Origin of the sequence: Pseudonocardia hispaniensis (assembly GCF_042658695.1) — a bacterium.
In the GTDB taxonomy this organism is placed as follows: Bacteria; Actinomycetota; Actinomycetes; order Mycobacteriales; family Pseudonocardiaceae; genus Pseudonocardia; species Pseudonocardia hispaniensis.
In genome coordinates, this window is sequence record NZ_JBHSQW010000009.1 from 228,046 (window position 1) to 284,407 (window position 56,362).

At 72.5% G+C, this 56,362-nt stretch carries 54 protein-coding genes, 1 pseudogene and 2 riboswitches (1 of these 57 cut by a window edge); of the genes and pseudogenes, 26 read left to right on the top strand and 29 right to left on the bottom strand.

Annotated elements, in window-relative coordinates:
• Both ACFQE5_RS04280 and ACFQE5_RS04285 read left to right on the top strand, forming a co-directional pair.
• Positions 1-675, top strand: a 675-nt coding sequence (locus tag ACFQE5_RS04280) for a 4'-phosphopantetheinyl transferase family protein (protein ID WP_379582980.1), incomplete at its 5' end; no start/stop codon positions are given.
• Between the two features lie 73 nt (positions 676-748).
• Complete coding sequence (locus tag ACFQE5_RS04285) at positions 749-2,134, top strand: DNA polymerase IV (RefSeq protein ID WP_379582982.1); 1,386 nt, start codon at positions 749-751, stop codon at positions 2,132-2,134.
• Here ACFQE5_RS04285 and cobT read toward each other — a convergent pair whose 3' ends face one another.
• From cobT to ACFQE5_RS04330, 9 genes are all read right to left on the bottom strand, one after another.
• The gene (gene cobT, locus ACFQE5_RS04290) at positions 2,135-3,865 is read right to left on the bottom strand and encodes a nicotinate-nucleotide--dimethylbenzimidazole phosphoribosyltransferase (protein ID WP_379582984.1); all 1,731 of its coding nucleotides are present in this window, start codon (positions 3,863-3,865) and stop codon (positions 2,135-2,137) included.
• Entirely contained in the window at positions 3,862-4,323 is a 462-nt protein-coding gene (locus ACFQE5_RS04295) for an SAM-dependent methyltransferase (protein ID WP_379582986.1), read from the bottom strand. Before ACFQE5_RS04295 ends, cobT begins: the two co-directional genes overlap by 4 nt.
• Positions 4,324-4,354: 31 nt before the next feature.
• Positions 4,355-4,569: riboswitch (cobalamin riboswitch) on the bottom strand.
• Positions 4,562-5,173, bottom strand: a complete 612-nt coding sequence (locus ACFQE5_RS04300) for a histidine phosphatase family protein (RefSeq protein WP_379582988.1) — start codon at positions 5,171-5,173, stop codon at positions 4,562-4,564. It overlaps the preceding riboswitch by 8 nt.
• 35 nt (positions 5,174-5,208) lie before the next feature.
• Positions 5,209-6,423 carry a uroporphyrinogen-III C-methyltransferase gene (gene cobA, locus ACFQE5_RS04305; RefSeq protein WP_379582990.1) on the bottom strand — a complete coding sequence of 405 codons (1,215 nt, stop codon included), beginning with the start codon at positions 6,421-6,423 and terminating at the stop codon, positions 5,209-5,211.
• 52 nt (positions 6,424-6,475) lie between these two features.
• Positions 6,476-6,559, bottom strand: a riboswitch (cobalamin riboswitch).
• 65 nt (positions 6,560-6,624) lie between these two features.
• A complete protein-coding gene (locus ACFQE5_RS04310) occupies positions 6,625-7,035 on the bottom strand; it encodes a cobalamin biosynthesis protein (protein WP_379582992.1) in 411 nt (136 codons plus the stop codon).
• Positions 7,032-8,369: a cobyrinate a,c-diamide synthase gene (locus ACFQE5_RS04315; RefSeq protein WP_379582994.1), complete on the bottom strand. Its 1,338-nt coding sequence runs from the start codon at positions 8,367-8,369 to the stop codon at positions 7,032-7,034. Before ACFQE5_RS04315 ends, ACFQE5_RS04310 begins: the two co-directional genes overlap by 4 nt.
• A gap of 114 nt (positions 8,370-8,483) precedes the next feature.
• Entirely contained in the window at positions 8,484-9,098 is a 615-nt protein-coding gene (gene cobO, locus ACFQE5_RS04320) for a cob(I)yrinic acid a,c-diamide adenosyltransferase (protein ID WP_379582996.1), read from the bottom strand.
• A gap of 51 nt (positions 9,099-9,149) precedes the next feature.
• Positions 9,150-11,222: a putative cobaltochelatase gene (locus ACFQE5_RS04325; RefSeq protein ID WP_379582998.1), complete on the bottom strand. Its 2,073-nt coding sequence runs from the start codon at positions 11,220-11,222 to the stop codon at positions 9,150-9,152.
• A 46-nt stretch (positions 11,223-11,268) separates the two neighbouring features.
• Positions 11,269-12,870 (bottom strand): cobyric acid synthase, encoded by a 1,602-nt coding sequence (locus ACFQE5_RS04330; protein ID WP_379583000.1) that lies wholly within the window; start codon positions 12,868-12,870, stop codon positions 11,269-11,271.
• Between ACFQE5_RS04330 and ACFQE5_RS04335 the strand changes: the two genes are divergently transcribed.
• A complete protein-coding gene (locus ACFQE5_RS04335; protein WP_379583002.1) occupies positions 12,871-13,749 on the top strand; it encodes an SURF1 family cytochrome oxidase biogenesis protein in 879 nt (292 codons plus the stop codon).
• Here the strand turns inward: ACFQE5_RS04335 and ACFQE5_RS04340 are convergent.
• Positions 13,724-14,734, bottom strand: a complete 1,011-nt coding sequence (locus ACFQE5_RS04340; RefSeq protein ID WP_379583004.1) for a cobalamin biosynthesis protein — start codon at positions 14,732-14,734, stop codon at positions 13,724-13,726. The two genes, ACFQE5_RS04335 and ACFQE5_RS04340, sit on opposite strands and share 26 nt — an antisense overlap.
• Before the next feature lie 124 nt (positions 14,735-14,858).
• Between ACFQE5_RS04340 and ACFQE5_RS04345 the strand changes: the two genes are divergently transcribed.
• Complete coding sequence (locus tag ACFQE5_RS04345; protein ID WP_379583006.1) at positions 14,859-15,566, top strand: flavin reductase family protein; 708 nt, start codon at positions 14,859-14,861, stop codon at positions 15,564-15,566.
• On the opposite strand, the gene ACFQE5_RS04350 is transcribed toward ACFQE5_RS04345, so the two are convergent.
• On the bottom strand, positions 15,556-17,253 hold the full coding sequence (locus ACFQE5_RS04350) for an AMP-binding protein (RefSeq protein ID WP_379583008.1): 1,698 nt from the start codon (positions 17,251-17,253) through the stop codon (positions 15,556-15,558). The genes ACFQE5_RS04345 and ACFQE5_RS04350 overlap by 11 nt on opposite strands.
• Positions 17,254-17,646: 393 nt before the next feature.
• On the opposite strand from ACFQE5_RS04350, the gene ACFQE5_RS04355 reads away from it, so the two are divergent.
• The 3 genes from ACFQE5_RS04355 to ACFQE5_RS04365 all read left to right on the top strand — a co-directional run bounded on the left by ACFQE5_RS04355 (position 17,647) and on the right by ACFQE5_RS04365 (position 19,618).
• Entirely contained in the window at positions 17,647-18,066 is a 420-nt protein-coding gene (locus ACFQE5_RS04355; protein ID WP_379583010.1) for an SsgA family sporulation/cell division regulator, read from the top strand.
• Positions 18,067-18,208: 142 nt separating this feature from the next.
• On the top strand, positions 18,209-19,009 hold the full coding sequence (locus ACFQE5_RS04360) for an enoyl-CoA hydratase/isomerase family protein (RefSeq protein ID WP_379583012.1): 801 nt from the start codon (positions 18,209-18,211) through the stop codon (positions 19,007-19,009).
• A gap of 6 nt (positions 19,010-19,015) precedes the next feature.
• Complete coding sequence (locus ACFQE5_RS04365; RefSeq protein ID WP_379583013.1) at positions 19,016-19,618, top strand: TetR/AcrR family transcriptional regulator; 603 nt, start codon at positions 19,016-19,018, stop codon at positions 19,616-19,618.
• 83 nt (positions 19,619-19,701) lie between these two features.
• Here ACFQE5_RS04365 and cobF read toward each other — a convergent pair whose 3' ends face one another.
• Positions 19,702-20,469, bottom strand: coding sequence for a precorrin-6A synthase (deacetylating) (cobF, locus tag ACFQE5_RS04370; protein ID WP_379583015.1), 768 nt, complete (start codon positions 20,467-20,469; stop codon positions 19,702-19,704).
• 229 nt (positions 20,470-20,698) lie between these two features.
• Positions 20,699-21,460 carry a TetR/AcrR family transcriptional regulator gene (locus ACFQE5_RS04375; RefSeq protein WP_379583017.1) on the bottom strand — a complete coding sequence of 254 codons (762 nt, stop codon included), beginning with the start codon at positions 21,458-21,460 and terminating at the stop codon, positions 20,699-20,701.
• Between the two features lie 66 nt (positions 21,461-21,526).
• On the opposite strand from ACFQE5_RS04375, the gene ACFQE5_RS04380 reads away from it, so the two are divergent.
• On the top strand, positions 21,527-21,907 hold the full coding sequence (locus ACFQE5_RS04380; RefSeq protein WP_379583019.1) for a VOC family protein: 381 nt from the start codon (positions 21,527-21,529) through the stop codon (positions 21,905-21,907).
• Positions 21,908-21,949: 42 nt separating this feature from the next.
• On the opposite strand, the gene ACFQE5_RS04385 is transcribed toward ACFQE5_RS04380, so the two are convergent.
• The 3 genes from ACFQE5_RS04385 to ACFQE5_RS04395 all read right to left on the bottom strand — a co-directional run bounded on the left by ACFQE5_RS04385 (position 21,950) and on the right by ACFQE5_RS04395 (position 23,342).
• The gene (locus ACFQE5_RS04385) at positions 21,950-22,492 is read right to left on the bottom strand and encodes a bifunctional nuclease family protein (RefSeq protein ID WP_379583021.1); all 543 of its coding nucleotides are present in this window, start codon (positions 22,490-22,492) and stop codon (positions 21,950-21,952) included.
• A gap of 14 nt (positions 22,493-22,506) precedes the next feature.
• Positions 22,507-22,656 carry a hypothetical protein gene (locus ACFQE5_RS04390; protein ID WP_379583023.1) on the bottom strand — a complete coding sequence of 50 codons (150 nt, stop codon included), beginning with the start codon at positions 22,654-22,656 and terminating at the stop codon, positions 22,507-22,509.
• Between the two features lie 161 nt (positions 22,657-22,817).
• Positions 22,818-23,342, bottom strand: coding sequence for a hypothetical protein (locus tag ACFQE5_RS04395; protein WP_379583025.1), 525 nt, complete (start codon positions 23,340-23,342; stop codon positions 22,818-22,820).
• 90 nt (positions 23,343-23,432) lie between these two features.
• On the opposite strand from ACFQE5_RS04395, the gene ACFQE5_RS04400 reads away from it, so the two are divergent.
• The 10 genes from ACFQE5_RS04400 to ACFQE5_RS04445 all read left to right on the top strand — a co-directional run bounded on the left by ACFQE5_RS04400 (position 23,433) and on the right by ACFQE5_RS04445 (position 33,737).
• On the top strand, positions 23,433-23,912 hold the full coding sequence (locus ACFQE5_RS04400) for a hypothetical protein (protein ID WP_379583027.1): 480 nt from the start codon (positions 23,433-23,435) through the stop codon (positions 23,910-23,912).
• Entirely contained in the window at positions 23,909-24,691 is a 783-nt protein-coding gene (locus ACFQE5_RS04405) for a hypothetical protein (RefSeq protein ID WP_379583029.1), read from the top strand. The genes ACFQE5_RS04400 and ACFQE5_RS04405 overlap by 4 nt, the downstream gene beginning before the upstream one ends.
• Before the next feature lie 87 nt (positions 24,692-24,778).
• The gene (locus ACFQE5_RS04410) at positions 24,779-25,933 is read left to right on the top strand and encodes an acyl-CoA dehydrogenase family protein (RefSeq protein ID WP_379583031.1); all 1,155 of its coding nucleotides are present in this window, start codon (positions 24,779-24,781) and stop codon (positions 25,931-25,933) included.
• Between the two features lie 227 nt (positions 25,934-26,160).
• A complete protein-coding gene (locus ACFQE5_RS04415; protein ID WP_379583245.1) occupies positions 26,161-26,514 on the top strand; it encodes an ArsR/SmtB family transcription factor in 354 nt (117 codons plus the stop codon).
• A 76-nt stretch (positions 26,515-26,590) separates the two neighbouring features.
• On the top strand, positions 26,591-27,076 hold the full coding sequence (locus ACFQE5_RS04420; protein ID WP_379583033.1) for an NADH-quinone oxidoreductase subunit B family protein: 486 nt from the start codon (positions 26,591-26,593) through the stop codon (positions 27,074-27,076).
• A complete protein-coding gene (locus ACFQE5_RS04425; protein ID WP_379583035.1) occupies positions 27,073-29,091 on the top strand; it encodes a proton-conducting transporter transmembrane domain-containing protein in 2,019 nt (672 codons plus the stop codon). Before ACFQE5_RS04420 ends, ACFQE5_RS04425 begins: the two co-directional genes overlap by 4 nt.
• Positions 29,088-30,035, top strand: a complete 948-nt coding sequence (locus ACFQE5_RS04430) for a respiratory chain complex I subunit 1 family protein (protein ID WP_379583037.1) — start codon at positions 29,088-29,090, stop codon at positions 30,033-30,035. The genes ACFQE5_RS04425 and ACFQE5_RS04430 overlap by 4 nt, the downstream gene beginning before the upstream one ends.
• 11 nt (positions 30,036-30,046) lie before the next feature.
• Positions 30,047-30,709, top strand: coding sequence for a hypothetical protein (locus ACFQE5_RS04435; RefSeq protein WP_379583040.1), 663 nt, complete (start codon positions 30,047-30,049; stop codon positions 30,707-30,709).
• Positions 30,709-32,196, top strand: a complete 1,488-nt coding sequence (locus ACFQE5_RS04440; RefSeq protein WP_379583043.1) for a proton-conducting transporter transmembrane domain-containing protein — start codon at positions 30,709-30,711, stop codon at positions 32,194-32,196. Before ACFQE5_RS04435 ends, ACFQE5_RS04440 begins: the two co-directional genes overlap by 1 nt.
• A 41-nt stretch (positions 32,197-32,237) precedes the next feature.
• A complete protein-coding gene (locus ACFQE5_RS04445; RefSeq protein WP_379583046.1) occupies positions 32,238-33,737 on the top strand; it encodes a hydrogenase large subunit in 1,500 nt (499 codons plus the stop codon).
• 69 nt (positions 33,738-33,806) lie between these two features.
• Here the strand turns inward: ACFQE5_RS04445 and ACFQE5_RS04450 are convergent, their stop codons facing one another.
• Positions 33,807-34,808, bottom strand: coding sequence for a zinc-dependent alcohol dehydrogenase family protein (locus ACFQE5_RS04450; protein WP_379583048.1), 1,002 nt, complete (start codon positions 34,806-34,808; stop codon positions 33,807-33,809).
• Positions 34,809-35,140: 332 nt separating this feature from the next.
• Here ACFQE5_RS04450 and ACFQE5_RS04455 point away from each other — a divergent pair, with 332 nt between their 5' ends.
• The 7 genes from ACFQE5_RS04455 (at position 35,141) to ACFQE5_RS04485 (ending at position 40,412) form a co-directional block, all read left to right on the top strand.
• Positions 35,141-36,592 carry a catalase gene (locus tag ACFQE5_RS04455; RefSeq protein WP_379583050.1) on the top strand — a complete coding sequence of 484 codons (1,452 nt, stop codon included), beginning with the start codon at positions 35,141-35,143 and terminating at the stop codon, positions 36,590-36,592.
• A 267-nt stretch (positions 36,593-36,859) separates the two neighbouring features.
• Complete coding sequence (locus ACFQE5_RS04460; protein ID WP_379583052.1) at positions 36,860-37,186, top strand: DUF3040 domain-containing protein; 327 nt, start codon at positions 36,860-36,862, stop codon at positions 37,184-37,186.
• A gap of 148 nt (positions 37,187-37,334) precedes the next feature.
• Positions 37,335-38,108, top strand: coding sequence for a ribosome hibernation promotion factor (locus tag ACFQE5_RS04465; protein WP_379583054.1), 774 nt, complete (start codon positions 37,335-37,337; stop codon positions 38,106-38,108).
• 40 nt (positions 38,109-38,148) lie between these two features.
• A complete protein-coding gene (locus ACFQE5_RS04470) occupies positions 38,149-38,556 on the top strand; it encodes a CBS domain-containing protein (RefSeq protein WP_379583056.1) in 408 nt (135 codons plus the stop codon).
• Positions 38,557-38,615: 59 nt separating this feature from the next.
• The gene (locus tag ACFQE5_RS04475; RefSeq protein WP_379583058.1) at positions 38,616-39,410 is read left to right on the top strand and encodes a hypothetical protein; all 795 of its coding nucleotides are present in this window, start codon (positions 38,616-38,618) and stop codon (positions 39,408-39,410) included.
• A 125-nt stretch (positions 39,411-39,535) separates the two neighbouring features.
• The gene (locus ACFQE5_RS04480; RefSeq protein WP_379583060.1) at positions 39,536-40,117 is read left to right on the top strand and encodes a rhodanese-like domain-containing protein; all 582 of its coding nucleotides are present in this window, start codon (positions 39,536-39,538) and stop codon (positions 40,115-40,117) included.
• Positions 40,118-40,151: 34 nt separating this feature from the next.
• Entirely contained in the window at positions 40,152-40,412 is a 261-nt protein-coding gene (locus tag ACFQE5_RS04485) for a metal-sensitive transcriptional regulator (RefSeq protein ID WP_379583062.1), read from the top strand.
• A 110-nt stretch (positions 40,413-40,522) separates the two neighbouring features.
• Here ACFQE5_RS04485 and ACFQE5_RS04490 read toward each other — a convergent pair whose 3' ends face one another.
• The 3 genes from ACFQE5_RS04490 to ACFQE5_RS04500 all read right to left on the bottom strand — a co-directional run bounded on the left by ACFQE5_RS04490 (position 40,523) and on the right by ACFQE5_RS04500 (position 43,880).
• A complete protein-coding gene (locus tag ACFQE5_RS04490; RefSeq protein ID WP_379583064.1) occupies positions 40,523-42,676 on the bottom strand; it encodes a helicase-associated domain-containing protein in 2,154 nt (717 codons plus the stop codon).
• Positions 42,598-43,521: an SEC-C metal-binding domain-containing protein gene (locus tag ACFQE5_RS04495; RefSeq protein ID WP_379583066.1), complete on the bottom strand. Its 924-nt coding sequence runs from the start codon at positions 43,519-43,521 to the stop codon at positions 42,598-42,600. Before ACFQE5_RS04495 ends, ACFQE5_RS04490 begins: the two co-directional genes overlap by 79 nt.
• A gap of 68 nt (positions 43,522-43,589) precedes the next feature.
• A complete protein-coding gene (locus ACFQE5_RS04500; protein ID WP_379583068.1) occupies positions 43,590-43,880 on the bottom strand; it encodes a DUF2695 domain-containing protein in 291 nt (96 codons plus the stop codon).
• A 110-nt stretch (positions 43,881-43,990) separates the two neighbouring features.
• Here ACFQE5_RS04500 and ACFQE5_RS04505 point away from each other — a divergent pair, with 110 nt between their 5' ends.
• Positions 43,991-45,958: a M13 family metallopeptidase gene (locus ACFQE5_RS04505; RefSeq protein ID WP_379583070.1), complete on the top strand. Its 1,968-nt coding sequence runs from the start codon at positions 43,991-43,993 to the stop codon at positions 45,956-45,958.
• Positions 45,959-45,963: 5 nt separating this feature from the next.
• Here the strand turns inward: ACFQE5_RS04505 and ACFQE5_RS04510 are convergent, their stop codons facing one another.
• The 9 genes and pseudogenes from ACFQE5_RS04510 to ACFQE5_RS04550 all read right to left on the bottom strand — a co-directional run.
• Positions 45,964-46,332, bottom strand: coding sequence for a carboxymuconolactone decarboxylase family protein (locus ACFQE5_RS04510; RefSeq protein ID WP_379583072.1), 369 nt, complete (start codon positions 46,330-46,332; stop codon positions 45,964-45,966).
• A 202-nt stretch (positions 46,333-46,534) separates the two neighbouring features.
• Entirely contained in the window at positions 46,535-47,443 is a 909-nt protein-coding gene (locus ACFQE5_RS04515; RefSeq protein WP_379583075.1) for an HNH endonuclease, read from the bottom strand.
• Positions 47,433-51,899 carry an AAA domain-containing protein gene (locus ACFQE5_RS04520; protein WP_379583078.1) on the bottom strand — a complete coding sequence of 1,489 codons (4,467 nt, stop codon included), beginning with the start codon at positions 51,897-51,899 and terminating at the stop codon, positions 47,433-47,435. The genes ACFQE5_RS04515 and ACFQE5_RS04520 overlap by 11 nt, the downstream gene beginning before the upstream one ends.
• A pseudogene (locus ACFQE5_RS04525) lies at positions 51,896-52,213 on the bottom strand (type I restriction endonuclease); the annotation flags it as partial. The pseudogene ACFQE5_RS04525 and the gene ACFQE5_RS04520, both read right to left, overlap by 4 nt.
• A gap of 289 nt (positions 52,214-52,502) precedes the next feature.
• Positions 52,503-52,856, bottom strand: a complete 354-nt coding sequence (locus ACFQE5_RS04530) for a PIN domain-containing protein (RefSeq protein WP_379583080.1) — start codon at positions 52,854-52,856, stop codon at positions 52,503-52,505.
• Entirely contained in the window at positions 52,856-53,347 is a 492-nt protein-coding gene (locus ACFQE5_RS04535) for a helix-turn-helix domain-containing protein (RefSeq protein ID WP_379583082.1), read from the bottom strand. Before ACFQE5_RS04535 ends, ACFQE5_RS04530 begins: the two co-directional genes overlap by 1 nt.
• A gap of 120 nt (positions 53,348-53,467) precedes the next feature.
• Positions 53,468-54,763 (bottom strand): RNA polymerase sigma factor, encoded by a 1,296-nt coding sequence (locus ACFQE5_RS04540; RefSeq protein WP_379583247.1) that lies wholly within the window; start codon positions 54,761-54,763, stop codon positions 53,468-53,470.
• Between the two features lie 40 nt (positions 54,764-54,803).
• Positions 54,804-55,223 carry a YciI family protein gene (locus tag ACFQE5_RS04545; protein WP_379583084.1) on the bottom strand — a complete coding sequence of 140 codons (420 nt, stop codon included), beginning with the start codon at positions 55,221-55,223 and terminating at the stop codon, positions 54,804-54,806.
• Positions 55,224-55,359: 136 nt separating this feature from the next.
• A protein-coding gene (locus ACFQE5_RS04550; RefSeq protein ID WP_379583086.1) for an ABC transporter substrate-binding protein crosses the window boundary here: on the bottom strand, positions 55,360-56,362 show its 3' portion. The gene runs 605 nt beyond the window's last position; the window shows 1,003 of its 1,608 coding nt (coding positions 606-1,608); its start codon lies off the right edge, out of view; it ends in the stop codon at positions 55,360-55,362.

The following is a 56,362-nucleotide window of genomic DNA, read 5'->3' on the forward strand; positions in this document are numbered from 1 at the left end:
CGGCCCCGTGATCCCGAGGCCAATCCAGGGCTCGTCGCCCTGTTCGACGAGCATGAGCGCGACCGGTTGACGGCCTTCCGCCGGCCCGCCGACCGGGCCCGCTACCTCGCCGCGCACGCGCTCGCCCGCCTCGTGCTCGGCGACCGGCTCGCGGCGCACCCGGCCGGGCTGCGCTTCGATCGCACCTGCCGCTGCGGCCAGCAGCACGGCAAGCCGCGGCTGGACGGCGACGGCCCCGGCTTCTCGCTGACCCACTCGGGGGACCTCGTCGGCGTCGCGGTGTTCGACGGCGCCGTCGGCCTGGACGTCGAACAGCACCGGCCGCTGTCCGACCTCGCCGCGATGGCCGCCCACATCTGCTCCCCCGTCGAGCTGACCCGTCCGCGCCCCACCGGCCCACGCGCGTTCCTCACCACCTGGACCCGCAAGGAAGCGCTGCTCAAGGCCACCGGGGACGGGCTGTCCCGGCCGATGTCGGCGATCACGCTGAGTCCGCCGTGGCGGCCGCCCGCCGTCGAGGCCTGGACCGGCGACGGCGCCCCGCGGGAGGCGGTCTGGCTCGCGGACCTGATGCCCGCACCCGATCACCCGGCGGCCGTCGCCGGGTTCGGCGCGGCGCCGACGATCCGGGAGTTCGACGGCGACCCGCTGCTGTCGTCCTGGGCGCCGGGCTGATCGGTGCGCGCCGCGCACGCGGCGGTCGCGGCCGCCCGTCCCGGCTGTCGGGGGTGGTGGTCAGAATGAGCCGGTGGCGGGGACGGCGCGACGGTGGGTGCTGCACCTCGACATGGACGCGTTCTATGCGTCGGTCGAGCAGCTGACCCGGCCGACCCTGGTCGACCGGCCGGTGCTGGTCGGCGGCGCCGGGCCGCGCGGGGTCGTCGCCGGGGCGAGCTACCAGGCTCGGGCGTTCGGTGTGCGTTCGGCGATGCCGATGGCGCAGGCCCGCAGGCGGTGTCCCCACGCGGTGGTGCTGCCCCCGAGGTTCGGGCTCTACCAGACGATCAGCGCCGAGGTGATGGCCGTGCTCGGCGAGGCCGCGCCGGTGCTCGAGCCCGTGTCGCTCGACGAGGCGTTCCTCGAGCCGCCGGCCCTGGCCGGCGCCGACGGCATCGAGGCCACCGCGTTCGGCACGGCCCTGCGGGCGGCGGTGCGGGAGCGGACGGGGCTGCCCGCGTCGGTCGGGGCCGGGTCCGGCAAGCAGCTCGCCAAGATCGCGTCGGAGCTGGCCAAGCCCGACGGGCTGCGGATCATCACCCCCGGGGAGGAACGCGCCGTGCTCGACCCGCTGCCGGTGCGGGTGCTGTGGGGCGTCGGCCCGGTGGCCGAGGCGTCCCTGCACAAGATCGGCGTGACCACGGTCGGCCGGCTCGCGACGATGGATCCGCGCGAGCTCACCGGGCTGCTGGGCGCCGCGATCGGCACCGAGCTGCACCGGCTGGCCCGCGGCATCGACGACCGGCCGGTGGCCCCGCGCGGCGCGGCGAAGCAGGTCAGCGCGGAGACGACGTTCGACACCGATCTGACCGCGATGGCCGAGGTCCACGAGGCCGTGCGCCGGATGACCGCGGCGGCACACCGGCGGCTGCTCGCCTCGGGGCGCGCCGCGCGGACGGTGACGGTGAAGGCGCGCAGCGCCGACTTCAGGACCGCGAGCCGCTCGGAGACGACCGCGGCGGCCAGCACCGACCTCGCGACCCTGACCGCGGTGGCCCAGCGGCTGGCGCGCTCGGCGGTACCCGCGGGCGGGGTGCGGCTGATCGGGGTATCGCTGTCGGGACTGGGCGAGCGCCCTCCACCGGCCCTGTTCGACGCCGTCGCCTCCGCCGACGGCTGGGTTCCGCTCCCGGTGGACACCGCGCCCGAGCCCACGGCGGAGCCGACCGGCCGCACCGCGCAGGACAGCGGATCGGCCGCGGAGCGGACCGACCGGCCCTGGCGGGCCGGCGACGACGTGCGGCACGCCGAGTTCGGGCACGGCTGGGTGCAAGGCGCCGGACATGGGCGGGTCACCGTGCGGTTCGAGACCCGCGCCACCGGCCCCGGGGTCGCCCGGACGTTCGCCGTCGACGACGAGGATCTGGCCAGGGCCGACCCACACGACAGCTGGCGACCGGCGGGTGCCACCGGCTGATCAGACGGTCTTCTCGGCGACCCCGGCGGCGTCGAAGGTGGCCACGTCGTGCAGCGCCCGCGCGGCCCCCTGGGCCACCGGCAGCGCGAGCAGCGCACCGGTTCCCTCCCCCAACCGCATCCCGAGGTCCAGCAGCGGTTCCAGACCCAGGTGCGCCAGGGCGAGCCCGTGCCCCGGTTCGGCCGAGCGATGCCCGGCCAGGCAGTAGTCGAGGGCGTCCGGAGCGAACGCCGCGGCGGCCAGCGCGGCGGCTCCGCCGCTGACCCCGTCGAGGACGACCGGAACCCGCAGCGCCGCGGCGCCGAGCACGAACCCGGCCAGGCCCGCATGCTCGAGCCCACCGAAGGCGGCCAGCGCCCCGAGCGGGTCGGTCGCCCGAACGCGGTGGCGCGCCAGGGCGGCACGCACCACGCCGGTCTTGCGGGCGAGCGTCACGTCGTCGATCCCGGTGCCCCGCCCGGTGGCCGCCGCGGGATCGGCCCCGGTGAACGTACAGATCAGTGCGGCTGCGGCGGTCGTGTTGGCGATACCCATGTCCCCGGTGATCAGGCACCGGTTGCCGGCGGCGACGAGGTCGCGGGCCACCTCGATGCCCACCTCCACGGCGGCCCGCGCCTGCGCACGGCTGAGCGCCGGTCCCTCGGTCATGTCGGCGGTGCCCGCGGCGATCCGGCGTGGCAGCAGGCCGGGCACCGGGTCCAGCGGCGCGGCCACTCCCACGTCGACGACGCACACCTCGGCCCCGAGCTGGCGGGCGAACGCATTGACCACCGCCCCACCGGCGAGGAAGTTCGCCACCATCTGCGCGGTGACCTCCCGCGGCCAGGGGGTCACGCCCTGGGCATGGACCCCGTGGTCGCCCGCGAACACCGCCACCGCGGCCGGTTCGGGCAGCGGCGGCGGGCAGTGCCCGGCCATCCCCGCCAGGGCGACGGCGACGTCCTCGACCCGGCCGAGCGAACCACGCGGCTTGGTCATCCGGTCCAGCCGGTCTCGTGCGTCGGCGCGCGCCCGCGCCGACGCAGGGGTGATCGTGGCGATCGTCTCGGCGAGCAGGTCCACCGGTTCCTCCCCGGGGCGCGCCCGGCGCCCGTACGTCTCGTGGTGCACGGCCCAGCGCAGGGGCCGTCGTTGCGCCCATCCGGCCACGGCGAGCTCGGGCTGCGCGGCAAAGGCCTCCACATGCCCGAGGCACAGGTAGGCGACGATCTCCAGGTGGCCGGGCAGCCCCAGCAGCGCGGCCAGCTCGCGCTCCCCGGCGTCGCTGAAGAAGCTCACCCAGCCGGTCCCGAGCCCCTCCGCGCGGGCGGCCAGCCAGAGGTTCTGCACCGCCAGCGCCGTCGAGTACGAGGCCATCCGCGGCTGACCGAGCCTGCCGAGGGTGTGCCGGCCGCCCCGGGTCGGGTCGCAGGTCACGACGATGTTCACCGGGGTATCGAGGATCGCCTCGATCTTGATCGATCGGAACGCCGCCGCGCGCGCCCGCGGCAGCGCTGCCGCATACGTCTCGCGGTGGGCGGCCACCAGCGCGTGCACCCGTTCCCGCACCGCGCGGTCCCGGACGATCACGAAGTCCCACGGTTGGGAGAACCCAACGCTCGGCGCCGCATGGGCGGCGGCCAGCAACCGGTCCAGCACGTCGTCGCCGACCGGGACCTCGGGCCGGAAGCCCGTGCGCACGTCGCGGCGGGCCGCGATCACCCGGTAGAGCGCTTCCGCGTCCGCACTCACTCCGCGGTCCGGCGCAGGGACGGCCCCGGGAGGCGAGGCAGGGGCCGGCGGGGCGGCGGCAGGATCGTCACCCCGGGAACGTGTTCGACCCGCACCCCGGGCAGCCGCCGGGCGAGAGCGTGCAGCGGGCGGTGCTGCGCGGGGTCACCGAGGGTGGCGAAGACCGCGGTGCCACCCGGATGGGCGGCGAACCATTCGGCGATGCGGCGGCCGAGCCGGCCGCCGATCTGTTCCACCCGCCACGCCTCGGCGTAGAACAGCACCGTGGTCTCCGCGGCGCAGGACGCGAACACGACGTCGGCGTCGGCGAGGTGGTCGAGACCGGCGGCGGGTCGGTCGGACTCACCCTGCCCCACGCCGAGACCGATCAGGGTGCCCCGGTATCGCCGGCGCAGCACGCGTGGACAGGGCTGAAATACCGGGCTGCGGCGGTGCAGCCGGGGACGGTCACCGTCCATCGTCGCCTCCTCGAGGGTCCGCGCCCTCTCGTCCGGATCCACGACGGCAGCAAGTGTCCTGGCTCCCGGATCGTCGCGACGCCGCCCGGCCTTCCCGCGGCTCCGGTCTCCCGGCACCTCCGCAGTGGCCACCCGGTGGGGACGCGCTCCCCGGTGACAGTGGCGGGACCGCGCCGGATTCGCACCGGCTTCCTCCACTGCCGTCTGGCGAGACTCGACCACAGCGCACCCGGCGCGGTCAAGTACGCGCGGCGGACGCCACGTCGGCGAGAATCCGCCAGTGCCCACCCGGGCCGTCGCGGCGGGCACCGAGCACCGCGCCGTTGCCGGGCACCGCGCGCGGCATCGCCTCCACGGGCCCCGCGAGCAGCACGGCCAGCGCGGCCCGGATCGTTTCGCCGTGCGTCACCAGCACCAGCTCACCGGGCGGCGGATCCCGCAACACCCCGGCGAGGAACGCGGCGACCCTGGAGTGCAGCACCCGGGCGCTCTCCCCGCCCGGCGGCGCCCAGTCCGGACCGGCGGCGGCGAGGCGTTCGGCCCGGCCGGCGGCCGGGCGCCCCTCCCAGCTGCCGTGGCACTGTTCGCGCAGCGCCGGCACGGATCGCACCGGCAGCCCGTGCACCGCCGCGACGACCGCGGCGGTCTGCCGGGCCCGCAGCAGATCGCTCGAGAACACCGCGCCGACGGGCCGATCGGCCAGCGTCGCCGCGGCGCGCGCGGACTGCGTGCGCCCGCGCGCGGTGAGTGGGACCGATGCGGTGCGGCCCTGCAGCAGGCCCGCGGCGTTCCAGGTGCTCTCGCCATGGCGCACGAGGTAGAGAGTGGTCGGCACGCGGCGTCGGCCCACGCACCGGTCCGTCGGAAGCGAGCCCACACCCGGCCTCAGCCGTGCGGGCTCAACCCGGCCACCGGACCCACGACGATGATCGCCGGTGGGCTGATCTCGTGCTGGCGCACCTGCGCCGCGACGGTGGCCAGCGTCGCGCGCAGCGAACGCTGGATGCGGGTGGTGCCGTCCTGGATGACCGCGACCGGTGTGTCGGCGGGACGGCCGTACTCGATGAGCGCGGCGGCGATCGGGGCGATCCGCTCCACGGCCATCATCAGCACCACGGTGCCGCGCATCCGGCCCAGAGCCGCCCAGTCGACGAGGCTGCGCGGGTCGCCGGGCGCGACGTGCCCGGACACCACGACGATCTCGTGCGCGACCCCGCGGTGGCTCACCGGCACCCCGGCGACGGCGGGCGCGGCGAACGCGCTGGTGATACCGGGGACGACGGTCACCGGCACCCCGGCTTGCGTGCAGGCGATGAGCTCCTCGAATCCGCGGCCGTAGACGAACGGGTCGCCGCCCTTGAGCCGGACCACGAACTTCCCGGCCCTGGCCCGCTCGACGAGCAGTTCGTTGATCCGCTGCTGAGCCATCGCCCGCCCGTAGGGGATCTTGGAGGCGTCGATGACCTCCACGTGCTGGCCGAGCTCGTCGATGAGGTCGCGCGGCCCGAGCCGGTCGGCGACGACGACGTCGGCGCGGGCGAGCAGCCGCCGGCCGCGCACGGTGATCAGCTCCGGGTCGCCGGGTCCGCCGCCGACGAGCGCCACGCCGGGCTGCACCGCGTCGGCGACGTCGTCGACGACACCGGCCTGCAGCGCTTCGACCAGCGCGGTCCGCACGGCCGCGGACCGTCGGTGCGCCCCCCGAGCCAGTACCCCGATGGTCAGCCCGTCGAACACCCCGGTCGCCGGGGTCGCCGCGGTACCGGCGGCGCCGTCGTCGGCGCGCACGCAGAACACCCGGCGCCGCTCGGCCTCGGCGCCGACCGCGGCATTGACCTGCGGGTCGTCGGTGCAGGCCAGGACGTACCAGGCGCCGTCGAGGTCGCCCTCGGCATAACGCCGGGGAGTCCAGATCAGCTCCCGGGCCGCGGCCATGCCCTCGACCGCGGGCGTCACGTGGGGGGCGATGACCTCGACCAGCGCGCCCGCGGCGAGCAGCCGCCCCACGCGGCGCTGGGCGACCGGTCCACCGCCGACGATGACCACACGGCGGCCGGCCAACTGCAGGCCCACCAGATACTGCTCGGTATGCGCGCTCACGGCCAGTCCCTCCCCGGGGATCCACGCCCGGTCCGGTGTCCCCGACGGGGACGGTCTGCGGCCGCGCGAGGTCTGGCTCCCGGGAAGGCATCCTGGTCACAGTGGCGGGACCGCCCCGGAATCGCACCGGGTTCCCATGCGGCCGAGCGAATGGGAGCATAACCGCCCCGCTGCGCGCCGACGAACGCCCGGCGCCGGACGTCACACCCGAGGCGTCAACCCGATGCGCACGACGGCCGCGGTGACCCGATCCCCGGTCGTCTTCGGCACGACGAGCCGCAGCCGGGCCCAGTCTCCGTCGGCGATCTCGGCGGCGGCGAGGAACGCGGCCGCCTCGGCGACGCTGCCGGTGCCGACCGCGGCCCGGGCCCGGGCGCTCGGGTTCGGCACCGCGACGGCGTCGAGCAGCGCGGCCGGGAACGTCCGCAGGGGCGCGGGGGCGATCGCGCCGAGCAGCCCCGGTTCAGCGGCCCGCCGATCCACGCTCGCATAGGCGCGGACCAGGCGGGGGTCGAGGTCGTGCTCGTCGTAGATCCGGTGCAGCAGCGCCCGCACCGCCGTGGGCGGGACCCCACGGGCCGAGCCGAGCCCGACCACGAGCGGGCCCCTCACCGTGACCGGGCCGCGGCGGCCACGAACCGCGCGACCGCGTCCGGCGCCCCGGCCGGGTGGGTGTGCAGGAACGAGGCGTGCACACCCGCGGCGACGAACCCCTCCGGGGCGTCCCCGCGCCAGCCCCACGCCGGCGCCGGACCGGCCCGTGGGGTCACCACGCAGCGGTGGAACTCGTGCCCGTTCACCCGACGCCCCGCCGCGAATACCGGGGACTCGGTCAGCGCGACCGCCTCGCGGTAGCCCAGCGTCAGCTGCCCGCTCATCGCGGCGGACGCGGGCAGCACCGCGCACATCGGTTCCCCGTCGAGGTCGGCGCACAGGTAGAGCAGCCCGCCACATTCGGCGTGCACGGGCGCCCCGGAGGCCGCCAGCGCCGCGACCGCCGTCCGCAGCGGCGTGTTCGCGCTCAGCGCGGCGACGTGCTCCTCCGGGAACCCGCCGGGCAGCACCAGCGCTGCCGTTTCCGCGGGAAGCGTCTCGTCGCGCAGCGGATCGACCACCACCACCTGCGCGCCCGCCGCCGCGAGCAGCTCGACGTGCTCGGCGTAGCCGAAGGTGAACGCGGGCCCCCCGGCGATGGCGACCACCGGCCGGTGCCGCGCGTCCGGGAGGACATCGACCGCGCTCCAGCCCGGGCCCGATGGCAGCGGTTCGGCGAGCCGCACGACCGCGTCGAGATCCACGTGCTCGGCGACCAGGGACCCCATCGCCGCCACCGCGGCGGTCGCCGCCGCGCCGTGTTCGGCGGCGGTGACCAGGCCGAGGTGTCGCGACGGCACGGTCAGTTCGGTGTGTCGCGGGACCGCGCCGAGCACCGGCAGGCCCACCTCCTCGGCCGCCGCGCACAGCACGGCCTCGTGCCGCGCACTGCCCACCCGATTGAGGATCACCCCCGCGACGCGCACCCCGTCGTCGAAGGTGCGAAAGCCGTGCAGCAGCGCCGCCAGGCTGCGGCTCTGCCCGCGGCAGTCGACCACCAGCACCACCGGGGCCCCGATCAGGCCCGCGACCTGCGCAGTCGAGCCACCGCCGTCGGACAACCGCCCGTCGAACAGGCCCATCACGCCCTCGACGACGGCCACCTCGGCGCCCGCCGCGCCGTGCCGCACGAGCGGACCGATCAGGTCCGGTCCGACCAGCACCGGGTCGAGGTTGCGGCCCGGGCGTCCGGCGGCGAGCGTGTGATAGCCGGGATCGATGTAGTCCGGACCGACCTTGAACGGCGCCACGGAGGTGCCCCGGCGGCGCAGGGCGGCCATCAACCCGGTGGCGATCGTCGTCTTGCCGCTGCCCGACGCGGGCGCCGAAACGACCAGGGCGCGCGCGGTCACGCCCGGGGCCCCGCCGCTGCGAACGCTACGACCGGGCGGTTCCGAACCCGGCCGACCAGCACGACCGTGACGTTCGCCGCGGAAGCGGCCGCCCTGGTCGATACCCGTCGGGTCTCACCATTCGATGCCACGCTGGCCCTTCTGACCGGCGTCCATCGGATGCTTGATCTTGTGGGTCTCCATCACGAGGTCGGCGGCCTCGATCAGCTCCGGGGCGGCGTCCCGTCCGGTGATGATCACATGCTGGCGGCCCTGGCGGGCGGCGAGGACGTCGACCACCTCGTGCACATCCACCCAGCCCCAGGTGATCGGGTAGGTGAACTCGTCGAGCACATAGACGTCGTGGACCTGGTTCTCGATCCGGCGCCGGATCTCCGCCCAGCCGTTCCTGGCCTGCGCCGCGTGATCCTCCGCACCGCCGGCCTTGGGGATCCAGCTCCAGCCGCTGCCCATCTTGTGCCACTCGACGGGCCCGCCCTCGCCGGTCTGCTCGTGCAGCCGGCCGAGCGCGCGAAACGCCGCCTCCTCACCGACCTTCCACTTCGCCGACTTCACGAACTGGAAGACCCCGATCGACCAGCCCTGGTTCCAGCCGCGCAGCGCGAGCCCGAACGCCGCGGTGGACTTGCCCTTCATCTCGCCGGTGTGCACGAGCAGCAGCGGCCGGTTGCGGCGCTGCCGAGTGGTGAGTCCGTCCTCGGGGACTGCGCTGACGCGTCCCTGGGGCATACCTGGCTCCCTTCGGTCGGCCGATGAGTGCGCAACGGTGTGCCCACCGTGCTACGCACTCACGGCGGTGGTGACGACGCCGGCGACGCTGTCCGCGGACAGCTCGTCGAGGGTGACGAGTGGACCGCCCGCGGCGCGCGCGACCCGGCCGGCGAGGCCCAGCCGCACCGGACCCCGCTCGCAGTCGACAACGACGGAATGCACTCCGTCGGCGGCCAGCAACCCGGCGGCGCGGCAGGCGTCCACCAGCGGGTCGCCACCGGCCCTGGCGGCGACCGTGGCACGGCCGTCGGTCAGCAGTACCAGCAGCGGACGGCGCCGGGGGTCGCGCAGCCGCTCGGCAGCGAGCGCGCGCCGCGCCCGGAGCAGCCCGCTGGCCAGCGGGGTGCGCCCGCCCGTGCGCATCGAGCCGAGCCGGGCCTGCGCGGCGGGCACGCTCGAGGTGGGGGGCAGCACGAGCTCGGCACCGAGCCCCCGGAAGGTCACCATCCCGACCTTGTCGCGGCGCTGGTAGGCATCGCGCAGCAGCGACAGCACCGCCCCGGACACCGCGCCCATCCGGGTGCGCGCGGCCATCGAGCCGGACGCGTCCACGACGAACAGGACGAGGTTGCCCTCGCGGCCCTCGCGGACCGCCTGGCGCAGGTCCTCGTGCCGCAGTGACAGCCCGGGTCCGGTGCGGCCCCGGACCCGCTGGTACGGCGCGGCCGCCACGATCGTCGCAGGCAGATGGACGTCGGCGGCGCGCGCCGGGGTGGCGGTCGAGGGCCGCACGACCCGGCCGGTGTCGGTGCGGGCCCGCGACCGCCGCCCGGGCACGCCCTCCCCGATGCCGGGAACCTCGAGCCGTCTGGTCCGGAACGGGTTCGCCGGCGGTGGGGCGAGCTGCCCGGGACCATCGCCTGCCGGAACGGCCTGACCGGTGGCCTCGCCCGGCTCGGTGGGTTCACCGGCCGGGGCGGGAGGCGGTGCGGCCGCGGGAGCCTCACCGGAGCTCGCGCCGTCCTCGGGCGGCCCACCGGGGCTGCCACCGGGGGTGCCACCGCCATCCCCGTCGGGCGGTTGCGGGTCGAGGTGCTCCGCGGCGTCGCGCAGCGCGTCCTCGAGGGCCTGCTCGTCGATGCCGGGCTCGTCGAACGGATCGCGCCTGCGACGGTGCGGCAGCGCCAGCCGCGCCGCCACCCGCACGTCCTCCTCGGCCACCGCGTCGGCCCCGCGCCAGGCCGCATGCGCCGCCGCCGCCCGCGCGATCACCAGGTCGGCGCGCATGCCGTCGACATCGAACGCCGCGCACACCGCCGCGATCCGGCGCAGCTCCCGGTCATCCAGCCGCACCGATCCGATGCGCTGCTGTGCGACGGCGATCCGCTCGGCCGTCTCGGTCTCCGCCGCCGCCCATGCCGCGGCGAAGCCGACCGGATCGGCTTCGAACGCCAGCCGGCGGCGCACGACCTCCACCCGGGTGTCGACGTCACGCGCCGCGCGCACCTCGACGGTCAGCCCGAACCGGTCCAGCAGCTGCGGGCGCAGCTCCCCCTCCTCCGGGTTCATGGTCCCGACGAGCAGGAACCGGGCCGCGTGCGAGACCGACACCCCGTCGCGCTCCACGTGCGCGCGGCCCATCGCCGCGGCGTCGAGCAGCAGGTCGACCAGGTGGTCGTGCAGCAGGTTGACCTCGTCGACGTACAGCACCCCGCGGTGCGCATCGGCGAGCAGCCCCGGCTGGTAGGCCCGCACCCCCTCGGACAGCGCACGTTCCAGGTCCAGCGACCCGACGAGCCGGTCCTCGGTCGCCCCCACCGGCAGCTCGATGAGCTGGGCGGCGCGCAGCTCGCCGGCCGGATGCGCCGGGTCGGTGCGCTGATGCGGTCCGTCCGGGCAGCCGGGATCCGGGTGCTCGGGCGCGCAGCCGAACCGGCAGCCGGGGACCACCCTCAGCTCGGGCAGCAACGCTGCCAGCGCGCGGACGGCCGTCGACTTCGCGGTGCCCTTCTCCCCCCGCACGAGCACCCCGCCGACCCCGGGATGCACGGCGTTGAGCAGCAGCGCGAGCCGCAGGTCGTCGTGCCCGACGACGGCCGAGAACGGGAAGTGCGGCGCAGCCTGCAGGGCCGGGTCGGTCACACAAACTCCTCGCTGACGTACCTCGGGCGCGGGCGCACCCGCTCACTCATCCGTTCGAGCCTGCCAGACCGCAACTGACAACCGGTAGGCCGACCCGCGGACCGTGACTGATGACATGTTCAATTGCCTTCGTATCGAGGTGGGTCTCGACGAGGTCGCCCAGCAGGTCCAGCTGGGCGGTCCGCTCCGCGGCGAAGCTGGTATCCGGCGCGACCCGGAACCCGGTCCGCCCGGCCTGGACGGCCAGCCGCTCCAGAAGCGTCCGGCGGAAGGCGTCGTCCTCCAGCAGCCCGTGCCAGTGGGTGCCGAGCACCACCCCGGCGTCGGACCCCTCGTCGGCCAGCAGGAACGGGTCCCCCGAACGCACGACCCGCCCGTGGTGGATCTGATATCCGCTCCGCGGCTCGGTCCCCGACGGACGGGCCAGGTACTTGTCCGCGGCGAACTCCACCTCCAGATCGAGCAGACCCAGCCCGGTGACGTCCGCGCCGCCGGGCGCCTCCACCCCCAGCGGATCCGCGATGCGCCTGCCGAGCATCTGGTAGCCCCCGCAGATCCCCAGCACCGGCTTGCCCGCCGCCGCGTGTGCCACCACCGCGTCGGCCAGCCCGGACGCCCGCAGCCAGGCCAGGTCCGACACCGTCGCCTTCGATCCCGGCACCACCACGACGTCGGCATCGAGCAGCCGCGAAGGCTCGGTCACATACCGGACCGCGACGCCCGGCTCGCAGGCCAGCGCCTCGGCATCGGTGGAGTTGGAGATGCGCGGCAGGCGCACGACCGCGACCCGTAGCCACGCCGACCCGTGCGGGGGCGCCGGGCGGCCGATCAACCCGTCCGCGACGGCCGACAGGGAGTCCTCCGCGTCGAGCCACAACCGCTCCGCCCAGGGCAGCACGCCGAACGTCGGCCGCCCGGTCAGGGCGCGCAACCGGTCGAGCCCGGGGGTGAGCAGCGCCGGGTCACCACGGAACTTGTTGATCACGAACCCGGTGATTCGCGCCTGGTCGGCCGGATCGAGCACCGCGACCGTCCCGAACAGATGCGCCAGCACCCCACCGCGGTCGATGTCGCCCACCACGACGACCGGCAGATCCGCGGCCTGCGCCAGGCCCATGTTCGCCAGGTCGGTGCCCCGCAGGTTGATCTCCGCGGGCGATCCGGCGCCCTCGCACACCACCACGTCGAACTCCTCGCGCAACCGCGCCAGGGTGGCGGTGACGACCTCCCGCAACGCGGCCGTCCGGTCCCGGTAGGACCGCGCGCTCACCTGCCCGTCGGGTTGGCCCAGAACGACCACCTGGGAGGTCCGCTCCCCGCTGGGTTTGAGCAGCACCGGGTTGAACGCGACCCGCGGCTGCAGTCCGCACGCCTGCGCCTGCATGGCCTGGGCCCGGCCGATCTCCCCGCCGTCGGCGGTGACGACCGAGTTGTTGCTCATGTTCTGCGCCTTGAACGGCGCGACGCGAACGCCACGCCGGGCCAGCCACCGGCAGAGCCCGGCGACCAGGGCACTCTTCCCGGCGTCCGAGGTGGTTCCCGCCACCAGCAGTGCACCTGTGAGCTCACCGGACACGCGTGTCAGTATCACCGGTCGGCGCCCCGACGTGACCGGCACCGTCGCGGCGGCACCGCCTACCGTAGGCATATGCGCTTCCTGCTGCGGCCGAGCTGGCTCGCCCTCATCGTGGCGGTCGTCGGGTTCGTGATCGCCTGCTACACGTTTCTCGCTCCGTGGCAGTTCAGTCGCGAGGCGCAGCGGGACGCCGAGCAGCAGGCCATCGAGGCCTCCTACACGGTCCCACCCGTCCCGCTCGACCGGCTCGTGCCGGTGGGTGGCGAGATCACTGCCCGCGTCGAGTGGCAGCAGGTGAGCATCTCCGGCACCTACCTGCCCGAGGCCGAGACCCTGGTGCGGCTGCGGGTCGTCGGCGGGAAGCCCGCGTTCGAGGTGCTCACCCCGATGCGCACCGATGACGGTCGGCTGATCACGATCAACCGCGGCTCGGTGACGAGCCCCGGCCAGGGGGTGCCCTCGTATGCCGCGCCGCCGTCGGGCACGGTGACCGTGGTCGGTCGGCTGCGGGTGAACGAGACCGACCCCCAGGGCAGGGCGGTGCTCACGATCGACGGCCACCGGCAGCTGTACGCCGCCGACTCCCGCCCGCTCGCCGCGGCCGCCGGGCTGGATCTGGTGCCCGGTTACGTCCAGCTGTCGGCCGATCAGCCCGGCGTGCTCACCCCGCTCGATGTCGCCGCACCGACCGGCGGCGCCCCCTTCTCCAACCTCTCCTACGCGCTGCAGTGGCTGACGTTCGGGGTGATCGCCCTGGTCGCCCTGGGGTATTTCATCCGGCTCGAGATCCTGCAACGCCGTGGCGGGACCAGGAAGAAGGACGACCTGCGCGATGCGCTGGCCGGGCGCGACCAGACCGCGGCCGACTCCCCCGGTGCGGAGTCGCCGGACCACCGCCCGGACGACGGTCCGCGCGAGACCTCGCTCACCGACCGCTACGGCCGTCGCTGAGCCCCGACTCGCCCACGGAATTACCGCGACTCGCCCACGGAAATACCGCGACTCGCGGGGACGACGCGGCAGCGGCGGACAGCGCGGCCGCCGCGACGGCCACCAGCCGGGACAGCCTGGCGGCTCGGCGAAGATCGGCGACGATCGGTGCCCGTCCCGTTCCGAGGGTCGGCCGCTGCTCGACCCCGTGCGGGTACACCGTGCGTCCGCCCAGCCGCACGCCCAGCGCTCCCGCCGCCGCGGCCTCCACCGGGCCCGCGTTCGGGCTCGGATGCGCCCCCGCGTCGCGTCGACACGCCGTCAGCGCGGCGCGCGGGGAGCCGCCGACGACCGGGGCGAGCGCGGCGAACAGCAGCGCGGCCACCCGGGCGGGCACCAGGTTCGCCGCGTCGTCGAGCCGCGCGCTGGCCCAGCCGAACCGCAGGTACCGCGGTGACCGGTACCCGACCATCGCGTCGAGCGTGTTGACCGCGCGATACCCGAGGAGCCCCGGCACCCCGGCCACGGCACCCCAGAACAGCGGGGCGACGACGGCATCGGAGGTGTTCTCCGCCAGTGACTCCACCCCGGCTCTGGCCATGCCGTCGGCATCCAGCGCCGCGGGGTTGCGCCCGCACAGGTTCGGCAACCGGCGCCGGGCCGCGTCCAGGTCGGCACGCTCCAGCTCCCCGGCCAGCGCAACACCCTCCCTGGCCAGCGAGGTGCCCCCGAGCACCGCCCAGGTCGCGACCGCGGTGAGCCCGCCACGCAGCACCGACCGCCGCCGCCCGGTCCGCTCGGCGACAGCACCCAGCAGCACCACCGCTCCCACGAGCGCGCCGGCGTGGCGCAGACCCGCGGCGCGGGTGTCGGCGTACCCGCGCCGTTCCAGCCGCGCGGCCAGCGCTCCGAACGCGGCTACCGGGTGGCCGCGGCGCGGATCGCCGAGAATCGCGTCCGCGGCGACGCCGGCGAGCAACCCGGCGGCGCGAGCCCAGCGGGTCACAGCCGCGCACCACGCGCGGCCGGTGCTCGGCTGACCTCCGCGCGGCGGCTCACGGGACTCACCGACCTAGAGTGGCAGAACCGGTCGCGGCGCCGCGGCGCGGGCCAGGAGGGAAGATCGGATCATGCGCACCGACCTGGACCCCGGCGATCTCGGGGCCCGCCAGTTCTACAAGCTGATGACCGCCACCGTGGTCCCCCGGCCGATCGCCTGGGTCTCCAGCCGCTCCGCCGCCGGCGTCGACAATCTCGCCCCGCATTCGTTCTTCACGGTGTCGTGCGTCGACCCGCCGATGATGCAGTTCACCTCCGTCGGCACCAAGGACTCCCTGCGGAACATCCGGACCACCGGCGAGTTCGTGATCTGCATGGCCAGCGAGCCGATGTTCGAGAAGATCAATGCGACGGCGACCGACTTCCCGGCCGAGATCAGCGAGTTCGCCGCGGTCGGCCTGACCCCCGAGCCCAGCCGGACCGTTGCGCCGTTCCGGGTCGCCGAGTCGCCCGTCGCCTTCGAATGCCGGCTCGAACGCGACCTGGAACTCGGCGACTCGACCGTCGTGATCGGCCGGGTGTTGCACGCCGCGATCGACGAGGACGTGTTCGTCGTCGACGAGCGGGGCGCGTGCCTGCCCGCGATCGAGCGGCTACGGCCGCTCGCCCGGTTGGGACGCAACGAGTGGGCGACGATCGGGGAGGTCCTGTCGATCACCCGGATCGCACACCGGGACTGGCCGGGGCATTTCGCCCCGCACGCTCCGGACGCCGGCCACCCGGTGGAGCACCCCGGGACCGTCCGGGCCCCGGGGCACCAGCGGTCGGCTAGAGGGTGAACTCGGCCTGCGACTCCACCGGCGCGACGCCCCCGTCGCTGCGCAGCTCCTCCTCGCGGCCCCGCAGCTCGACGCGGCGGATCTTCCCGGAGATGGTCTTGGGCAGCTCGAAGAACTCCAGGCGCCGGATCCGCTTGTAGGGGGCCAGGTTCTCGCGCGCGAACTCCAGGATCGAACGCGCGGTCTCCTCGGTCGGCTCGTACCCGGCGGCGAGCGCGACATACGCCTTGGGCACGGCCAGGCGGACCGGATCCGGCGACGGCACGACGGCCGCCTCGGCCACGGCGGGGTGCTCGATCAACACGCTCTCGAGCTCGAACGGCGAAATCCGGTAGTCGCTGGCCTTGAACACATCGTCGGCCCGGCCGACGTAGGTGATGTAGCCGTCCGCATCGCGCGCCCCGACATCCCCGGTGTGGTAGTAGCCGCCCGCCATGGCCTCGGCGTTGCGCTCGGGGTCGTCGCGGTAGCCGACCATCAGGCCGACCGGCCGGTGCGCGAGGTCCAGGCAGATCTCGCCCTCCTCGGCCTTGTTCCCGGTCACCGGATCGATGAGTTCGACGACGAATCCAGGCGCCGGGCGCCCCATCGAACCAGGTTTGATCGGCTGCCCGGGTGAGTTGGCGATCTGGACGCTGGTCTCGGTCTGCCCGAAGCCGTCCCGAATCCGCACCCGCCAGGCCTTCTCGACCTGCTCGATGACCTCGGGGTTGAGCGGCTCCCCCGCGCCGACGACCTTGCGCGGCGGGTTCGCCAGGCCCGACAGGTCGGCCTGGATCAGCATCCGCCACACGGTCGGGGGCGCGCAGAAGCTGGTGACCCCGCACCGGTCGAGCAGGCCCAGCACGCTCTGCGCGTCGAACCGGGCGTAGTTCATGACGAGCACGCAGGCCTCCGCGATCCACGGGGCGAACACGTTCGACCACGCGTGTTTGGCCCATCCCGGCGAGGAGATGTTGAGGTGCACGTCGCCGGGCTCCAGCCCGATCCAGTACATCGTGGACAGATGGCCCACCGGGTAGGACGCGTGGCTGTGCTCGACGAGCTTCGGCTTGGCCGTGGTGCCCGAGGTGAAGTAGAGAAGCAGCGTGTCATTCGCCTTGGTGACACCGTCGGGGACGAACGTGTCGGAGGCGGAGTGGGCCTGCGCGAAGTCGAGCCACCCCGGCGGTACGTCGCGGACCGCGATGCGCGTGTAGTCGCCGGCGACGTCGGCGAACTTCCCGGCGTCCGCCCCACCGACGATCACGTGCTTGGCGCTCCCGCGGTCCACCCGATCCCGCAGATCGGCCGCGTTGAGCAGCGTGGTTGCGGGGATGACGACGGCACCGAGCTTCATCGCGGCGAGCAGCGTCTCCCACAGCTCGATCTGGTTGCCGAGCATGAGGATGATCCGGTCACCACGCGACACGCCCTGCGCACGCAGCCAGTTCGCGACCCGGTTGGATCGGGCGGACAACTCGGCGAAGGTCCAATAGGCCTCCGCGCCGTCGCTCTCCACGATCCACAACGCGCGGCGCGCGCCGCGCTGCGGGTCGGCGGCGACGGCGTCGAAGTGGTCGAGTGCCCAGTTGAACTCGTCCAACTCGGGCCAGCGGAAGTCCCGATAGGCGGTGTCGTAGTCCTCGCGATGGGCGAGCAGGAAGTCTCGTGCCGCATAAAACGCCTGAGCACCCGTTTCATTCATATCGCACCTCACGAGTCGTGGAATAGCCGCACTGCTTGGCGCAACCCTAACGACGACCAGACCCACACGGTGGCGTGATCCCCGCTGCCTGCAACGATCACCGGGTCGGCGCAGCCCCGATGGAGAGGGCCCGCCGCCGTTTCGTGACCCTCACCCGCGCTGACCCCCGATCGGTTCACCGGGTATGGGCGCGGGCCGGCGCGGCACGCCGTGACCCGCGGAGCCGACATGACCATGGACACCGGGCGACACAGCCGGACGCCGTCCGCGATCTTCCCGGTGACATAGCTCGTTCAGGTGAATGCCGGACGCCGGATGCAGCACTGGGTCTGCCGCCTGCGATGGGTTGGATGAGGCCGCCCGACGGCGGCGGCCCGGGCTCAGAAGGGGGCGATGGCAATGCCGGGCGAGTCGATCGAGCAGGACATGTTCAGCGTGCTGCACGGGGAGGCCGTGCCCGTCGTGACCCGGTGGAGCTACGCCGCCTCCGACCCGTTCGCGATCTCGTTCGCCGTTCAGACCAGGAACGATCGCTGGACCCAGTGGCTCGTGGCCCGCGATCTCGTGGTCGCGGCGTTCGATGGCCCGGTCGGCGAGGGGGACGTCCGGATGAGCCCCCAGACGGTCGACGGATATGACGTCGTCGAACTGGAGATCCGGGCCCCCGGCGGGCGCGCGGTGTTCGAGGTCGACCGCGACCTGCTCCGGAACTTCATCGACGCGAGCATTGACCTGGTTGCCCTCGGTGACGAATTCCTCCTGATGGGCCTCGACAAGGAGATTGCGAAGATCACCAGAAGTTGCCCGGAGTAGTCATTGTCCCGCCTCGGCTCCTGCTGCCCGGCCGCCCGCCGCGCAGATCGGCACGGGGTCGATCCGGGTGATGATTCGCCGCGAAGTGCGGTCCGGCAGGACGAATGTGTTCTGATCGTCCCGAACACCAGGAGGATCTCGCATGACACCATTTGTGGCCGAACCGACCGCCGCCCCGATCACCGTCGATCGTGCCGCAGAGGGAGTTGCCCAGGTCGAGCTGCACCGGCCCCCGCACAACTATTTCGACCTGCCGCTCGTCCGTGCGCTCGCCGACATCTACGCCGAACTCGACGCCGACGACTCGACCCGGGCGATCGTGCTGTGCAGCGAGGGCCGCAACTTCTGCGCCGGCGCGAACTTCGGGGGTGACGGCAGCCGCAGCGAGGCGGTGTCCCCCGACGCCGCGAACGCCCTCTACAGCGAAGCCGTGCGGCTGTTCTCGGTGGCCACGCCGGTGGTCGCCGCGGTGCAGGGCATCGCGATCGGCGGCGGGCTCGGGCTCGCGGTCTCGGCGGACTTCCGAGTCGCCGGGCCCAGCAGCCGGTTCGCCGCCAACTTCGCCCGGCTCGGGCTCCATCAAGGCTTCGGGCTCTCGGTCAGTCTCCCGCGCGTCGTCGGCGCCCAGCACGCCCTGGACATGCTGCTGACGGGGCGCCGCGTCGGCGGCTCGGAGGCGCTGCGGTTCGGATTGGTGGATCGGCTCGTCGCCGACACGGAGATCCGGGCCGGAGCGATCGCGCTGGCCGCCGAGATCGCTGCCGCCGCACCGCTGGCCGTTCGCAGCATCCGGGCGACCATGCGGGCCGGGCTCGCCGAGGAGGTCGCCGCGATCACCGATCACGAGGCCGGCGAGCAGCGGTGGCTGCGCGAGACGAAGGACTTCGCCGAGGGCGTCGCGGCGTCGCTGGAGCGCCGCGATCCCCGATTCGTCGGAGGTTGAGCGTCCGTGGGCACCGCATCCGACACCGCGGCCCCGCCACCCCGCCGTCCGCGCGATTCGGCAGCCACCCGCCGGGCGCTGCTGTCGGCGGCCTGTGACCTGTTCGCGACCATCGGCTACGACGCGACGACGGTGCGCGGAATCGCCGACCGCGCCGGGGTGAACCAGGCGTTGGTGTTCCGGCACTTCGGCAACAAGGAGGCGCTGTTCGCGGAGGCGGTCACCGGACAGGCGATGGAGGTGCTGAACGCGGGTCCACCGGAGAGTCTGCTGCGCCGGGTGCTGGACAGCATGCTGTCCGAGGAGACCTCGGGCGGTGAGCTGTTCTACGCGGTGCTGCGCTCGGCCGGCAACTCCGAGGCCGCCGCCGCCATCCGCGACCAGCTGGGCACCAGCTACGGCCACGCCTTCGCCGCGCTGGCGCACACCGGCGATCCCGCCGATGCGGCCGTCCGCGCCCATCTTCTGATGGCGTGGCTGCTGGGTATCGGGCTGCTGCGGACCGTGCTCAAGACCGAACCGTTGGCCCACGCCGACACCGAGACCCTCACGGCGCACGTCATGCGGGTCGCCACGGTCATGCTGGAGGGAGCCGGGCCCACGCCCTGACCGGTCGAAGACACCGGCCCGGGAACAGCAGACCCACCGCAACCATCACAGCGATCGCCGCGCCCCGACGGTGATCGTGGTCCTCAGCGCTCCTCGGGCCGACGCCGCAGCAGGTAGGTGTCCATGATCCAGCCCTTGCGCTCCCGCTGTTCGGCACGGACCCGCACGATCTCCTGCTTGACCTCTTGCAGATTGCCGCTCACCAGCACCTCGTCGTGTGAGCCCACATAGGCGCCCCAGTAGATGTCGACGTCGGTGTCGGGCAGCTCGGCGAAGGCGGCGCCGCCGTCGAGCATCACGACGACATCGTCGATATCGGTGGGCATCCCCGCTGCGAGCCGGCGCCCGGTGGTGATCAGCACCGGGCGCCCGATGCGGTTGAGGATGAGCCGGTGCGCCGCCGCAAGCGCTTGCACGCTGCTGATCCCCGGGATGCTCTCGACCTCGAACGGCACCGCGGAGCGCACGGCGATGCGATCGAGCAGCCGCAGTGTGCCGTCGTAGAGGCTGGGGTCACCCCAGACGAGAAACGCGCCGGACTGGTCGTCGTCGAGCTCCTCGGCGATCATCCGCTCGTAGATCTCGGCCCGCCGGTCCTGCCAGTCGACGACGGCGTCGCGATAGGCGTCGGCCGACCGGTCGCGTTCGGGGTCGGCCGCCTCGACGACACGGTAACGACCATGATCGACGTGCCGGGAGAGCAACTCGGCCCGCAACCCGGCCAGGTCCTCCTTGAGGTGGCCCTTGTCGATCACGAAGAACACATCCACCCGGTTCATCGCCTGCACGGCCTGAACCGTGATGTGGTCCGGATCTCCGGCGCCGATCCCGATGACGTACACCTTCCGCACACCGTGGACGGTAGACACCCTCGGGACCGCATGTCGTGACCGGGTCGGCCGGGCGGCCGGGCGAGCAGCCCGCCAACCCGGGCCGCAGCACGACGACGGGACCACCGGACTGCGCACCGCTTTCCCGGAAGCCGACCCGGTGGCCGTGCAGGAGGATCTCCCGTTGAGCCACGGTCGCGCGGGCGCGACCGAGTCCGGTTCGCCGTCGATCGGCGGACCGTAGCGCCGGTCAAGGCCGCTCGACCAGTGCCGCCAGCCCGGCAAGCACGATTCGCAACCCGAAGTCCCAGGCATGGTCGGGGCTCCAGGTGCTGCCGTGCGCGGAGCCGGCCGCGGCCCCGACCCGGGCGGCCGTCGGATACGCGTCCGCGGTGAGCACCCGGGCCAGCAGCGGGGCGTTGAGCGCCCACCACTGCTCGTCGTTCATCGCGCTGTCCCGCTGGGCGGCACGCGCCTGGGCCGCGTCACGGGCGTGCAGGCGGACGAAGCCGAGCAGGTGCGCCAGCGCGGCATCGACGTCGACGTCGGAGAGGCCGAGCCCGTCGAGTCCGCGCAGTTCGTGCTCGTACTTGGCCATCTGCCCCGGCCCGAGCGGGGGACGGCTGGTGGAGATGGTGGCCGCCCACGGGTGCGCCTCGAACAGGGCCCGGTTCTCCTCGGCGATCGCGACGACCCGGTCCTGCCACGGACGGCCCGTGGTGTCGGTGCGCGGCATCGCGGCGTAGGCCGCGTCGAGCATGAGGTCGAGCAGTTCAGCCTTGCCGGGGACATAGGTGTAGAGGGTCATCGGCGCGACCCCGAGGGCGTGCGCCACCCGCCGCATCGTGACCGCCTCGAGCCCCTCGGCGTCGGCCAGGCGGGTCGCCGCGCCGACCACCGCGTCGATACTCAGCCCCTGCCGGGGACCGCGGCGCGGCATCGCGGAGGCGTCGCGCCACAGCAGGGCAAGGGTGCGGTCCGGGTCGCCGGCACCGCTGCGATCGCTCGACACGGGACCATTCTGACCGGTATAGGCTGTACCACGTACACCGTACTGCGTACGACGAAGGGTTGCCGCATGAGGATCACTGCCTCCGCCGTCGCGCTGAACGTGGGGGACGTCGAGGCCTCCACCGCCTTCCTGGTCGATCATTTCGGCTTCCGCACCGAGATGGCCGCCCCCGGCTTCGCCTCGCTCACCCGCGACGACGCCGGGATGAACGTCATCTTCCTGCGTCGCGGCCTGCCGACCCTGCCCGCGGACCAACGCGACGACCACGCATCGGGACTGATCCTGGCGTTCACCGTCGACGACCTCGAGGGCGAGCTGGCCCGGCTGCAGGCCGAAGGTGTCCCGATCACGATGCCGCTGACCAGCGAGGAATGGGGGGAGCGGGCATTTCAGGTGCGCGACCCCAACGGTGTGATCGTGCAGCTGGTCGACTGGAACGCGGGGTGACCAGGCCCACGGCGGGCGAGTTCGGTCTCCGCGGTGCCGGGTTCAGGCGGAGTCGAAGTCCTCGGGCCGCACCGACTCGAGAAAGCTGCGAAAGCGCTCGATCTCCTGCTCCTCGACCGCGGCGGGCCGGTCCGGCTCGGATCGAGCGGGTGGCGGGAAGGCGCGAACCAGGGTGATGCCGGCCAGGTTCGGCACGGCGGCCTGATCGAGCAGCTCGCGCGTCGCCATGATGCGCACCCCGCTGTGCAGGGCGATCGCGACCGCGTCGCTGGGTCGCGCGGAGACCACGGCGCCCGAACGCATCGCAAGCTCGGCGTGGAACACCTCGTCACACAGCGCCACGACGCGGACCTCGGCCAGCTCGTGGCCCAGCGCCATGATCACCTGGGCGATGAGCTGGTGCGTCGCGGGCCGGGGCGGGATCACCTGCCGCTGCTCCATCTCGATCGCCGCGGCCTCGGCCTCTCCGATCCACAGCACCAGGTAGCGGTCCGGTTCCGGGCCGTGCTGCCGGGTGCCCAGCACGAGTACGCGCTGCGCTGCCGCGGGGCCGGACCCGATTCCGACCACCCGCATCTCGGCCATGGGCGCCATCTGGCTCACCGGGTCGCGACGAACAGCCGGCGGCACGAGTGGCGGCGGTGACCACCGCCGGAACGCTGTGGGCGAACGACGTCGGCCGCGGCGAGGCTGCGCAGGACCGCCGGCCCGACCTCGAGCAACTCCTCGTCCAGCTCACGCACACCCACCGCTGCTCCCTCCGGGCCGCGCAGGCCCCCGGGTAACTCAGGTCACAACGGTGAGAATAGCTCCGCTCCTCGGCGCCACACGAGAGGTCGATCGGTCCCCGCCCGCCGGGAGACACCGCGGCGGCACGCCCTCCGCCGGCCTGTCGAGGGCGCGCCGTTGGTCAACGCCGGGTGACCCGCTCCGCCCCGGCCGCGAACGCCCAGCCCAGCATGCCGGCGACGAGCCCGAAGCCGAGGTGGCCCAGCAGCCGCGGCAGCGAGCCCATGGTCGCCAGCCCGAACCCCGCACCCATCGGCACGACGAGCGCCACCAGATGGATCGGGGCCGCCGCCAGCGCGACCACCCAGGGTCTGCGCCGGGCGAGCGGGGCGGCCGCAACGGCCTCGAGCAGGATCGCCGCGGCCACGTATCGCAGCGCGCCAGGGGCGGCCGCGGTGCCCAGCGCCAGGGCGAGGGCGGACGATCCGACGCCGACCGCGCTGAGCGTCCCGGTCCGCCGCGCGGTGAGCGCCACGGCGACCAGCAGCGTCAGCCAGAGCAGGCCCCGGTGGCCGGGCAGCCCGATCGGGATCCGCAGGTCGGCGGTCGCGACGATCGCGAGCAGCGCAGCCAGTGGGAGGGCGAACTCACGAGCCAGATCCCAGGCCCGAAGGCGCAACGACAGGGCACGCGGCATCAGGTCCATGGCCGGAGCGTAGCCAGCCGATCTCGTGATAGAAACCGGCGTCAGCGTGTCTCCTTCGCGTATTTCGCCGATTCTTCGGAGGGTGCCCCGATGTGGCTACGCACCTGCGGGCGGATTCTGCTCGCGGTCCTGCTCGGGTCCGTTCTCGTCGCCTGCGCAGGCTCCCCCCTCGAACCGGGTGCCTCCGGGGCACCGGGCGCCGGAACCGAGGGCGGCGCGGCGACCCCCGTCGCCGAGGGACTCGTCGTGCGGCGGGGCGATCACGAGCTCCTCCGGCTCGACGTCGACGGACTGCGGGCGCTCCCCCAGGTCGAGGCGGCCACCGCGGGCACCGGTAAGGGCAGCCAGCGCGGGCCCACCGTGCGCGCGGTGCTCGACCGGGCCGGGGTGGGCGCGGTGACCACGGTGACCGTCGAAGGCCGCGACCCCACCCAGACGCTCACCGCCGCAGACCTCACCGACCGGCTCGTCCTCGACCTCACCGCGCGGGGCACCGTGAAGCTGGCCGGGCCCGACCTGCCCCGGGAACGCTGGGTCCGGGACGTGACCGCCCTGGTGGTCCCGGAATGAGCGGGCCGGCGCTGGCCGCCGTCGACCTGCTGATCGGCATCGACGACACCGACGACGCCACGAGCCCCGGTACCGGCCGGCGTTGCCGCCAGCTCGCCGACGAGCTGGCCGCCGCAGGCCTGGGCCGACCGGCCGGAGCGACCCGGCACCAGCTCCTGGTCGATCCCCGGATTCCCTACACGTCGCACAACTCCAGCGCGTGCATCGGCTGGCGCAGCGCCGGGGCGGACCCGGTGGCGGTGCTCCCGGAGGTTGTCGGGCACGCCGGCGCGTTCCTCGAGCGGGTCTGCCCGCCTGCGGCCGACCCCGGGCTCGCGGTCGCGATTCCGCAGCGGCTGCCCGGGTGGTCGGCGCTGGTCGACTTCGGTCTGCGGGCCAAACGCCACGTGCTGTCCATCGACGAGGCGACGGCACTGGCCACCGCCACGGGAGTCCACCTGTCGGGCCATGGCGGGACCCACGGCGGCCGGATCGGCGCCCTTGCCGCCGTCGGGCTGCACCTGTCCGGCGACGACGGGCTGTTCCTGTTCCTGCCGGGGATCCGCGATCTCGAGGGCCGGCTGACCGCCGAGGAGCTGCGCAGACGCGTTCCCATCGACCGTGCCTTCGGACCCGGCGCGCAGGAACCCGCGCCTGACGAAGTGATCGACCTCGGTGACTGGGTTCGTCCCGTTCTGCTCGCCGGTGAAGCGGTGCTGCTGCTCGACCCTCCCACGACCGGCGCGGACGGCGTGCGTCGATGGCGGACCGCGCCGCGGGCCGTCGTCAAACAGTACTGACGACACACCGGACTGACGACGCCCGGCCGGACCGGGCGGTTCGTCCTTCCTATATTCGCGGGAAGCCGACTGCGAGGGGGCCCTGTCGTGAGCGTTCTGAGCACCGAGGAGCAGGCCGTCGTCGCGACGGTACGCGAGTTCGTCGACCGCGAGGTCCGCCCCGTCGCCCGCGAGCTCGAGCACGCCAACGCCTATCCCGAGAAGCTCATCGAGCAGATGAAGCAGCTGGGGATATTCGGCCTGGCCATCCCGCCGCCGTGGGGCGAGGCACCGGTTTCCATGCCCTGTTACGCCCTGGTCACCGCCGAGCTCGCCCGTGGCTGGATGAGCCTCGCGGGCGCCATGGGCGGTCACACGGTCGTCGCCAAGCTCCTGCTCGCCTTCGGAACCGCGCAGCAGAAGGACCACTGGCTCCCCCGGATGGCCACCGGTGAGGTCCGCGCCACGATGGCGCTCACCGAACCCGGCGGCGGCTCCGACCTGCAGGCCATGACCACCACCGCCCGTCGGGACGGGGATCACTACCGGATCAACGGCGCCAAGACCTGGATCACCAATGCCCGCCGGTCGGGGCTCCTCGCGGTGCTGTGCAAGACCGATCCCGCCGCCACCCCGAAGCATCGGGGAATCTCCATTCTGCTCGTCCAGCCCGGTCCCGGCCTCACCATTTCCAAGGACCTGCCCAAACTCGGCTACAAGGGCGTCGAAAGCTGCGAACTCATCTTTGACGACTACCGCATCCCGACCTCTGCCCTGCTCGGTGTCACCGAAGGCCACGGTTTCACCCAGATGATGAAGGGCCTGGAGACCGGCCGTATCCAGGTCGCCGCCCGAGCCCTCGGCGTCGGCCAGGCCGCGTTCGAGGACGCCCTGCGCTACGCCCAGCAGCGCGAGTCCTTCGGCAAGCCCATCTGGCAGCACCAATCCATCAGCAACTATCTCGCGGATATGGCCACCGGCATTGCCGCCGCCCGCCAGCTCATTCTCCACGCCGCCCACCGGCAGGACACCGGCCAGCGTGCCGATATGGAGGCCGGAATGGCGAAGCTCTTCGCCTCCGAAACCGCCATGACCATCGCGCTCAATGCGATCCGCATCCACGGCGGCTACGGCTACTCCACCGAGTTCGACGTCGAACGCTACTTTCGCGACGCCCCACTCATGATCGTCGGCGAGGGCACCAACGAGATCCAGCGCAACGTCATCACCAGCCAACTGATCAAACGCGGCGGCCTGGACTGACTCCGGGTCCCGCCGCTCGATCATGCCCGGACCGCCCGCGGTACACCGCGGGGCGCGGGGACTTGAAGACTTGCTAATGTCTGCAACGACTGGGTCGGCGAAATCCGCGGATCCGGTCCGGCCTGCTCCCGCCCGGCAGCCGCTACCCGAGCCGAGATGATGAGGAGGCAGCGGCGGCCGTTCGGCCGTAGGCGTGACGAACGTAGGTCCCGGGAGTACCAGTGGCGTTGAGCAGACCGCTCTACCAGCTGAAGGCCGAGTTCTTCAAGACGTTGGGTCATCCGGTCCGGATCCGGGTGCTGGAGCTGTTGAGCCAGCGCGAGCACGCGGTCTCGGAGCTGCTGACGGAGGTGGAGGTCGAGGCGGCGAACCTGTCCCAGCAGCTCGCCGTGCTGCGGCGGGCGGGACTCGTCGTGTCCCGCAAGGAGGGCTCGACCGTCCACTACGCCTTGACCAGCCCGCAGGTGGCCGAGCTGCTCGCGGTGGCTCGCTCGATCCTGAGCGGGGTGCTGTCCGGGCAGCTGAAGCTCCTGGAGGACCTGCGCAGCGCGGCCCGATCGACGCGCGAACCAGGGCGCTGAATGGCGGCGCCTCGTCCGGCCGTTCCCGTCGACGGCAGGGCGATGGCATTCCGGAACGAACGAGTGCGGAGCGTGTGTGGTGCTGAGCCTGTGGCGGAAGATCCGCCGAACCGGACGCGTGGCGGAGCCATCGCCCCCGGTGCCCGAGGCGGCGGGAGCAGCCGTGGCGGAGCTGGCCGGCTCGGTGCAGATCCGGCACGTCGACGCCGGGTCCTGCAACGGCTGTGAGGTGGAGATCGGCTCGGCGTTCGGCCCGGTCTACGACGCGGAGCGCTACGGCGCCCGGCTGGTCGCCGCGCCCCGGCACGCCGACGCGCTCCTGGTCACCGGACCGGTGACCCGCAACATGGCGGTCGCGCTGCGCCGCACCTACGAAGCCACACCCGAGCCCAGGGTGGTGGTCGCCGTCGGCGACTGCGCGCGCGACTGTGGGGTCTTCGCCGGCGCGTACGGGGTGGCCGGAGCGGTCCGGGACGTCGTACCGGTCGATGTCGAGATCACCGGCTGCCCGCCTCGCCCGGAGGCGATCGTCGCCGCGCTGCGGAGCCTCACCGGCCGATGAACCTGGTGCAGCTCGGCCTCGGCGTGGCCGCCGGGGCCGGTGTGACGAGTGCGGTGCTGGGGCTGCTGGTGCCGCGGCCCGCGCGCGCCGCGGCGGTCGGGGTGGGCAGCGCGGTCACCGGTGCGGCCGGCGCGCTGGCCGGGGCGGCGGCGATGACGGGCCAGACCTGGTCGATCGCGGCGCCGAACCTGCTGCCGATCTCCGGGGTGTACCTCCAGGTCGACGCGCTGGGCGGACTGTTCCTCGCCGTGGCCGGGGCGGTGGCCACGGTGGCCGCGATCTACGGGATCGGCTACTCCCGCCACCATGCCGACACGCGCGCGCCGCAGTCGATGTTCCCGCTGTTCGTACTGACGCTGCTGGTGGTGCCGATCGCCGCGAGTGTCGGGACGTTCCTGGTGTGCTGGGAGCTAATGGCGCTCGCCTCGCTGGTGTTGGTGCTGACCGAGCACCGGCGGCGACCCGAGGTCGCCGAGGCCGGACGCTGGTACGCGATCATGACCCATCTCGGGTTCATCGCGATCCTCATCGGCCTGCTGGTGTTCACCGCCCACGCGTTCGACGACACGTTCCCCGCGCTACGGACGGCGGCCGCGACGCTCCCACCCGGCGTCGCCAACGTCGTGTTCCTCATGGTGCTGGTGGGCTTCGGCTCCAAGGCGGGCATCCTGCCGCTGCACGCATGGCTACCCCGGGCCCATCCGGAGGCGCCCAGCCACGTGTCGGCGCTGATGTCGGCGGCCATGGTCAACGCGGGCGTCTACGGGATCGTGCGGGTCGGGGTCGACCTGCTCGGCGGTGGCAGCCGATGGTGGTGGCTGGTGGTGCTGCTGCTGGGCGCGCTGTCGGCGGTCTACGGGATCCTGCAGGCCGCGATGTCGACCGATGTGAAGCGGCTGCTCGGCTATTCGACCACCGAGAACATGGGGCTGGTACTCGTCGGCATCGGCGCGAGCGGGCTGTTCGCCGACGCGGGACATCCGGTGCTCGCGGCGCTGGCCATGGCGGCCGCGCTGCTGCACGTGTGCAACCACGCCGCGTTCAAGACGCTGCTGTTCCTTGCCGCGGGGTCGGTGCTGCACGCCACCGGCACCCGCGACCTCGACGCCCTCGGCGGGCTGCGCCGGGGCATGCCGGCGACCACGGCGGCGTTCGGGCTCGGCGCGCTGGCCGCCTCGGCTCTGCCGCCGGGGACCGCGTTCGTGAGCGAGTGGCTGCTGCTCCAGTCGCTCATCCAGGGCCTGCCGAACGCGGGCGTCGCGACGTCGATCGTGCTGCCGGTCGCGGTGGCCGCGGTGGCGCTGACCGCGGGGCTTGCCGTCGCGACCTTCGTCAAGGCCTTCGGGGTCGGGTTCCTGGCCCGGCCGCGCAGCAGCGCCGCGCAGCGCGCCCCGGAAAGCCCCGCCACCATGCTCGCCGGGATGGGCCTGGCCGGGGCCGCCTGCGTGGGCCTCGCCCTGGTTCCGGGGTCGGTGCTGCCGCTCATCGGCCGGATCGCGGGCGGCCTGGCGGGTACGACGACGGCGCCGGCGACCGGTGCGCTCACCATCGAGCTGGCGCACGTGCCGGGGAGCCTGTCCCCGTTCCTGCTGACCGTCGCGCTGCTGGGCGCCTGCGTGCTGGTGGTGGTCGCGCTCCGGGTTGCCGCGACCCGGCCCAGACGGCAGGAGGCCCGGCTCTGGGACTGCGGGGCGGGACCGATGTCGTCGCGGATGGAGTACACCGCAACGTCGTTCGCCGAGCCGCTGCAGCGGGTCTTCGACAACGTCGTCCAGCCCGTCCAGGACGTCGACGTGACCCACTACCGCGAGTCGCGCTATCTCGTGCAGGCCGTGGAGTACCGCCGCGAGGTGCCGGACCGCATCGAACGCCGGCTCTACGAACCGCTGCTGCTGGGCATGGCGCGCTGGGGCCGGGCGGGACGGCGGCTGGCGACCGGCAGCGTGCACCGCTACCTCGGCTACGGCTTCTACACGCTCTGCGCGCTGCTGATCGCACTGGTGGTGATGAAATGACCCCGCTGGGCCTGGTCGGCGGCGTCCTGCAGCCGCTGCTGATCCTCGCCGGATCCCCGTTCCTGCTCGGGCTGATGCGCCAGATCCGGGCGCGCCTGGAGGGCCGGCAGGGAGCCGGGGTCGGCCAGCCGTGGCGGGATCTGCGCAAGCTGCTGCGCAAACAGCGGATCGCTCCCCGGGGGACGACCGAGGTCTTCCGGATGGCCCCGGTGCTGCTGGTGGCCACGACGCTGGTGGTCGCCTTCGTCGCCCCGTTCGTCACGATCGCCTCCGCGGTGCCTCCGGTGGCGGATCTGTTCGCGGTGGTGGCGCTGCTCGCGCTGGGCGCGGTCGCGGTGGCGCTGGCGGGTCTGGACACCGGCACCGCCTTCGGCGGGATGGGCGCGAGCCGCGAGACCACGATCCTCGCGCTGGTGGAACCGACCCTGCTGGTGGCGATCTTCGCGCTCTCGGTTCGGGTCGGCTCGACGAACCTGCCCGCGATCGTCGAGGCGACGCTGCAGGATCCCACGCAGGTGATCTCCCCGGCGAGCCTGCTGGCCGCCGTCGCGCTGATGATCGTGATCGTCGCGGAGACGGGGCGGCTGCCGGTGGACAACCCGTCCACGCATCTGGAGCTCACGATGGTGCACGAGGCCATGGTTCTGGAGTACGCGGGTCCGGACCTGGCGCTGATCGAACTGGGCTCGGTGATGCGGCTGTCGGTGTTCCTCGGGCTGCTGGCCAACCTGTTCGTCCCCCTCGGGATCGCCACCGAGCTGAGCGTCCTGGCCATCCTCGGTGGGGTGGTCGCGTTCGCGCTCAAGGTCACCGTGCTGGGGGCGGCGCTCGCGACCACCGAGGTCTTCCTGGCCAAGCTGCGGCTGTTCCGGGTGCCCGAACTGCTGGCCGGGTCGTTCCTGCTCGCGCTGCTCGCCGCGGGCGCGTCCTACTTCCTGGCCTGATGGGGGTCCGAGTGAGCGACGCGTTGTCCATCCAGCTGTTGAACCTCGCGGCGGGCGGGTTACTGCTCACCTCCGTCCTGGCGCTGTGGCGCCGCGAGCTGCCGGTGATCATCCGGATCTTCGCCCTGCAGGGCCTCGCGCTGACCGGCCTGGTGGGGGTGCTCGCCGTGCGGGAGCAGTCCGCAGAGCTCGCGGCCGCGGCCGCTGGGGTGTTCGTGCTGCGGGTAGGCGTCCTGCCGTGGCTGCTGCGCCGGGCTCTGGCGGCAAGCGGCGCGGATCGCCGCGAGACCCGGCCGGTGGTCAACGTCGCGTCCTCGCTGCTGGCCGCCGCCGCCCTGACGCTGCTCGCCTACGCCGTGTCCCAGCCGCTCGTGCGGCTGGTCCCCGGACCGGCGACGCACGCCGTCCCGGTGGCCCTCGCGGTGGTGCTGATCGGCTTCTTCGTGCTGGTCACCCGTCGGCGGGCGCTGTCACAGCTGGTCGGGTTCCTGTTGATGGACAACGGCATCACCGCCGTCGGCTTCCTCACCACGGCGGGTATCGCCTTGATCGTCGAGGTCGGGGTCGCCCTGGATGTGGTGCTCGTGGTGCTGGTGCTGCAGATCCTGACCGGCCGGATGCGCGAGACGTTCGGCGCCACCGATCTGGACGAGCTCCGGGAGCTGAGGGACTGATGAGCTCGCTACTACTGGCCGCCCCGGTCGTCGTGCCCGCACTGGGCGCGCTCGGCTACATCGCGTTCGGCTGGCGCGCCGCGACCGCCTGGGTCGGGTCCGTGAGTGCCGCGGTCGTGCTGGCCGCCTCGATCGCCACCGCGGCCCAGGTTGTCGCGACCGGGCCGCGCAGCGCCCTGGCCGGGATCCTCCGCGCCGACGCCGTCAGCGCGTTCATGCTGATCGTGATCGGTGCGATCGCGCTGATCGCCGCGCTGGCCACCCCCGCCCATCTGCGAACCGAGATCGCCGCGGGGCGGGCCAGCAGGCGAACCGCGACCCGGCACAGCGCGTTGGTGCAGGCGTTCCTGGCCGCGATGGCGCTCGCGGTGCTGGCCGCCAACCTGGGCGTGCTCTGGGTCGCGGTGGAGGCCACCACCATCGTCACCGCCTTCCTCGTGGGGCAGCGGCGGACCAAGGACGCCGTCGAGGCCGCCTGGAAGTACGTGGTCATCTGCTCGGCGGGCATCGCGCTGGCGCTGCTGGGCATCGTGCTGCTCGACTTCGCCGCGCAGCACGCCGGTTCCGGCGCCGGGCTGGACTGGGCCGGGCTGGTCGCCTCCGCAGGCGGACTCGACCCAGCCGTGACCCGCTTCGCGGTCGTCCTGCTGATCGTCGGGTTCGGCACCAAGGCCGGCCTCGCCCCGCTGCACGCGTGGCTACCCGACGCGCACAGCCAGGCCCCGGCCCCGGTGTCGGCCCTGATGTCGGGGGTCCTGCTCTCGGTCGCCTTCTACGCCGTCCTGCGGATCAAGGTGATCGCCGACGTCGCGCTCGGCCCGGAGTTCACCCGCGCGCTGCTCGTGATCGCCGCACTGGCCTCGCTCGTGGTGGCCGCGACGCTGCTGCTCGCCCAGCGGGACTACAAGCGCATGCTGGCCTACTCCAGCATCGAGCACATGGGGCTGCTCGCCCTCGGCGCCGCCGCGGGCGGACCGCTGGCGATGGCCGCCGTGCTGCTGCACATCCTCGGCCACGGCCTGGTCAAGAGCGTCCTGTTCCTGGGGGCGGGCCGCATCCTGCAGGTGACCGGCTCGTCCCGGATCTCGGGGGTGCGCGGGCTGATCGTCCGCCAGCCGCTGCTGGCCGGTCTGGTCGGCGTCGGGGTGCTCGCCCTGATCGGGCTGCCCCCGTTCAGTGTGTTCGCCAGCGAGCTGGGCATCGCCCGGGGCGGTTTCACCGACGGGATCGGCTGGGCGATGGCGGCGGGCCTGGTCCTGGTCCTGGTCATCGCCGCGACCCTGATCATTCACACGAGCCGGATGCTGCTGGGCTCGGCACCCGCACCACAGGGGCCGGGGGCCGCCGGGGCGCCCACCCGGCTGCCGCTGTTCGCCGCCGCGGCCATGACCCTCGGGCTCGCCGGCGCGGCGGCGCTCGGGATCAGCGCCGGACCGCTCACCGAGCTGTTGCAGCTCGCCGCCGACATCCTCGCAGGAGCACGATGACCCGCCACGACTCGGCGCCACCGGCCGCAACCCTCAGCCGCGTGCGCACGACCCGGACTCTCGCGCCGAACGAGCTTCCCGAGCACACCGACGCGCTGTTGCACCGCGGGTTCCGGATCGCGTTGGTCGCAGGCCATGATGACGGCGACGCGCTGCGTGCGGTCTACCTGTTCACCCGCGCCGCGACCGAGGGGGACGCCGAGGCCCGCACCGAGCTGCAGGTCCGTCTCGATGCCGGGCGTCCGCACGTGCCGACGCTGGCCGCCCTGTCGTTCCCCGCGGGCCGGTTCGAACGGGAGATGCGCGACCTGTTCGGGATCGTGCCCGAGCACCACCCGCTCCCCCAACGGCTGGTCCGGCACTTCCACTGGCCCCGGGGCTGGTACCCGATGCTCGCCGCGGCGGGGGATCCGCCCGCGTTCGGCGACCTCGACGAGCCGTATCCGTTCCGCACCGTCGAGGGTCCCGGGGTGTACGAGATCCCGGTCGGTCCGGTGCACGCCGGGATGATCGAACCGGGGCACTTCCGCTTCTCGGTGGTGGGCGAGACCATCCTCAACCTCAAGGCGCGCCTGTGGTTCGTGCACCGCGGAATCGAGAAGCTGTTCCAGGGCCGCCAGGTGACCGACGCGCTGGAGCTCACCGAACGGGTCAGCGGCGACACCGCCGTCGGCCACACGCTGGCCTTCTGTCTCGCGGTCGAGGACGCCCTCGACCTGGACGTCCCGCGCGCGGCCGCGCAGCGCCGGGCCGTCGTCTGTGAGCTGGAGCGGATCTACAACCACATCACCGACATCGGCGCGCTGTGCAACGACGTCGCCCACTCGATCCTCAACTCCCAGGCGCAGCGCATCCGCGAACAGCTGCTGCGCCTGGGCGAGCAGGTCACCGGCCACCGGCTGCTGCGCGGGGCGATCCGCCCCGGCGGCGCGGTCCTGCGGGCGCTACCGGATCCGGCTCGGCTCCGGGCCATCGCCGAGGACATCGCCGAGGTCGTCACGCTCGCCCTCGAGCACAGCGTGGTGCGCGACCGCTTCGCGGGGACCGCGATCCTCACCCCCCAGCAGGCGGCCGATATCGGCACGCTCGGCTACGTCGCCCGGGCGAGCGGTCTGCGCCTCGATGCCCGCTACGACCACCCGTTCCTGGACCTGCCGGTGCCGCGGCCCGAGCACCGCCGGACCGACGGCGACGTGCTGAGCCGGTTCTGCGTCCGGGCCGACGAGATCGCCCACTCGGTCGAGGTGATCGCCGGTCTCGTCGCCGAGCTGGACGGGGACCTCGGATCGGCCCCGCCGGCGCCCGCCGTCCACCGCGGCGACCCGGCCCGCTCGGGGGTGGGGATCGTGGAGGGCTGGCGCGGAACGATCACGCACCGCATCGAGCTCGCCGCCGACGGCAGGCTCAGCCGGGTCAAGATCGTTGATCCGAGCTTCTTCAACTGGCCCGCCCTGCCGGTCGCCCTGGCCGACACGATCGTTCCCGACTTCCCGCTGGTCAACAAGAGCTTCAACCTCTCCTACGCGGGCAACGACCTCTAATGGGTCCTGTCGGGCTTGGTTGGGCCAGGCTCGGCGCCGGTAGCGGCCGGCGGGCGGGTACGCGGTGGCTCAGCCGGGAACCAGCACCGCGGCCCCGGTGATCCGGTCGGCCGCGAGGTCGGCGAGCGTCCGGTCGGCCTCGTCCAGTGCCCGCTCGCTGATCGTCGGCCGTACCCCGAGCGCGGCGGCCAGCCGAAGGAACTCCTCACCGTCGGCGCGGGTGTTGGCGGTGACGCTGCGCAGCTGCTTTTCGCGGAACAGCTCGGCGGCGTAGTCGAGCCGGGGGATGTCGGACAGGTGGATTCCCGCCACCGCGAGGGTTCCGCCGGCGTCCAGTGCCCGCATCGCGACCGGGACCAGTTCGCCGGCCGGGGCGAACAGCACCGCCGCGTCCAGCGGCTCGGGCGGCGCGGCCGCCGCCGGTCCGGCCGAGGCACAGCCGAGTTCGAGCGCGAGCCGCCGCGCGTGCGCCGACCGGGTCAGGACGTGGACCGTCGCCCCCTGGGCGATCGCCACCTGCGCCACGACGTGCGCCGACGCGCCGAACCCGTAGATGCCCAACCGTCCGCCGGGCGGTAGCGTCGCGCGCCGCAACGCTCGGTAGCCGACGATGCCCGCGCACAGCAGCGGCGCTGCCTGCGCGTCGCCGAGCCCGTCGGGGAGCCGGTAGGCGTAGGCCTGCGGCACGACCGCCCGTTCGGCGTAGCCACCGTCGGCATCCCAGCCGGTGAACGTCGCCGCGGGGCAGAGGTTCTCCCGCCCGGTGCGGCACCACCGGCAGCGCCCACACGTCCCGCGCAACCATGCGATCCCGATCCGGTCGCCGATGGCGAACCGGTCGGCGCCGGGGCCGAGGGCCTCGACCGTTCCGACGACCTCGTGCCCGGGGACGGTACGCGGCCGCCGGGGGGCGAGGTCGCCCTCGGCGAGATGCAGGTCGGTCCGGCAGACGCCGCACGCCGACACGCGGACCCGGACCTCGCCCGGGCCGGGTACGGGTTCGGGCAGCTCCGCCGCCCGCAGCGGACCGGAGCTGATCGGCGCAGGCCGTTCCACGATCCATCCGCGCATGCCTCGACTCTGGCACGGCGGACCCCTCGGAGCCCTACCCTTGACTCATTCCAGAAAAGCTGCTTTGCTCGGGCCCGTTCCCGCAGCGGTCGATCACATCGGGCGGTTTCGGGGCGCGTCACTGCGGGTCATCGCGCCTCGGCGGTCCTCGCCGTGCGGCCTGGGCATTCCCAGGCCGATCCGATGTGATCGCGAAAGGGGGGTGTGACGGCAGTTCGGGCAGCCATCGACACAGGTCGGCCACGGCGTGCTGCGCACTCGTGGCCACACCGACTTTTCGCCGAACGACATCCCTCCCACCACCGACTCAGCACGCACCGAAGGAGATCGTCGTGAGTGACACGGCCCCCCGGAAACTCACCACCGTCGCGGGCGCCCCGGTACCCGACAACCAGAACAGCATCACCGCGGGTCCACGTGGACCGATGCTGCTGCAGGACGTCTGGTTCCTGGAGAAGCTGGCGCATTTCGACCGGGAGGTCATTCCCGAGCGCCGGATGCACGCCAAGGGCTCGGGCGCCTTCGGCACCTTCACCGTCACGAACGACATCACTCGCTACACCCGAGCGAAGCTGTTCTCCGAGGTCGGTAAGAAGACCGAGCTGTTCGCGCGATTCTCGACCGTCGCCGGTGAGCGTGGTGCCGCCGACGCCGAGCGCGACATCCGCGGCTTCGCGGTGAAGTTCTACACCGAGGAGGGCAACTGGGACATCGTCGGCAACAACACCCCGGTCTTCTTCTTCCGCGACCCGCTGAAGTTCCCCGACCTCAACCACGCGGTCAAGCGCGACCCGCGCACCAACATGCGCAGCGCGACGAGCAACTGGGACTTCTGGACCTCCCTGCCGGAGGCGCTGCACCAGGTCACGATCGTCATGAGCGACCGCGGCATCCCGGCGTCCTACCGGCACATGCACGGCTTCGGCTCGCACACCTTCAGCTTCGTCAACGCCGAGGGTGAGCGGTTCTGGGTGAAGTTCCACCACCGGTGTCAGCAGGGGATCACGAACCTCACCGACGCCGAGGCGACGGCGCTCATCGGCCAGGACCGCGAGAGCCACCAGAAGGACCTGTACGAGGCGATCGAACGCGGTGATTTCCCCAAGTGGAAGCTCTGCGTACAGATCATGCCCGAAGCCGACGCCGCGACGGTTCCCTACCACCCGTTCGACCTCACCAAGGTCTGGCCCAAGGGTGACTACCCGCTGATCGAGGTCGGTGAGTGGGAGCTCAACCGCAACCCGGACAACTACTTCGCCGACGTCGAGCAGGCCGCCTTCAGCCCCGCGAACGTCGTGCCGGGTATCGGCTTCTCCCCGGACAAGATGCTGCAGGGCAGGCTGTTCTCCTACGGCGACGCTCAGCGCTACCGGCTCGGCGTGAACCACCACCAGATCCCGGTCAACGCGCCACGCTGCCCGGTTCACAGCTTCCACCGCGACGGCGCGATGCGCGTCGACGGCAACCAGGGCAGCACCCTGGCCTACGAGCCGAACAGCTACCGCCAGTGGCAGGAGCAGCCGGAGTACCGCGAGCCGGCGCTGGCCGTCGGGGACAGCGCCGACCGCTGGAACTACCGCGAGGACGACGACGACTACTACACCCAGCCGGGGAACCTCTTCCGCAAGATGAGCCCCGAGCAGCAGCAGGCGCTGTTCGAGAACACCGCCCGCGCCATCGCCGGTGTCCCGCGTGAGATCCAGCAGCGGCACATCGACAACTGCGCGAAGGCGGATTCCGCCTACGGCGACGGGGTGGCCAAGGCGATCGCCGCGCTCGGCTGATCTCACCCCGCGATCGGAATCTCGGTGGCCGGGCCGCACCGCGGCCCGGCCACCGGCGTGCCGGGACCGGTCGAGCTCGTCCGGGCGCGGCGGGAGGGGTGATCGCGGGATCCGCGTCAGGATTCGCTGACCTGGGCGATACGCACAATTCCCACCGGAACACGTCACCGGGTCTAGGCTGGGATCAGCGACAACGGGCCCCAGCCTGGCAGGGCAACCCGTGAATGCCGGCGGCGGAAGAGGTGACGGCGGAGTCGGGAGGTCGTGATGCTCTCGCGGTGGGAACGACAAAGCCTGCAGGAGATCGAACAGCACCTTCAGGCGGAGGATCCTCGCCTGGCGGTCCTGCTGGAGCGAGCGAAGTCGGCCCGGGCCGGCCGGTGGCTCCGCCGTGGATATGACGCGGTCGTCCTGTTCGCCGTGCTCCTGTCCGGGTTGTGCCTGGCGTTGGGACAGGCCGGTTCCGGCTTCGCCGCGGGCGCCGTCGCGGTACTGGTGTTCTCCTGGCGGCGGCGCCGGTTCCCGGTGCTCCGGTGGTGGCCGTGGTCGCCGACGACGAGGCCGAAACAGGACAGCGACGAACCGTTCCCCTGAGGACGTTCGCAGAGCGAACCGGCCGTGTGCGATGACCGCACGGACAGCCCAGAGGACCGCCTGGCCCGGCCCCGGCCGGGACTTCCGCCGGTTATCAGCGGTCCGGTCGACCCTGTCCCGGCCCGGGCCGTGCACCGAGGGTGAGCCCATGCGAACGAGGGAGAGCGCGGCCGAACCGGAGATCGTCGTCGAACTGCAGGGCAGGGTGGCCGAAGACCTTCCGGACTACGCCCGAAAGAAGATCGGCGCTGTGCTGGCCCACGCCGGACGACCGGCTCTGCACACCCGGGTCCGCGTGGTCCGCCATGGCAATCCGGGTCGCGAGCGGCCGGTCACCGCGCAGGTCAACATCGATCTCGGCGGCAGGCTCGTCCGGGTTCAGACGGACGCGACGACCCCGCGCGAGGCCGTGGACCTCCTCGTCGACCGTCTCCGCCACCGCCTCGAGCGGATTACGTTGGGACGCAACGGGTATCGCGGCCGGATCGACCGTGAACAGCGGCACGAGGCATTCCTGTCCCTGCCCCCTCAGGAACGCGAGATCGTGCGGCGCAAGACGGTCAGCCCCGCCCGCCGCAGCGTCGACGAGGCCGTCATGGACCTGGACGACCTCGACCACGACTTCCACCTGTTCCGCGAGATCAGCCGCGGGATGGACAGCGTCGTCTACCGCACGGGCCGCGACGCGGTCCGGCTCGCGCAGGCCGACGGCCGGACCGACCTGCTCGCCCCGACCGTCATGCCGATCACCATGAGCACCCACCCCGCGCCGCGGTGCACGGTGTCCGAGGCCGTCGAGCGGCTGCGCTTGACCGGGTTGCCGTTCCTGTTCTTCGTCGACGCCGAGCAGGGTCGCGGCTGCGTGCTGTACCACCGTTACGACGGGAACTACGGACTGATCGAGCCGCGTGCCGACGCATGACGGGATATCGCCCGACCCCCCGACCGACAAGGAGCCCACCGTGCCCGCCGAGACCACGGCCGCCACGTCCGCCGACCCCGTGAAGAAGATCATGGCCGAGCTGGTCGCCACCGTCAGATACGACGATTCGCTGCGCTCGGTCGCCCAGGAACTCGTCGCCGACGAGGTCGGCGCCGTCGTCGTCACCTCGACGAACGAGCCGCTGGGGCTGATCTCCGAACGCGATCTCGTCACCGTCGAGGCGACGGGCGGCGATCTCGACACCCGGCAGGCGGCGGACATCATGACCACGGACCTCGTGACCGCCCAGAGCGGGGACAGCATCGCGTCGGTCGGCCGGCTGATGCTCGACGCCAGGGTGCGGCACATCGTGGTCAAGGAGGGCCAGGACATGGTCGGCGTGGTGTCGATACGTGATGTGCTGGCTGTCCTGCTGGGCGTGCACTGACCGGGCGATGAGGCCGAACGCCTCTTCCGTTGATCGGTTCTCTCGGCCAGGCTGCCGGGGTGCGAATCCGACCGGGGAGGCGCGCGGCGCTTCCCGCCTCGTTGCTGCTGGTGCTTCTCGTCGCGGTGGGCTGCGGCCGGCCGGGCTCCGATGCCCCGGCCGCCGCGTCGGCCATGCCGAACCCCGCGACGTCCGCGCCGGCCGAGCCGCAGCCGGACCGAACCGCCTCCCCGGCGCCGGCCGTTCCCGGATTCGCCCATCAGCCGTTGTGGCCGTTCGCGGACGCCGAGGCGGTTCGCACCTGGCAGGCGGCCTACCGCGCGGGCGGCCAGCAGCCCTGGCACCTGGACGCCGAAGCGACCGCGCTCGGGTTCACCCAGGGTTACCTCGGTTTTACCGGCATCGACCGGGTCACCAGCCACGCCGAGAGCGGCGCCGACGCGTGGGTCGGCGTCGGCTTCGCCCTGCCCAACGGCACGGAGAGCACCGCATCGGTGCTGCACCTCGCCCGGTTCGGCGACGGTCCCGACGCCCCGTGGGAGGTCGTCGGGAGCCGTGACGAGACCCTCGTCGTGGACACCCCCGCCTACGGCGGCCGGGTCACGTCGCCGGTGACGGCGGGTGGCACGATCACCGGGGTCGACGAGAGCCTGCGCCTGCAGCTTCGCAAGCTGGGCCGGGACGGCACCGTCGGCGAGTTCTGCTGCGTGCCCGCGGGAGGCCAGGCCGCCCGATGGTCGGCGACGGTCCCCTTCACCGATGCCGGATCCGGCCCGCTGACGCTCGTCGTGTCGACCGGCGGCCATGTCGCCGACGTCGAGGAGTTCGCGATCACCGCCGTCCGGACGGGATGACCGGAACGGGCGACCGCGACCCGGATTCGCCACTGCCCGCAACCGGCGTGGACTCGTTTTATACCCAGGGGGGTATTATTGGTCCGGTCATCCCGTCGATCACGACAACCAGGCAGGAGAGCCGCATGACCGCCGTCGCCGACACCGTCCGCATCGACTGCGCGCTACTGAAGGAGCGTCTCGACTCGGACAACCCACCCCGGCTGCTGGACGTCCGCACACCCGGCGAGTTCGCCGCGGTCCACATCCCGGGCTCCTACAACGTCCCACTGGACACATTGCGCGAGCACCGTGACGAGCTCCGCCGCCGTCTCGACACCGACGTCGTGCTCATCTGCCGTTCCGGGCAGCGCGCCGAACAGGCCGAGCGCGCCCTGGCCGAGGCCGGGCTCCCCGGTGTGCAGGTCCTCACCGGCGGCATGACCGGCTGGGAGACCGCGGGCGGGGCGGTCAACCGGGGCCGCAACATCTGGGACCTCGAACGTCAGGTCCGCTTCGCCGCGGGGTCCCTGGTCCTCACCGGCGTGCTCGGCAGCGTCGCGGTACCGCGTCTGAAGTGGCTGTCCGGGGCGATCGGGGCCGGACTCGTGTTCGCGGGCGCCACCGGAACCTGCGGCATGGCGATGCTGCTGGCGAAGATGCCCTGGAACCGCCCCTCGTCCTACGATCCTCATGCGGTGTTCAACCAACTCGGCGAGGAGCGCTGACCGAACCTGCCGCACCGACAGTGAGGAGTAGAGGATGCAGCTGGACGACGACGTCGTCGGCAGTGTCATCAACCGCCTGCGCCGAGCCGAGGGCCAGATCGGGGGCATCATCCGGATGTTGCAGCAGGGCCGCGACTGCGCCGAAGTGGTCACGCAGCTCGCGGCGGTGTCCCGGGCACTCGACAAGGCGGGCTTCGCGATCATCTCCTCCGGACTGCAGCAGTGCATCGCCGCCGGCGACGGAGGCGAGATCGACCTGGCCAAGCTGGAGAAACTCTTCCTGTCCCTGGCCTGACCACCCTGTGAGTGCGTAACAGTGTTAGAACACTGTTACGCACTCACAGCCCGGTATGAGCTGCGGGGATCGCACGGTTCGGCTCCCGGCGGTCCCGGCGGGTGGCCCGCCTACCCGGCGGGCTCGACCGCCTCGGTACGGGCCTGCGCGAGGTCGCGCTGCGTTTGAGCGGGTGACTGCGGCGCGTGGGCATCGTCGGGACGGCCGAGCAGCAGGCGGGCAAGATCGGTTGCCGAAGCTCGCGGCCTGGCCCGGACGATGGCGGCCGGATCGAGGGCACGCTTCTCGGGCCGATCCTCCACGATCACCGCGCCGTCGGCGTCCTCGGCCAACGGCGCGAACCCGGCCTCCCGCAACCCCACCAGCACTGTGTCGATCCCGAAAGGGCTGGCCAGGACGGTGGGGGCGAGCGCACTGAGCTGGAGTTTCCGCAGCGACCGGGTGTGCAGGATCTCGGCAATCTCGGACTCCGAGCCGACGACACAGGAGGACAGGCCGCGCACCCGCACGCTGCCGTGCCGGCGGGCAACGTCGGAGATCAGATAGTCCAAGGGCTGGGGTAGCTCGCGGTCGGAGACGGCCCGCAGCTGTGCGCGCAGCTCGTCGGGAGTCCAGCCGGCGTCGAGAGCGGTCCGCACGCTGGTCGACGAGAACCGCCACGTCGCGGCCACACCACGACTCTCCGGGACCGCAGCGGCGGCCAGCAGCCGGGACGCCGCCGCGCTCAGCTGCCCGGATGCCACCGCGCTCAGGTCCGACTGGAGGACGAGCATCCCCCGCGCCTCCGGGAGCAGCACGGCGCACCGTCGTCCCAGGTCGTCGTCACCGGCCACCAGGTGTTCGCCGAGGTCCGACAGGCGGTCCCCGCTGACCACACCGAGCAGCCGGGCCTCCGCAACCGCGGCGCGGATGCGAAGTGCCGTTTCCTCCTGCGGATAGTTCTGCAGCGGGCAGAACCAATCGATATGCGTCCCCACCGCCTCGACGGACCGACCGCCCGAAGCGCCCCTGAGCAGGGCCCGGCGGATCATGCCGGCCTCGGAGGCCAAGGGAACGGGCGGCGGCGCCTCCGTATCCTCGTCGATCTTGCGGTAGGTGGGGGCGAAGTCGAGGTCCCACCATGCGCGGGCGACGACCGCCCATCGGTCGCCGGGTGCGGACTCCCGCCACGTGTCGTACCCGGCCGTGGGCGCATACCGGCCGCCGGCACGGGCCAGCAACCCGGCGGCGCTCGCCAGGTCGATCCACAACCCGATGTCCTCCGGTGCCGCCGAGAGCCGTTTGGCGAGACGGGTCCGCTCACGGGTCCCGACGCCGCCCTTCTTCAGCGCGGCGAGACCCGCCGCGCGCGCCTCGTCGAGCAGCGCCGTCAGCCCACGCAACAGGTCCTCGGCCGCGGACCGGGCGGCGTCGGTGGCCGCGGGTTCGGCGTCCGGCAGGTCCGGCGGACCGGTGAGGGTGGCGTTCCCCTCGATCATCCAGGCAGAGACCGCGACCTCGCGCGGGAGTTCCCCGGTGCCGTAGACCGGGAGCAGCAGCCCGGCCCGTACCAGCGGGTCTTCCCGCCCTCGCGGGCTCGATCCCCAGAACACGGCGCCGAAGCCGTGGCGGAGGCGGACCAGGTCGAACTGTCGGCGGGCCTTCCCGGACAGGCCGGCGATCGCCCGTCCGATCGTCTCCCGGTCGGCCATCAGCTCCGCGAGCCGGGCAACCAGTTCGGGTTTGCGCAGGCCCTCGACCGTGCCGCCGAGGCCCTGCACCGCCACACGTAGATCGTCGACGACGGTCTGACGGGCGATCACCGCGAGGGGCCGGAACAGGTCCACGTCGTGCGTGAGATGGGCCGCGAGCCGGTCCGGCAACGCGATCCGCTCGCCGTCGCGCCAGCCCAGTCCCCAGGCGCACAGGCCGTCGACCGCCGATTCCACCAGTGTCTCCGGCGACCCGAGCAGCTTCGCCACCGCCTCCGTGGTCGCGCCGGTGTCCAGCAGCGCGACCGCCCGAGCGGTCGTGACCATGTCGCCGGTGCAGAGCTCGAGGGCGTCCGAGAGCGACTCCGCGCCGTGAAGTCGCTGCGCGAGCTGCTCGAAACTGCGCGGTACCGGCTCGACCAGCACGTCGGGCCGCGCCTGCAGCAGCGCGGTCAGGCGCTCGGCACTCAGCTCGGTAAGGGCCTCGGCGAAGGTCACCGGACCGCACCGCAGCACTTCTTGTACTTCATGCCCGAGCCGCACCAGCACGCCGAGTTGCGCGGCGGGGGCCACGCCACCGTCTGCTCCGCGGGCACCGCGGCGGCGTACTCGGCCCGGAGCGTCGACTCCGTCGGCGAGCCCCCGGTCGCCTCGGCGAACGCCACCAACCCCGCCACCGTGCCCAGGGCCACGCGAATCGTGGGGACCCCGCGTTCGGCCATCTCCCGCCATCGGAGCTCAACGGCGGGGTAGTAGTCCTCGTCGACATCGCTGTACTCGTCGGGCCACCGCCGCCGGGCCTCGGCGCGCTCGGCCCGCTGGAACGTCAGCACCCGCAGCTCCCGAGGTGGGGTCCGGCCCGCGTCGAGGTGTGCGCGAAGGTCGTCGAGGTCGGGCGGCCGTTCGAACGGCGCTGTCGGCACAATCTCGTCCATCGCGTCCGAGGCCAAACCCAGCTCCCGGCGGACCTCACGCCGGCCCCGGAGCGGGATCGACGCGAACGCCGCCCAGCCATCCGGTCCACGCACGGCCTCGATCTCGTCGGACGGTAGGCGCGCGACCAGCCGGTCATACCATCGCAGTGCGCCCTTCAGGTCCCGGCGCTCGGCCAGCAGCTCGGCGGCCAGCTGGCAGTGCCCGTCGTGCAGCGCCGGATCGCGGGCGAGAGCCGCGAGGTGATTCTCCGCCTCGGCGCCGCGATCGTCCTCCCACAGGAGCTCGGCCATCTCGACCCGTGCGTAGCAGCCGTCCGCACCGCCCGCGTCGATCAGGTCGCCGAGCAGGCGGGTGGCGCGCTCGCGATCCCCGGCCCGCACCCATGCCTGCGCGGCCTCCAGCAGAAGCTCGCCACGCTCGTCGGGATACTCCTGCGCCTCGGCTTCGAGCTGTGTCGCGAGGTCGGTATCCGCAGCCCGCATGACGGAACCCTACCGAGCGCCGGGCCCGGGCGAAGATCGGCCATCGCTTCGGGCGCACGCATCGGCGGTCAGTCCGGTTCCAGCGCGTTGAGCAACACCTCGCAGTCGCAGTAGCCGCCGCGCTCGCACAGCCGCTTCTGCAGCTCGGTCCAGTTCGTTCCCGCCCGCAGCGCCCAGTTCCGCGCCGCGCGCAGGGTGCCGTCGCAGCCACGTTCGGCGACTCCCTCCTCGATGGCGTGCGCCAGCGCGGCCGCCTGCGCCGGACCGAGCCCGAGCGCGGGGCGGGAGGGCCAGTCCTCGTCCAGCGCGGGGAGGTCGACCTCGTCGATGTCCCACCGGTCGTCGTCGGGATTCGTCATGTGCCGACGGTGGCACCGGGCACCGACGATTGTCGGACCCGCGCGGGCTCTGGCCGCCGGTTCGTCCGCAGTCGCGACCTCGTCGGCCAGCGGGCAGGGCATGATGTGGTGTGACCATCTCGACGCGACCGACCCGCACCGGCCTGGACCTTCGGTGGGTCGACCCCGGAACCCGCCCGCAGGACGACCTGTTCGGCCACGTCAACGGCCAGTGGCTGCGCACCCACGAGATCCCCGAGGACCGCGCGCAGGACGGCGCGTTCCGGGCGTTGCGGGACCGCGCCGAGGCCGACGTGCGCACGATCGTGGAGCAGGCAGCGGGCGAGCCCGGCAGCGAGGCCCGAAAGATCGCGGACCTCTACGCCTCGTTCATGGATGTCGAGCGCATCGAGGCGCTCGGCACCGAACCGCTCCGCAGGCTCCTGGCGGAGGTCACGGGCGCGGCCGACAAGGCGGAGCTGGCCGCGGTGCTCGGCCGCCGCCAGCGGGAGGGCCGCACGGCGCTGTTCGGCGCCTTCGTGAGCACCGACGCCAAGGACTCCTCGCGCTACCTGGTGCATCTGTCCCAGTCCGGCCTCGGCCTGCCCGACGAGTCCTACTACCGCGAGGACGCCTACGCCGAGATCCGCACGGCCTACGTCGAGCACCTGGCCCGGCTCGCCGAGCTGGTCGGGCTGCCCGAGCCGACCCGGCTCGCCGACACCGTGATGGAGCTGGAGACGGCGCTCGCCGCGGCCTCCTGGGACCGGGTGACCAACCGCGACGCGGAGAAGACCTACACGCTGATGACGCTGCCGGCGTTGCGGTGCAACGCCGGCGAGTTCGACTGGGACCCCTGGCTCGCGGCCCTCGCTGCGCCGACGGGAGCGTTCGACGAGGTCATCGTGCGCCAACCCGCTTTCGTCCTCGCCGCCGCGAAGCTGTGGGCGCAGCGGCCGCTGGAGCAGTGGCAGGCGTGGCTGGCGATCCGCACCGCGTCGGCCTGCGCCGAGTACCTGAACGAGGCGGTCGTCGAGGAGGACTTCGCGTTCTACGGCCGGACCCTGTCCGGCACCCCGCGGCTGCGTGAGCGGTGGAAGCGCGGCGTCTCGGTGGTCGAGGGCGCACTCGGCGAGGCGGTCGGCCAGCTGTACGTGCAGCGGCATTTCCCCGCGTCGGCGAAGGAGCGGATGGTCACCCTCGTCGAGAACCTGGTCGAGGCCTACCGGCAGAGCATCAGCCGGCTGGACTGGATGGGCCCGGCCACCCGGGAACGGGCGCTGGCGAAGCTGGCGCGGTTCACCCCGAAGATCGGCTACCCGGACCGCTGGAAGGACTACTCGGCGCTGGAGATCAGCGCCGACGACCTGCTCGGCAACGTGCTGCGCGCCGGCGCATGGGCCACCGACTTCGAGCTCGCCAAGATCGGCAAGCCGGTGGACCGGACCGAGTGGCTGATGACCCCGCAGACGGTCAACGCCTACTACCACCCGCGGATGAACGAGATCGTCTTTCCCGCCGCGATCCTGCAGCCGCCGTTCTTCGACGCCGACGCCGACGACGCCGCGAACTACGGCGGGATCGGCGCGGTCATCGGTCACGAGATCGGCCACGGGTTCGACGACCAGGGCTCGCGCTACGACGGCGAGGGCACCATGACCGACTGGTGGGAGCCCGAGGACCGCGCCGAGTTCGACCGCCGGGCGCAGGCGTTGATCGAGCAGTACAACGCCCTGTCCCCGGCCGGGCTGCCCGATCACAAGGTGAACGGCGCGCTGACCGTCGGGGAGAACATCGGCGACCTCGGCGGCCTGACGATCGCGATCAAGGCCTACCAGATCGCGTTGGGCGACGAGGAGGCACCGGTCCTGGACGGACTCACCGGCCTGCAGCGGGTGCTGATCGGCTGGGCGCAGGTGTGGCGAGCCGTGACCCGCGACGCCGAGGCCGTCCGCAGGCTGGCCGTCGACCCGCACTCCCCGCCCGACCTGCGCTGCAACGCCGTGGTCAGCAACCTCGACGCCTTCCACGAGGCGTTCGACGTGCAGGAGACCGACGCGCTGTACACGCCGCCGGAGCGGCGCGTGCGCATCTGGTGAACGGGTCAGCCGGCGCTTCGGTCGCCGGCCTTCCCCTCCTCGTGGAACTCCTGGAACGCCGCGAACGCCCGCGGACCGTAGACCGTGCCCGGACCGCCGTGCATGAGGATGGTGACGCCGAGTGCCTCCGCGACCTCCGCCGGCGTGGCTCCGTGGCGGGCGGCGCCACGGGCGTGCGCGGCGATGCACCCGTCGCATTCGAGCCCGACCGACAGCGCCAGCGCGATGAGCTCCTTGGTCTTCGCGTCCAGCGCCCCGGGGCTGAGCGCCGCCTCGGCCAGGTTGCCGAAGCCCGCGTAGACCTTGGGGATCATCCGCCGCAGCTCGCGGGCCGGCCCGCGCAGCTCGTCCTGGACCGTCTTGCCGTGTCCCATCGTCGCTGTCTCTCCGTCTGTCGTGATCCGGCGCGCGGATCCGCGCCCAACCACCGATCCTCGCAAAGCCGCCGGGCCGATTCGCTGTGAGCCTGGTCAGCTCACCCCAGAACGTCGACGAGCGGATCCAGTGCTCGTCGACGACGAACGGTCGATCGACGGAGTGGTCGCGGCCCAGACCGGAACCACGAGGTGAACCCGGTCAGCCGGCCGCCCGGAACCTCGCGAACCGCTGTTCGAGCAGCTCGCGGTCCGGACGCTCGGCCCTGGACCTCGGCACGACCATCAACCGCTGCCCGTGCCGGCCCTTCAGACCGTGTTCGAGCATCGGCCCGTCGATCTCCTCCAGCAGATCGGAACGGATCTCGACGACGAGATCGGGACTGATACCCAGCACCAGGCTGTCGTAGGCCGCGTGGTGGATCTTGCACAGCGCCAGCCCGTTGCGCACCGCCGCGATCCCGGCCTCCTCCCGGTCCGGCACGATATGCGCCGCATCGAGCAGCTCGGCGTGCCGCAGCGCACACACCGCGCATCGTTTCTCGTAGGCGCGCAACACCGTCGCGCGGAACACCGGCTGGTGCAGCCGCTGCCGGGTCTCGCGCAGGATGTAGCGGCGGACGTGCTCGCCGACGCGCTCCCCCGGCGCGACCAGCCCCCGTGCGACGTCGGGGTCGATGACGAACTGCCGGTGCTGCGGTTCCTCCCACAGCAGATACACCGGGTAGATCGGCTGGTAGACCCCCGACGCGATGCCGAAGAACCAGATCAACGGCAGGCCCTCGTCCATCGCCGTGCGCAGCGCCCGGTTCTCGGCGTGGTCGGGGTCCTCGCCGCGCCACTTGTAGCGCAACAGCCCATCCGGCCCGACCGCGTCGTCGTACGGGCGCTGGCGCCCGTCCGCCGTGTACACGGTGCGGATGGACAGCGCCGCCGACAGCTCGCGCGGTTTACGGATGCCGCGCTGGGCGTCCATCAGCCGGAACGGGCGGCCCTCGATCCGGAAATCCAGCAGGTCGCCCGACGAGATCGGCAGCTGCCCGTCGTGGGTGCGCAGCGTCAGCCAGCGCTGGGCCTCCCGGCGCACCAGCGCGTCGAACTCAGCGCCCACGCGGCGGCCCCGCCGGTAGCCGGTCCTCCAACGTCGATGTTCCGGGGCCGTCGGTCGACGGCGACCGCGGGATCCACGCCCCGTTCGCCCTCTCACCGAACGGGCCGATCCCCAACCGGTCCAGCGCCGCCCACACCGGAGCGAGCGCTTCCTCCCGGTTCAGGTAGTAGATCGACTCTCGGATGCGGACGAACGTCCAGCCGCACCGTTTGAGCTCCTGCTCCCGGTGGAGGTCGGCCTCCCGCTGTTCCGGTGTGGTGTGGAACGCCTCACCGTCGCACTCGACCGCCAGCTTCCCGGCGGTTCCGGTCACGACCAGGTCGATGCGTCGCCCGTTCGTCTCGAACTGCGGGGTGACGTGGTAGCCGCGGGCGACGAGGTCGAGGAACACCCGCTGTTCGAACAACGAATCGAACGCGTCGTGCCGACGATCCGGGTCGACGTCGCTGCGGACCGGCTCCAGCCCACTCGAACCGGCCGAGGTCATGTAGTCCAGCAGCGATCGCCGCAGGTCCGCCGGACGCAGAAGATCCGCGGTCACGGAATGGAACAGCCACAGCTGGTCCTGGGCGCGTGACGCCGCCACGTTGAAGCTCTGCTCGAAGTTCAGCTTCGTCAATGCGGTGCGCGGTGAGTTCGGCGCCACCACGAGGGACAGCCAGACCACGTGGCGCTCGTCGCCCTGGAAGTCGGGAGGCGCCCCGATCCGCAACCGCCGGTCGCGCCATTCCTCGGGTGAGACGAGCTTCTTGAGCTCGTCCCCGACGATGTCGATCTGAGGACGGCCCTGCAGGACGACCACCCCGAACGTCTTGCCCTCGTACGCAGGATCGTCGAGACACTCACGAACCGACGCGGCGATGGCTGCGGCCTCCGCACGGTTGACGACGGAACCCCGGGTGGATTCGGTGACGGCGCCGGCCACGTAGGTCGTGCGGAGCGGGGGCAGCCGGTCGGCCCCGAACTGACGCAGCGGGATCAGTGGAGCGTCGCGGTAGAACATGTGCGACGACCACGTGATGATCTCCGGCATGCATCGGAAGTGCTCGCGAAGCCGGATCAGCTGACCGAAGCGGCTGCGCAGCAGCGAGAAGAGGCTGTCCTTCGGGGTGAACGCCGATCGCAGGTACGTCGGGATATCGTGCAGCTCCGCATCGAGCCGATCGAAGATCGGCTGGAGGGCTCCGCTCGCGACTTCGGACGGCGTGCACTGCTTGTCATCGCCGACCACGATCACCCGAGGCGCCAGCCAGAGCAGGAACGCGCTGGTCAGCTCGACCTGGCTCGCCTCGTCGACGATCACGACGTCGAAGGCGCCCGCCTGGGGCGGCACCGAGTCGAGGACCTGCCGGATCGGCATCACCCAGGCCGGCACGGCCGATTGCGCGACGGCCATCGCCTCCCGTGCGGCCTGGCGGCTGCGCTCGGCGAACTTCCCGGTGCCCTTGCCGATCTTGACCATCTCGTTGCGGTACGACTGCAGGGCCTGCACCTGCTCCGCGGTCATCCGGCTCAGGCACGCGCGCCACGCCATGGCCGCGGCCAGCTCGCCGGTCAGCTTGAGCAGGTCCTTGACCGCGCCGTCCAGCTCGCCTTCCAGGCGCTGTTCCCGCCCCGGGGTGGTCTGTTCCCCGACCCACGTGGCGGCACAGCCGTGGGCCCACGCCTGCGGCCACCGCGCCAGCCGCTGGGTCCACACCGAGTCGCCGGGGTTGACCTCCAGGTCCTCGGCGAGGGTCGACGAAGCCGTTCGCAGCCGGCTCAGCAACTCGTCGCAGCGTTGTTGGTCACTCTGCTCGCGCCGGGCCCGGTCGAGCGCGACCAGCGCCTGCTCGTAGCGCGCCGGGTCCCCGACGCGGTGCGCGTCGACGAGGTCGGTCAGCTCGGGGCTGCGCGCCGGTGGCGGGACCGCGCTCAGCAGGGCGTTCGCGGCGGCGTCCAGTTCGGCGCGGGCGAGCGCGGCGGCCCGCGCCTGCGTGACGGCGATCGCGACCGTGGCGACCCGTTCGAGGTCGAGCACGGCGACCACGGTCGGACGGTCGGCGGGCGGGAGCCCCGCGAACAGCCGGCGCAACGCGGCGGCGGCCCGCAGCACGCGGTCGACCGCCGCGCAGCTGCGGCGCAGCTCCACCATCGCGTTGACGAGCACGGGTCGGTCCGCATCGGGCGGCATCCCCATCCGGAGCGGCTGAAATGCGCTGTCGAGGACGCGGGCGATCGCCAGCACACGCAGGTGGTGCGCCGCGGCACCGGCAGCCGACACCGTCGCGGGAACCTCGCCCTCCACGCGGACGCTGTCGGCGAACCGCTCGGCGTTCTTCTGCTCCGCGCTCTTGAACATCCGGCGCAGCGAGCCACCGTTCTCCAGATACGTGGCGAGCCGCTCGAACACCCGTGCGGCGTCGGAGACGTCGATGCTGGTGGCAACCGTCATGGGCGCGAAGCCTGCCGCGCGGTCGTGGTCGAGGGCGGCATCGACGGCCGACAGCTGCTCGACGGCGCGCTGCCACAGATGTTCCGTGCCGCCGGCGAGCAGGGTGTCGGCCATCGAGAGCGCCCATGATGCCTGGGTGGGGAGCTGCCGAAGCGCGGCCGTCGCTTCCGAGACCTCCGCGCAGAGGGGCGCAAGCTCCCCCAGGGCGTCGGGTGGCAGGTCCTGCAGCGCGCCGACGAGGCCGCCCTCGGCCCCGGAACGGGCCTCGTCGCCGCGCGCAATGGCCTCCGCGAGCTCGGCGAACCGATCCGCGGCAAGGAGCTGGCCGGGTTCGGGAAGCTGCTGGTGGCGTCGGGACGCACGCCGGTCGCCGCGTTCCCGAAGCAGCCGCAGCAGCTCGTCCATCTGGGCGGTGGTGAGCGGTAGCTCGCCGCGGACACCCTGACCGACCCAGCCGTCCTGATCCGCGGTCGCGTTCATCGCCCGCACGATCCCGGACAGCGTTCCGCGGAATCCGGGGGCGATCTCCGGGTGCTGGTAGGTCTCCGCCTCGCGCAGTGCGCGGATGTCCTCCAGCAGCAGCGCCCGCCTGCGCTGCACGTCGTCGCGACGCGTGGTCAGGTCGGCAATCAGGCGGTCGGTGCGCTCGGGGTTGAAGTCGCTCTTACGGCCCGCCAGCGTCGCGACACTCTTCTGCAGGTCGGACTTGCCCTTGGGGGACGCGTCAGTGATCGACACGCAGAGCTCCTGGATGCCGGAAGGGAGCTTGTCCCGAAGCACGCGCAACGCCTGGGCCTTCTCACTGGTGACGAGCACCCGCTGCCCCCGGGCCAGCAGGGCGCTCACGAGATTGGCAATGGTGTGGGTTTTGCCCGTACCCGGCGGCCCTTCGACGACGACGCCGGTGTCCGAACCGAGCCTGCGGATGATCTGCGCTTGCTCCTCGTTCGCAGGCCGCGGGAACAGCGGCTGCTCGGCAAGGTCTGCCGGTGCCACGCCGCCGGCACGCTCGAGCCACGCCACCCGGTCCGCGGGCTCGATGGGCCGGACGAGCTGTCCCAGCCCCAGCGGGATCGGCTGCGACGAGTCGGCCAGGGAGCGCGAGATCCTGTCGTAGTACTCGCGCAACGCGAACGCGCCGCGACGGCGAGCGACGATCGCGGGTGCCGCGGTCAACGAGGCCGCGTCGCCCGAGGGTTCGTCCCACGTCCCGTCGACAGTGCTGGCGATCCGCAACGCGCGCTCCGCCCATTCCTTGAGGAACGCGGCGATGGCCGGGTCGATCGGGCTCGTGGCCAGCTCGTGCAGCCGGTCGCGCAGCACGGCCGATCCGGACGGGTCGTAGTCGGGCCGCCCGGACAGCAGCTCGTCATCTTCCAGGCGCAGCCCCGTGTCGTCGGCGAGCATGCACACCATCTCGCCCGTCTCGAGATTCTGTTCGATCCGGACGGGCTGGGTGATCAAGTGCACGTGCACGCCCTGCTCCCCGGCGGGAGCCGGGAGGTGCAGCAGGCCGGCGGAGAGGACGAGCTCTGTCGACTCCGGCCGGTCCGTCGCCATCCGGTGCAGGTCGAACAGCATCTCGAACATCCGCCGGCGCGGCCTTCGTTGCCGCTCACGCTCGGCCCACGGCCGCCAGGCCGCCATCCACTCGTCGAACGCCGCGCGGATCTCCGGCGCATCGCCGAGGTCGACCTGCCCGATGCCGGGCAGAGGCCCATGCTGCGCCAATACCGGTTCGCGGGCTCCGTCGGTGTCCGCGGGCCGATGGATCCAGTGCGCCAGCTCCCGGGGTGCCGGAGGCTCCGGTTCGAGCTGTACGCGCGGCACGCGCAGCAGCTCATCGCCGGGCCCGGTCGGCATCTGGACGGTGCAGTGCTCCTGCACATCGTCCAGCCACATGAGCTTGTCGTATCCCGAGGTGTGCCGGATGGGGCTGTTCCGCGTGACGGCGAGCTGGCGGAGCACGCCCATGAGGCGGATGACCTGGTCACGAAGAAGCGGATCCCACTCCGGCGTCATGCAGCTCTCCCCCTCTGTCGTGCCCCGACCTGCCCGGCGCGGTCCTTGATCGTCACGGGCCGTCCGTAAAGGATCACACGGAGCGCCGACAATGTTGAGGCGGTGCACTTCAGGAGGGCTGATCGCCGAGGATCCTCCCTCCGCGGCGGCGCGCGGCATTGACCCTTCCCGAGCTGGCGGAGTGCTGGACGAGGTAGTGAGTGGGTCTTGAGTTCCGCGGTGGCGACGGGGATCCCGTGGACGAACAGGACGAGATCGAGCGAGCGCTCCGACGTCTTCTCCGAATAGTGCAGCTGCCGGGTGACGGTCAGCCGGCTGGCCCTGCTGCTATCCCGGGTCGAGCATCGCCCGCTCGATCGTGTCCTCGAACGCGATCTCCTTGTGGACGCTCACCCGCAGATCCTCCCTGCGTCGTCGGCATGGCAACCTCTGGCGAAGTTCGGGCAGCCGTGTCCCGGCCGACCCAGAGCGATCAACAGGTCGTCGACGGTGCGCGGCTCCCGGCGGTAACGTGACACCTGCCGAACGAGCGCCCGGTGGACCGCTTGCCGATCGAGATCGCGTTGATCGAGCAGAAACGAGTCCTGACATGACACCTCGATGTCATAGCGAGCGGTGGAGGTGGCCGGGAAGTCCCGTGTTCTCGGTGACGATCAGTTCGGCACCTCCCCGAACAGCCGCGGCCAGGATGTGTCGGTCCTTCGGATCGTTGGTCATGGTCCCGATGAGGGGGGTGTAGCCGGTGACCATGGCTCCCGGGAAGTGCTCCGTCATCTGATCGATCCTGTGGTCGACGCCTGCCTTGGCGACGCCGTACCGCAGTAGGGCCCGTCGCAGCTCGTCGAGGATGTCGTGAGACCACAGCGGCTGGAACAAGCCCTCCTCGGCGACACAGAGCAACGTGTCGCACAGCAGCGGCTTGAACAGAACAGAGGTGTCGAGCAGGACCCGGAACATCAGCCTTCATCGACCTCCGGGCGGTCGACTGTCCGCTCGAACGACGCGTCAGCAGGAAGGTCGTACAGCCCGGCGTCCTCGGATGCCCGCACCATCTCGTCGAGCCCGGCCGCGCGGGCCCGACGCGCCCGCTCCTGATAGGCCAACAGATCACGAAGCCGGATCCGCCGATGCCGACCGGGCTTGTCGAATGGGATCTCCCCAGCCTCGAGCAACCTGACCACGGTCGGCCGTGACACGCCCAGTAGATCAGCCGCCTGGCTGGTGGTGAGCACTGTGTGCTGTGGTGCGACAGTGATCGCCAGTCCTTGGGACAAGGCTGCCACGACATCCTTCAGGACCTCGTACAGCTCCTCCGGCAGCTCGATGTGGGTGCCGTCCGCGGCCACGAGTGCCGGGCGCCCGTGTGTCTTCAGCGCGACCAGCAGATCCACCATCCGCTCTGCGGGCTCGTCAGGCAGGACGGTTCGCTCGGACAGTGTTGCGCTCATTGACCCACGGTACGCTCGAAACGAACAAAACGAAAGGCGATGGAGGATGTTCCGAACTCAGCGCCCACGCGGCGGCCCCGCCGGCTCCGTGATCACGTCGCCGACGATAGCCCGGCGGCGTCATCCCAGGGCAGCGAGCTTGCGCTCCAGCAGGTCGCGCTCACGCTCGTTGCCGCAGAGGCGTACGGCGAGCGCGAACTCCCGGCGCGCCTCGTCGGTCCGGCCCAGCCGGGTGAGCAGCTCACCGCGGACGCTGGGTAGCAGGTGGGAGCCCGCAAGGCGGCCGACCACGACCGGATTCTCGACGATGGGCAGGGCGGCGGCCGGTCCCTGAGACATCGAGATCGCCACCGCCCGGTTGAGCTCGACGATCGGCGACGGTGCGAGCCGGCCGAGCGCCTCGTACAGCAGCACGATCCGCTCCCAGTTCGTCTCCTCGACCGACGGGGCGACCGCGTGGCATTCGGCGATCGCGGCCTGGATGCCGTAGGCACCGAGCCCGCGACCGACCCTGGTGGCCCGTGCCAGTGCCGCCCGTCCGCGCCGGATCGCCGTCCGGTCCCAGCGGCGGCGGTCCTGCTGCTCCAGCAGCACCGGTTCGCCGTCCTCGCGCACCCGTGCCGGAAATCGGGCGGCGGTGAGCTCGAACAGCGCGAGCAGGCCGTGGGTCTCCGGCTCGTCCGGCACCAGCCGGGCCAGGATCCGGGCCAGCCGGATCGCCTCGCGCGCAAGGTCCTGGCGGATCCACTCACTGCCGGAGGTGGCCGACGATCCCTCGGTGAAGACGAGGTAGAGCACGCTGAGCACCGAGCCCAGCCGCTCGCGCCGATCCTCGGCGGACGGCACCGCGAACGGCACCCGGGCCGCGGCGAGGGTTTTCTTGGCCCGGGTGATGCGGGCCTGCACGGTGGCGGTCGGCACCAGGAACGCGCGGGCGATCTCATCGCTGCCGAGGCCGCCGACGACGCGAAGGGTCAGCGCGACGCTGGCCTCGCGCGACAGCGTCGGATGGCAGGCGATGAACATCAGCGCCAGTACGTCGTCGTCGACGCGGTCCGGGTCCCACAGCAGGTCGGCGTCCTCGGCCGCCGTCACCGGTGCCGAGCCGGTATCGCCGGCGGCGACGCCGCCCTCCCCCAGGTCGCGGGCGAGGGCGGCGTACCGCTCGTCGCGGGCCGCGCGCCTGCGGTAGGCGTCGATGGCGCGGCGCCGCCCCACCGTGAGCAGCCACCCGGCGGGATTGCGTGGTACCCCCTCGCGCGGCCAGGTGACCAGCGCCTCGGCCAACGCCTCCTGGGCCAGGTCCTCGGCCAGCGCGAAGTCGCGGGTGACGCGCGCGAGCGTGCCGACGATGCGCGCGGACTCGATCCGCCACACCGCCTCGACGGCGTGGCGGCCGGTGCGCCCCCCGGCCATCGTCGTGGCGGTCACGGTCGGTGTCACCGAGCCGACCCGCTCACAGCTGGCCGGTCGCCTCCCGCCACGCCCTCTCCTTCTGGATCCACACGTTGTCCTGCGGGAACTCATCGATGCTGGCGACCCGGCGGATCTCCGCCTTCATCCCCGGCCCGCCCAGCGGCGCGCGCTTGGCCCATTCGATCGCCTCCTCCTGGGAGGCGACATCCACGATCCAGTAGCCGCCGAACAGTTCCTTCGTCTCGCCGTAGGGTCCGTCGGTGACCACAGGCGGCTGGGAGGAGTAGTCGACGACGACGCCCTTCTCGGCGTCGTCGAGACCCTCGGCGGCGACCAGGACCCCAGCCGAGATCATCTCGTCGTTGAATCGGCCCATCGTCTCGAGGACCTCGTTGAAGTCGACGCCCTGCATGGCCGCCATGGCCTCGTCGCTGGCACGCATGATCAACATGTACTTCACGATCTGCTCCTGAGCCGTGTCCGGGTCCCTGGTCGGACCCTCTCACCCTTCGGTCGAACGGCGGAACCACCGGATCGACATCGCGCCCACCCGATTTCGGGCCATCCCGGCGGACGGCAGACGGGGGGCACCGCCCTCAACCGGCGATCCCGGTCCCGCCGCTGCGTCCGGTGATGATCGCGGCCGGGTTGACCCCACCGGGGTTCCCCGCCGCGTATCCACCCGGCGTGTAGTACCACATCGCGCCGGCGGTGGCGGCCCGGAAGGCCATCGCCCGCTCCGGGTAACCCAGCACGACCATCGGCACCTCATCGGCCAGGATCTGCTGCATCCGGCCGACGAGCCTGCGCCGTTCCCCAGGGTCGGTGGCGCGTTCCTGGCGGTCCTGCAACTCCTCGAACTCGGCGTTGTGGTAGCCGTGGCTCTTGGTGAACCGGCCCTTCTTCGACATCCGGCTGTCGAAGAATCCGAAGAGGAACGTCGGGTCGCTGTGCAGGCCACCGAAGCCGAGCACGGCCGCCTCGTACGCCCCCGCGGCTGCGCTCTCGCGCGCCCGCGTCGGGTCGAGCGCGGCGACCTCGAGGTCGATCCCGACCTGCGCCAGCTGCCGGGCGACGTACTCCGCGGCGGTCTTGGTGCTCGTGTCGGCCAGCAGCGTCCCGGTGATCCTCGTGCCGGCCAGGGCCTGCCGCGCCGCGGCGACGTCGTGGCCATGGCTGTTCTTCGCCTCGACGTGGAGCGGGTTCGCCCTGGGCAGGAACCCCGGCTCGCCCGGCTCGCCCCGGCCGTGCAACACCCGCTCGACGAACCCGGCGCGGTCGATCGCCCGGGCCACGGCCTGCCGGATCCGGGGGTCGGCGAACGGGGGCTTCTCGTTGTTCAGGAACAGCCCCGTCGCGGTCGCCCCGACCGCCCGGATCACGTCGAACTCACCACCGCCCGTGAACGGTTCGATGACGTCCGGCGCGGCGTTGGGCGGGATGTCCGCGACGTCGATGGCGCCTTCCCGGAGTGCCAGAAGCGGGTTCGCGGCCGGCACGAACTCGACCCGGTCGAAGTACGGGCGACCGAGGAAATAGTCCTGCCGCGAGGCGAAACGGTAGGTGCCCTGGCTGAGATCATGGGCTTGCAGCGCGTAC

Excerpts from the sequence above, each read along its gene's own strand:
- ACFQE5_RS04330 (WP_379583000.1), bottom strand. The coding sequence starts at position 12,870 with ATGCCTACGGTAGGCGGTGCCGCCGCGACGGTGCCGGTCACGTCGGGG.
- ACFQE5_RS04540 (WP_379583247.1), bottom strand. The coding sequence starts at position 54,763 with ATGGCCGGGGGGCGCACCGGCCGCCACGCCGTCGAGGCGGTGTGGCGG.
- ACFQE5_RS04440 (WP_379583043.1), top strand. The coding sequence starts at position 30,709 with ATGAGCTCGCTACTACTGGCCGCCCCGGTCGTCGTGCCCGCACTGGGC.
- ACFQE5_RS04465 (WP_379583054.1), top strand. The coding sequence starts at position 37,335 with ATGCGAACGAGGGAGAGCGCGGCCGAACCGGAGATCGTCGTCGAACTG.
- ACFQE5_RS04355 (WP_379583010.1), top strand. The coding sequence starts at position 17,647 with ATGGCAATGCCGGGCGAGTCGATCGAGCAGGACATGTTCAGCGTGCTG.
- ACFQE5_RS04350 (WP_379583008.1), bottom strand. The coding sequence starts at position 17,253 with ATGAATGAAACGGGTGCTCAGGCGTTTTATGCGGCACGAGACTTCCTG.
- ACFQE5_RS04450 (WP_379583048.1), bottom strand. The coding sequence starts at position 34,808 with ATGCGCGGATGGATCGTGGAACGGCCTGCGCCGATCAGCTCCGGTCCG.
- ACFQE5_RS04530 (WP_379583080.1), bottom strand. The coding sequence starts at position 52,856 with ATGTTCCGGGTCCTGCTCGACACCTCTGTTCTGTTCAAGCCGCTGCTG.
- ACFQE5_RS04395 (WP_379583025.1), bottom strand. The coding sequence starts at position 23,342 with ATGGACCTGATGCCGCGTGCCCTGTCGTTGCGCCTTCGGGCCTGGGAT.
- ACFQE5_RS04405 (WP_379583029.1), top strand. The coding sequence starts at position 23,909 with ATGAGCGGGCCGGCGCTGGCCGCCGTCGACCTGCTGATCGGCATCGAC.
- ACFQE5_RS04295 (WP_379582986.1), bottom strand. The coding sequence starts at position 4,323 with ATGGACGGTGACCGTCCCCGGCTGCACCGCCGCAGCCCGGTATTTCAG.
- ACFQE5_RS04485 (WP_379583062.1), top strand. The coding sequence starts at position 40,152 with ATGCAGCTGGACGACGACGTCGTCGGCAGTGTCATCAACCGCCTGCGC.
- ACFQE5_RS04400 (WP_379583027.1), top strand. The coding sequence starts at position 23,433 with ATGTGGCTACGCACCTGCGGGCGGATTCTGCTCGCGGTCCTGCTCGGG.
- ACFQE5_RS04500 (WP_379583068.1), bottom strand. The coding sequence starts at position 43,880 with ATGACGAATCCCGACGACGACCGGTGGGACATCGACGAGGTCGACCTC.
- ACFQE5_RS04510 (WP_379583072.1), bottom strand. The coding sequence starts at position 46,332 with ATGGGACACGGCAAGACGGTCCAGGACGAGCTGCGCGGGCCGGCCCGC.
- ACFQE5_RS04495 (WP_379583066.1), bottom strand. The coding sequence starts at position 43,521 with ATGCGGGCTGCGGATACCGACCTCGCGACACAGCTCGAAGCCGAGGCG.
- ACFQE5_RS04380 (WP_379583019.1), top strand. The coding sequence starts at position 21,527 with ATGAGGATCACTGCCTCCGCCGTCGCGCTGAACGTGGGGGACGTCGAG.
- ACFQE5_RS04480 (WP_379583060.1), top strand. The coding sequence starts at position 39,536 with ATGACCGCCGTCGCCGACACCGTCCGCATCGACTGCGCGCTACTGAAG.
- ACFQE5_RS04360 (WP_379583012.1), top strand. The coding sequence starts at position 18,209 with ATGACACCATTTGTGGCCGAACCGACCGCCGCCCCGATCACCGTCGAT.
- ACFQE5_RS04430 (WP_379583037.1), top strand. The coding sequence starts at position 29,088 with ATGACCCCGCTGGGCCTGGTCGGCGGCGTCCTGCAGCCGCTGCTGATC.
- ACFQE5_RS04520 (WP_379583078.1), bottom strand. The coding sequence starts at position 51,899 with ATGACGCCGGAGTGGGATCCGCTTCTTCGTGACCAGGTCATCCGCCTC.
- ACFQE5_RS04345 (WP_379583006.1), top strand. The coding sequence starts at position 14,859 with ATGCGCACCGACCTGGACCCCGGCGATCTCGGGGCCCGCCAGTTCTAC.
- ACFQE5_RS04385 (WP_379583021.1), bottom strand. The coding sequence starts at position 22,492 with ATGGCCGAGATGCGGGTGGTCGGAATCGGGTCCGGCCCCGCGGCAGCG.
- ACFQE5_RS04425 (WP_379583035.1), top strand. The coding sequence starts at position 27,073 with ATGAACCTGGTGCAGCTCGGCCTCGGCGTGGCCGCCGGGGCCGGTGTG.
- ACFQE5_RS04535 (WP_379583082.1), bottom strand. The coding sequence starts at position 53,347 with ATGAGCGCAACACTGTCCGAGCGAACCGTCCTGCCTGACGAGCCCGCA.
- ACFQE5_RS04460 (WP_379583052.1), top strand. The coding sequence starts at position 36,860 with ATGCTCTCGCGGTGGGAACGACAAAGCCTGCAGGAGATCGAACAGCAC.
- ACFQE5_RS04335 (WP_379583002.1), top strand. The coding sequence starts at position 12,871 with ATGCGCTTCCTGCTGCGGCCGAGCTGGCTCGCCCTCATCGTGGCGGTC.
- cobO (WP_379582996.1), bottom strand. The coding sequence starts at position 9,098 with ATGCCCCAGGGACGCGTCAGCGCAGTCCCCGAGGACGGACTCACCACT.